Origin of the sequence: Acinetobacter sp. 826659, from assembly GCF_000588515.1 — a bacterium.
In the GTDB taxonomy this organism is placed as follows: domain Bacteria; phylum Pseudomonadota; class Gammaproteobacteria; order Pseudomonadales; family Moraxellaceae; genus Acinetobacter; species Acinetobacter pittii.
Genome location: NZ_JFYD01000003.1, coordinates 401,516 through 448,638, shown reverse-complemented (window position 1 = coordinate 448,638; position 47,123 = coordinate 401,516). Strand labels below are relative to the sequence as shown.

41 protein-coding genes, 2 tRNA genes and 3 rRNA genes (1 of these 46 cut by a window edge) are annotated in these 47,123 nt (G+C 41.4%); 22 read left to right on the top strand and 24 right to left on the bottom strand.

Going from position 1 to position 47,123, the window contains the following annotated elements:
- Positions 1–137: 137 nt before the first annotated feature.
- The 6 genes from J663_RS09100 (at position 138) to J663_RS09075 (ending at position 6,238) form a co-directional block, all read left to right on the top strand.
- Positions 138–1,675: ribosomal RNA gene (locus tag J663_RS09100) — 16S ribosomal RNA — on the top strand.
- Positions 1,676–1,734: 59 nt separating this feature from the next.
- Positions 1,735–1,811 (top strand) — tRNA-Ile (locus J663_RS09095).
- Positions 1,812–1,866: 55 nt separating this feature from the next.
- Positions 1,867–1,942 (top strand) — tRNA-Ala (locus tag J663_RS09090).
- A 352-nt stretch (positions 1,943–2,294) separates the two neighbouring features.
- Positions 2,295–5,185, top strand: a 23S ribosomal RNA gene (locus J663_RS09085).
- A 186-nt stretch (positions 5,186–5,371) separates the two neighbouring features.
- A 5S ribosomal RNA gene (rrf, locus tag J663_RS09080) occupies positions 5,372–5,486 on the top strand.
- The 16S, 23S and 5S rRNA genes sit together here with 2 tRNA genes alongside, the layout of an rRNA operon.
- A 155-nt stretch (positions 5,487–5,641) precedes the next feature.
- Positions 5,642–6,238, top strand: a complete 597-nt coding sequence (locus J663_RS09075) for a glutathione S-transferase family protein (protein ID WP_033849228.1) — start codon at positions 5,642–5,644, stop codon at positions 6,236–6,238.
- Positions 6,239–6,286: 48 nt separating this feature from the next.
- Here the strand turns inward: J663_RS09075 and J663_RS09070 are convergent, their stop codons facing one another.
- A complete protein-coding gene (locus J663_RS09070) occupies positions 6,287–6,991 on the bottom strand; it encodes a TIGR04219 family outer membrane beta-barrel protein (RefSeq protein WP_014208017.1) in 705 nt (234 codons plus the stop codon).
- 639 nt (positions 6,992–7,630) lie between these two features.
- On the opposite strand from J663_RS09070, the gene J663_RS09065 reads away from it, so the two are divergent.
- Together J663_RS09065 and J663_RS09060 are read left to right on the top strand one after the other, a co-directional pair.
- Positions 7,631–9,109, top strand: a complete 1,479-nt coding sequence (locus tag J663_RS09065; protein ID WP_017481897.1) for a sodium-dependent transporter — start codon at positions 7,631–7,633, stop codon at positions 9,107–9,109.
- 12 nt (positions 9,110–9,121) lie between these two features.
- Positions 9,122–9,265, top strand: a complete 144-nt coding sequence (locus J663_RS09060; RefSeq protein WP_002119126.1) for a methionine/alanine import family NSS transporter small subunit — start codon at positions 9,122–9,124, stop codon at positions 9,263–9,265.
- Between the two features lie 41 nt (positions 9,266–9,306).
- On the opposite strand, the gene rsmB is transcribed toward J663_RS09060, so the two are convergent.
- Complete coding sequence (gene rsmB, locus J663_RS09055) at positions 9,307–10,611, bottom strand: 16S rRNA (cytosine(967)-C(5))-methyltransferase RsmB (RefSeq protein WP_033849226.1); 1,305 nt, start codon at positions 10,609–10,611, stop codon at positions 9,307–9,309.
- A complete protein-coding gene (gene fmt, locus J663_RS09050) occupies positions 10,608–11,570 on the bottom strand; it encodes a methionyl-tRNA formyltransferase (RefSeq protein WP_033849224.1) in 963 nt (320 codons plus the stop codon). The genes rsmB and fmt overlap by 4 nt, the downstream gene beginning before the upstream one ends.
- Positions 11,571–11,917: 347 nt before the next feature.
- On the opposite strand from fmt, the gene ilvD reads away from it, so the two are divergent.
- From ilvD to J663_RS09035, 3 genes are all read left to right on the top strand, one after another.
- A complete protein-coding gene (gene ilvD / locus J663_RS09045) occupies positions 11,918–13,747 on the top strand; it encodes a dihydroxy-acid dehydratase (RefSeq protein ID WP_013196516.1) in 1,830 nt (609 codons plus the stop codon).
- 313 nt (positions 13,748–14,060) lie between these two features.
- Entirely contained in the window at positions 14,061–15,350 is a 1,290-nt protein-coding gene (locus tag J663_RS09040; protein WP_033849221.1) for a hypothetical protein, read from the top strand.
- A 77-nt stretch (positions 15,351–15,427) separates the two neighbouring features.
- Entirely contained in the window at positions 15,428–16,159 is a 732-nt protein-coding gene (locus J663_RS09035; RefSeq protein ID WP_005804320.1) for a sulfite exporter TauE/SafE family protein, read from the top strand.
- An 8-nt stretch (positions 16,160–16,167) separates the two neighbouring features.
- On the opposite strand, the gene J663_RS09030 is transcribed toward J663_RS09035, so the two are convergent.
- The 4 genes from J663_RS09030 to J663_RS09015 form a co-directional block, all read right to left on the bottom strand.
- Positions 16,168–17,058: a LysR family transcriptional regulator gene (locus J663_RS09030; protein WP_033849218.1), complete on the bottom strand. Its 891-nt coding sequence runs from the start codon at positions 17,056–17,058 to the stop codon at positions 16,168–16,170.
- 80 nt (positions 17,059–17,138) lie between these two features.
- Positions 17,139–18,434 (bottom strand): solute carrier family 23 protein, encoded by a 1,296-nt coding sequence (locus J663_RS09025; RefSeq protein WP_002119102.1) that lies wholly within the window; start codon positions 18,432–18,434, stop codon positions 17,139–17,141.
- 297 nt (positions 18,435–18,731) lie between these two features.
- The gene (gene ppc / locus J663_RS09020; RefSeq protein WP_033849216.1) at positions 18,732–21,416 is read right to left on the bottom strand and encodes a phosphoenolpyruvate carboxylase; all 2,685 of its coding nucleotides are present in this window, start codon (positions 21,414–21,416) and stop codon (positions 18,732–18,734) included.
- Positions 21,417–21,586: 170 nt separating this feature from the next.
- Positions 21,587–22,210: a TetR/AcrR family transcriptional regulator gene (locus tag J663_RS09015; RefSeq protein ID WP_002119184.1), complete on the bottom strand. Its 624-nt coding sequence runs from the start codon at positions 22,208–22,210 to the stop codon at positions 21,587–21,589.
- A 148-nt stretch (positions 22,211–22,358) separates the two neighbouring features.
- Here J663_RS09015 and J663_RS09010 point away from each other — a divergent pair, with 148 nt between their 5' ends.
- The 4 genes from J663_RS09010 to dnaJ all read left to right on the top strand — a co-directional run bounded on the left by J663_RS09010 (position 22,359) and on the right by dnaJ (position 28,320).
- Complete coding sequence (locus J663_RS09010; protein WP_033849215.1) at positions 22,359–23,465, top strand: efflux RND transporter periplasmic adaptor subunit; 1,107 nt, start codon at positions 22,359–22,361, stop codon at positions 23,463–23,465.
- Complete coding sequence (locus tag J663_RS09005; protein ID WP_005078784.1) at positions 23,462–26,587, top strand: efflux RND transporter permease subunit; 3,126 nt, start codon at positions 23,462–23,464, stop codon at positions 26,585–26,587. Before J663_RS09010 ends, J663_RS09005 begins: the two co-directional genes overlap by 4 nt.
- A gap of 139 nt (positions 26,588–26,726) precedes the next feature.
- Positions 26,727–27,104, top strand: a complete 378-nt coding sequence (locus J663_RS09000; RefSeq protein WP_002119294.1) for a membrane protein — start codon at positions 26,727–26,729, stop codon at positions 27,102–27,104.
- A 103-nt stretch (positions 27,105–27,207) separates the two neighbouring features.
- A complete protein-coding gene (gene dnaJ, locus J663_RS08995) occupies positions 27,208–28,320 on the top strand; it encodes a molecular chaperone DnaJ (RefSeq protein WP_002119101.1) in 1,113 nt (370 codons plus the stop codon).
- Positions 28,321–28,434: 114 nt separating this feature from the next.
- On the opposite strand, the gene J663_RS08990 is transcribed toward dnaJ, so the two are convergent.
- Positions 28,435–28,794: a hypothetical protein gene (locus J663_RS08990; RefSeq protein ID WP_033849213.1), complete on the bottom strand. Its 360-nt coding sequence runs from the start codon at positions 28,792–28,794 to the stop codon at positions 28,435–28,437.
- A gap of 183 nt (positions 28,795–28,977) precedes the next feature.
- On the opposite strand from J663_RS08990, the gene dapB reads away from it, so the two are divergent.
- On the top strand, positions 28,978–29,799 hold the full coding sequence (gene dapB, locus J663_RS08985) for a 4-hydroxy-tetrahydrodipicolinate reductase (protein WP_002119175.1): 822 nt from the start codon (positions 28,978–28,980) through the stop codon (positions 29,797–29,799).
- Positions 29,800–29,849: 50 nt separating this feature from the next.
- Complete coding sequence (locus J663_RS08980) at positions 29,850–30,503, top strand: START domain-containing protein (protein WP_033849210.1); 654 nt, start codon at positions 29,850–29,852, stop codon at positions 30,501–30,503.
- A 40-nt stretch (positions 30,504–30,543) separates the two neighbouring features.
- Here J663_RS08980 and J663_RS08975 read toward each other — a convergent pair whose 3' ends face one another.
- Both J663_RS08975 and dkgB read right to left on the bottom strand, forming a co-directional pair.
- On the bottom strand, positions 30,544–31,734 hold the full coding sequence (locus J663_RS08975; protein ID WP_005066574.1) for an MFS transporter: 1,191 nt from the start codon (positions 31,732–31,734) through the stop codon (positions 30,544–30,546).
- Positions 31,735–31,738: 4 nt separating this feature from the next.
- Positions 31,739–32,542: a 2,5-didehydrogluconate reductase DkgB gene (gene dkgB, locus J663_RS08970; RefSeq protein WP_033849241.1), complete on the bottom strand. Its 804-nt coding sequence runs from the start codon at positions 32,540–32,542 to the stop codon at positions 31,739–31,741.
- Positions 32,543–32,662: 120 nt separating this feature from the next.
- On the opposite strand from dkgB, the gene J663_RS08965 reads away from it, so the two are divergent.
- The gene (locus J663_RS08965; protein ID WP_033849208.1) at positions 32,663–33,565 is read left to right on the top strand and encodes a LysR family transcriptional regulator; all 903 of its coding nucleotides are present in this window, start codon (positions 32,663–32,665) and stop codon (positions 33,563–33,565) included.
- Here J663_RS08965 and J663_RS08960 read toward each other — a convergent pair.
- Positions 33,549–33,923 (bottom strand): hypothetical protein, encoded by a 375-nt coding sequence (locus J663_RS08960; RefSeq protein WP_033849206.1) that lies wholly within the window; start codon positions 33,921–33,923, stop codon positions 33,549–33,551. The genes J663_RS08965 and J663_RS08960 overlap by 17 nt on opposite strands.
- 90 nt (positions 33,924–34,013) lie before the next feature.
- On the opposite strand from J663_RS08960, the gene J663_RS08955 reads away from it, so the two are divergent.
- The gene (locus tag J663_RS08955) at positions 34,014–35,438 is read left to right on the top strand and encodes a PLP-dependent aminotransferase family protein (RefSeq protein WP_033849204.1); all 1,425 of its coding nucleotides are present in this window, start codon (positions 34,014–34,016) and stop codon (positions 35,436–35,438) included.
- Between the two features lie 2 nt (positions 35,439–35,440).
- On the opposite strand, the gene ahr is transcribed toward J663_RS08955, so the two are convergent.
- The 8 genes from ahr to J663_RS08915 all read right to left on the bottom strand — a co-directional run bounded on the left by ahr (position 35,441) and on the right by J663_RS08915 (position 40,730).
- Entirely contained in the window at positions 35,441–36,469 is a 1,029-nt protein-coding gene (gene ahr, locus J663_RS08950) for an NADPH-dependent aldehyde reductase Ahr (protein ID WP_033849202.1), read from the bottom strand.
- A 38-nt stretch (positions 36,470–36,507) separates the two neighbouring features.
- Positions 36,508–37,068 carry a DNA-3-methyladenine glycosylase I gene (locus J663_RS08945; RefSeq protein ID WP_005066585.1) on the bottom strand — a complete coding sequence of 187 codons (561 nt, stop codon included), beginning with the start codon at positions 37,066–37,068 and terminating at the stop codon, positions 36,508–36,510.
- Between the two features lie 30 nt (positions 37,069–37,098).
- The gene (locus J663_RS08940) at positions 37,099–37,344 is read right to left on the bottom strand and encodes a hypothetical protein (protein WP_001287364.1); all 246 of its coding nucleotides are present in this window, start codon (positions 37,342–37,344) and stop codon (positions 37,099–37,101) included.
- Positions 37,345–37,353: 9 nt separating this feature from the next.
- Positions 37,354–37,890 (bottom strand): M23 family metallopeptidase, encoded by a 537-nt coding sequence (locus J663_RS08935; RefSeq protein WP_033849199.1) that lies wholly within the window; start codon positions 37,888–37,890, stop codon positions 37,354–37,356.
- Between the two features lie 47 nt (positions 37,891–37,937).
- A complete protein-coding gene (mutY, locus tag J663_RS08930) occupies positions 37,938–38,972 on the bottom strand; it encodes an A/G-specific adenine glycosylase (RefSeq protein WP_033849195.1) in 1,035 nt (344 codons plus the stop codon).
- Between the two features lie 142 nt (positions 38,973–39,114).
- Positions 39,115–39,477, bottom strand: a complete 363-nt coding sequence (locus J663_RS08925) for an HIT family protein (protein ID WP_033849194.1) — start codon at positions 39,475–39,477, stop codon at positions 39,115–39,117.
- Between the two features lie 184 nt (positions 39,478–39,661).
- Complete coding sequence (locus J663_RS08920; RefSeq protein ID WP_033849192.1) at positions 39,662–40,399, bottom strand: dienelactone hydrolase family protein; 738 nt, start codon at positions 40,397–40,399, stop codon at positions 39,662–39,664.
- 172 nt (positions 40,400–40,571) lie between these two features.
- On the bottom strand, positions 40,572–40,730 hold the full coding sequence (locus tag J663_RS08915) for a DUF1328 domain-containing protein (RefSeq protein ID WP_002053759.1): 159 nt from the start codon (positions 40,728–40,730) through the stop codon (positions 40,572–40,574).
- Between the two features lie 193 nt (positions 40,731–40,923).
- On the opposite strand from J663_RS08915, the gene J663_RS08910 reads away from it, so the two are divergent.
- The 3 genes from J663_RS08910 (at position 40,924) to J663_RS08900 (ending at position 44,036) form a co-directional block, all read left to right on the top strand.
- Positions 40,924–41,382, top strand: a complete 459-nt coding sequence (locus J663_RS08910; RefSeq protein WP_033849188.1) for a YcgN family cysteine cluster protein — start codon at positions 40,924–40,926, stop codon at positions 41,380–41,382.
- 113 nt (positions 41,383–41,495) lie between these two features.
- Entirely contained in the window at positions 41,496–42,665 is a 1,170-nt protein-coding gene (locus J663_RS08905; protein WP_033849185.1) for a PQQ-dependent sugar dehydrogenase, read from the top strand.
- A gap of 105 nt (positions 42,666–42,770) precedes the next feature.
- A complete protein-coding gene (locus J663_RS08900; RefSeq protein ID WP_002119242.1) occupies positions 42,771–44,036 on the top strand; it encodes a replication-associated recombination protein A in 1,266 nt (421 codons plus the stop codon).
- Positions 44,037–44,049: 13 nt separating this feature from the next.
- Here the strand turns inward: J663_RS08900 and J663_RS08895 are convergent, their stop codons facing one another.
- From J663_RS08895 to dapA, 5 genes are all read right to left on the bottom strand, one after another.
- The gene (locus J663_RS08895; protein WP_033849181.1) at positions 44,050–44,886 is read right to left on the bottom strand and encodes a formate/nitrite transporter family protein; all 837 of its coding nucleotides are present in this window, start codon (positions 44,884–44,886) and stop codon (positions 44,050–44,052) included.
- Between the two features lie 149 nt (positions 44,887–45,035).
- Positions 45,036–45,239: a hypothetical protein gene (locus tag J663_RS08890; protein ID WP_033849179.1), complete on the bottom strand. Its 204-nt coding sequence runs from the start codon at positions 45,237–45,239 to the stop codon at positions 45,036–45,038.
- A gap of 191 nt (positions 45,240–45,430) precedes the next feature.
- Entirely contained in the window at positions 45,431–46,150 is a 720-nt protein-coding gene (gene purC, locus J663_RS08885) for a phosphoribosylaminoimidazolesuccinocarboxamide synthase (RefSeq protein ID WP_002119240.1), read from the bottom strand.
- 36 nt (positions 46,151–46,186) lie between these two features.
- Positions 46,187–46,789 carry a lipoprotein-34 precursor (NlpB) gene (locus J663_RS08880; protein WP_081404687.1) on the bottom strand — a complete coding sequence of 201 codons (603 nt, stop codon included), beginning with the start codon at positions 46,787–46,789 and terminating at the stop codon, positions 46,187–46,189.
- 15 nt (positions 46,790–46,804) lie between these two features.
- Positions 46,805–47,123, bottom strand: partial view of a 4-hydroxy-tetrahydrodipicolinate synthase gene (gene dapA / locus J663_RS08875; RefSeq protein WP_002119253.1) — the 3' end only. It continues 575 nt past the right edge of the window; the window shows 319 of its 894 coding nt (coding positions 576–894); its start codon lies beyond the right edge, outside the window — the gene reads right to left on this strand; its stop codon occupies positions 46,805–46,807.

The following is a 47,123-nucleotide window of genomic DNA, read 5'->3' as shown; positions in this document are numbered from 1 at the left end:
TTACTGATTGATTAATCGAAATAATTTTCATTGATTGATTGGTTTAAATTACTCGAAGTTTATTTGAGCGAAATTTAAGTCAGTAATTGATGAGCCAGAATTGGTACCTTGTCTTTAAATAAGGTACAAAATGATTTTAACTGAAGAGTTTGATCATGGCTCAGATTGAACGCTGGCGGCAGGCTTAACACATGCAAGTCGAGCGGAGAGAGGTAGCTTGCTACTGATCTTAGCGGCGGACGGGTGAGTAATGCTTAGGAATCTGCCTATTAGTGGGGGACAACATTTCGAAAGGAATGCTAATACCGCATACGTCCTACGGGAGAAAGCAGGGGATCTTCGGACCTTGCGCTAATAGATGAGCCTAAGTCGGATTAGCTAGTTGGTGGGGTAAAGGCCTACCAAGGCGACGATCTGTAGCGGGTCTGAGAGGATGATCCGCCACACTGGGACTGAGACACGGCCCAGACTCCTACGGGAGGCAGCAGTGGGGAATATTGGACAATGGGCGCAAGCCTGATCCAGCCATGCCGCGTGTGTGAAGAAGGCCTTATGGTTGTAAAGCACTTTAAGCGAGGAGGAGGCTACTTTAGTTAATACCTAGAGATAGTGGACGTTACTCGCAGAATAAGCACCGGCTAACTCTGTGCCAGCAGCCGCGGTAATACAGAGGGTGCAAGCGTTAATCGGATTTACTGGGCGTAAAGCGCGCGTAGGCGGCTAATTAAGTCAAATGTGAAATCCCCGAGCTTAACTTGGGAATTGCATTCGATACTGGTTAGCTAGAGTGTGGGAGAGGATGGTAGAATTCCAGGTGTAGCGGTGAAATGCGTAGAGATCTGGAGGAATACCGATGGCGAAGGCAGCCATCTGGCCTAACACTGACGCTGAGGTGCGAAAGCATGGGGAGCAAACAGGATTAGATACCCTGGTAGTCCATGCCGTAAACGATGTCTACTAGCCGTTGGGGCCTTTGAGGCTTTAGTGGCGCAGCTAACGCGATAAGTAGACCGCCTGGGGAGTACGGTCGCAAGACTAAAACTCAAATGAATTGACGGGGGCCCGCACAAGCGGTGGAGCATGTGGTTTAATTCGATGCAACGCGAAGAACCTTACCTGGCCTTGACATAGTAAGAACTTTCCAGAGATGGATTGGTGCCTTCGGGAACTTACATACAGGTGCTGCATGGCTGTCGTCAGCTCGTGTCGTGAGATGTTGGGTTAAGTCCCGCAACGAGCGCAACCCTTTTCCTTATTTGCCAGCGAGTAATGTCGGGAACTTTAAGGATACTGCCAGTGACAAACTGGAGGAAGGCGGGGACGACGTCAAGTCATCATGGCCCTTACGGCCAGGGCTACACACGTGCTACAATGGTCGGTACAAAGGGTTGCTACCTAGCGATAGGATGCTAATCTCAAAAAGCCGATCGTAGTCCGGATTGGAGTCTGCAACTCGACTCCATGAAGTCGGAATCGCTAGTAATCGCGGATCAGAATGCCGCGGTGAATACGTTCCCGGGCCTTGTACACACCGCCCGTCACACCATGGGAGTTTGTTGCACCAGAAGTAGCTAGCCTAACTGCAAAGAGGGCGGTTACCACGGTGTGGCCGATGACTGGGGTGAAGTCGTAACAAGGTAGCCGTAGGGGAACCTGCGGCTGGATCACCTCCTTAACGAAAGATTGACGATTGGTAAGAATCCACAACAAGTTGTTCTTCATAGATGTATCTGAGGGTCTGTAGCTCAGTTGGTTAGAGCACACGCTTGATAAGCGTGGGGTCACAAGTTCAAGTCTTGTCAGACCCACCATGACTTTGACTGGTTGAAGTTATAGATAAAAGATACATGACTGATGATGTAAGCTGGGGACTTAGCTTAGTTGGTAGAGCGCCTGCTTTGCACGCAGGAGGTCAGGAGTTCGACTCTCCTAGTCTCCACCAGAACTTAAGAGAAGTTCGGATTACAGAAATTAGTAAATAGAGATTTCGGTCTTGGTTTATTAACTTCTGTGATTTAAGTATCACGGTATTAAGCATGACCTGACGAAGGCGTGTTTATTCATTAACAGATTGGCAAAATTGAGTCTGAAATAAATTGTTCACTCAAGAGTTTAGATTAAGCAATTAATCTAGATGAATTGAGAACTAGCAAATTAACTGAATCAAGCGTTTTGGTATATGAATTTAGATTGAAGCTGTACAGTGTTTAAGTACACAGACAACAGATAGTAGCGATGAAGAATCGCACGGACAACACTCACTTGTAGGTGTTGACGACTGTTTGGGGTTGTATAGTCAAGTAATTAAGTGCATGTGGTGGATGCCTTGGCAGTCAGAGGCGATGAAAGACGTGATAGCCTGCGAAAAGCTCCGGGGAGGCGGCAAATATCCTTTGATCCGGAGATTTCTGAATGGGGGAACCCACCTACTTTAAGGTAGGTATTGCAACATGAATACATAGTGTTGCAAGGCGAACGAGGGGAAGTGAAACATCTCAGTACCCTTAGGAAAAGAAATCAATTGAGATTCCCTCAGTAGCGGCGAGCGAACGGGGATCAGCCCATTAAGTTATGTGTGTTTTAGTGGAACGCTCTGGGAAGTGCGAACGTAGAGGGTGATATTCCCGTACACGAAAGGGCACACATAATGATGACGAGTAGGGCGAGGCACGTGAAACCTTGTCTGAATATGGGGGGACCATCCTCCAAGGCTAAATACTCCTGACTGACCGATAGTGAACCAGTACCGTGAGGGAAAGGCGAAAAGAACCCCTGTGAGGGGAGTGAAATAGATCCTGAAACCGCATGCATACAAGCAGTGGGAGCACCTTCGTGGTGTGACTGCGTACCTTTTGTATAATGGGTCAGCGACTTATATTCAGTAGCAAGGTTAACCGTATAGGGGAGCCGTAGGGAAACCGAGTCTTAATAGGGCGTTTAGTTGCTGGGTATAGACCCGAAACCAGGCGATCTATCCATGAGCAGGTTGAAGGTTGGGTAACACTAACTGGAGGACCGAACCCACTGTCGTTGAAAAGCCAGGGGATGACTTGTGGATAGGGGTGAAAGGCTAATCAAGCCTGGTGATAGCTGGTTCTCCCCGAAAGCTATTTAGGTAGCGCCTCGGACGAATACCATAGGGGGTAGAGCACTGTTTCGGCTAGGGGGTCATCCCGACTTACCAAACCGATGCAAACTCCGAATACCTATGAGTACTATCCGGGAGACAGACTGCGGGTGCTAACGTCCGTAGTCAAGAGGAAAACAATCCAGACCGCCAGCTAAGGCCCCAAAATCATAGTTAAGTGGGAAACGATGTGGGAAGGCATAGACAGCTAGGAGGTTGGCTTAGAAGCAGCCACCCTTTAAAGAAAGCGTAATAGCTCACTAGTCGAGTCGGCCTGCGCGGAAGATGTAACGGGGCTAAAACTATGTGCCGAAGCTGCGGATTTGACATTAGTCAAGTGGTAGGGGAGCGTTCTGTAAGCCGATGAAGGTGTATTGAGAAGTATGCTGGAGGTATCAGAAGTGCGAATGCTGACGTGAGTAACGACAAAACGGGTGAAAAACCCGTTCGCCGAAAGACCAAGGGTTCCAGTCCAACGTTAATCGGGGCTGGGTGAGTCGACCCCTAAGGCGAGGCCGAAAGGCGTAGTCGATGGGAAATTGGTTAATATTCCAATACTTCTGTGTAATGCGATGAGAGGACGGAGAAGGTTAAGTCAGCCTGGCGTTGGTTGTCCAGGTGGAAGGATGTAGGTATGTATCTTAGGCAAATCCGGGGTACTCTATACTGAGATCCGATAGCAAGCTGTACTTGTACAGCGAAGTGGCTGATACCATGCTTCCAGGAAAAGTCTCTAAGCTTCAGTTACACAGGAATCGTACCCGAAACCGACACAGGTGGTCAGGTCGAGTAGACCAAGGCGCTTGAGAGAACTCTGCTGAAGGAACTAGGCAAAATGGTACCGTAACTTCGGGAGAAGGTACGCTGTTGTTGGTGATGGAACTTGCTTCCTGAGCTGACGACAGCCGCAGAAACCAGGCCGCTGCAACTGTTTATTAAAAACATAGCACTCTGCAAACACGAAAGTGGACGTATAGGGTGTGATGCCTGCCCGGTGCTGGAAGGTTAATTGATGGGGTTAGCGTAAGCGAAGCTCTTGATCGAAGCCCCAGTAAACGGCGGCCGTAACTATAACGGTCCTAAGGTAGCGAAATTCCTTGTCGGGTAAGTTCCGACCTGCACGAATGGCATAATGATGGCGGCGCTGTCTCCAGCAGAGGCTCAGTGAAATCGAAATCGCTGTGAAGATGCAGTGTACCCGCGGCTAGACGGAAAGACCCCGTGAACCTTTACTGCAGCTTGACACTGAACTTTGACCTTACTTGTGTAGGATAGGTGGGAGGCTTTGAAGTTGGAACGCTAGTTCCAATGGAGCCGTCCTTGAAATACCACCCTGGTAATGTTGAGGTTCTAACTCTGTCCCGTTATCCGGGACGAGGACCGTGTCTGGTGGGTAGTTTGACTGGGGCGGTCTCCTCCTAAAGAGTAACGGAGGAGTACGAAGGTGCGCTCAGCGTGGTCGGAAATCACGCGTAGAGTATAAAGGCAAAAGCGCGCTTAACTGCGAGACCCACAAGTCGAGCAGGTACGAAAGTAGGTCTTAGTGATCCGGTGGTTCTGTATGGAAGGGCCATCGCTCAACGGATAAAAGGTACTCTGGGGATAACAGGCTGATACCGCCCAAGAGTTCATATCGACGGCGGTGTTTGGCACCTCGATGTCGGCTCATCTCATCCTGGGGCTGAAGCAGGTCCCAAGGGTATGGCTGTTCGCCATTTAAAGAGGTACGCGAGCTGGGTTTAGAACGTCGTGAGACAGTTCGGTCCCTATCTACCGTGGGCGCTGGAAATTTGAGAGGATCTGCTCCTAGTACGAGAGGACCAGAGTGGACGAACCTCTGGTGTACCGGTTGTGACGCCAGTCGCATCGCCGGGTAGCTATGTTCGGAAGGGATAACCGCTGAAAGCATCTAAGCGGGAAGCCTACCTCAAGATAAGATTTCCCTAGGAATTTATTCCTCTAAAGAGCCGTTCGAGACTAGGACGTTGATAGGTTGGATGTGGAAGCATAGTGATATGTGAAGCTGACCAATACTAATTGCTCGTGAGGCTTGACTATACAACACCCAAGCAGTTGTATATGAAGCATCAATCGATTCATAAATATGCAAAGCAACTTGATTTAGTTAAACACTTAGCTAAAATGAACAACGAAAATCAGACCAATCAGCCCATCTGTAAAGATTTGGAAAACGCAACGTATCACACAGTGAATAAAACGAAGCAAGTATCCATAAACAGTTGTGCTGGCGACCATAGCAAGAGTGAACCACCTGATCCCTTCCCGAACTCAGAAGTGAAACCTCTTAGCGCTGATGGTAGTGTGGGGTTACCCATGTGAGAGTAAGTCATCGCCAGCTCATTATTCTAAACACCCCCGTTCCAATGAATGGGGGTGTTTTTTTATGCCTAAAATATATTTGGGGGAATAAATATAAAAATACTCAGGAAGAGTTGTGCTATAAATAATAAGAAAATTAATCTTTTAAGTATGCATAATAAGGAAAGAGCATCTATGATAATTTATGGTGATGTCGGTTCGGGTAACTGTTATAAGATAAAACTATTACTTTCCTTATTAAATATTAACCATAAATGGATCCACGTTGATATTTTAAACAAAGAAACTCAAACAGCTGATTTTTTGTCGTTAAATCCTAATGGAAAAATACCTGTATTAGTCCTAGAAGATGGTCGAGTTTTAAGCGAATCGAATGCTATTTTAGGTTACTTGGCTGAAGGAACAAAATTTATTCCTACAGATCCTTTTATTAAAGCAAAAATGTACCAATGGATGTTCTTTGAGCAGTATAGCCATGAGCCCTTTATTGCAGTTGCTCGTTTTATTAATAAATATTTAGGGTTACCACCAGAAAGAATAGAGGAATACCATAATTTACAGCCAAAAGGCCATAAAGCACTATCTATTATGGATAAAGCTTTAGTAGATCACGACTATCTTGTTGGAGATCAATTAACTATTGCTGACATTGCCTTGTATGCATACACGCATGTCGCGGAGGAAGGTGGTTTTGATTTGAAACTATATCCAAATATTCAAGCGTGGTGCCAAAGGATTCGAGAATATTTAGGTTATGTAGATATGATTTAAATAAAAAAGAACTCATATAGAGTTCTTTTTTATTTCTGAAATTCTGATTTAGAAATGTGCTTCTAGACCTACATATGGGCCTTTAAACTCAAATTTAAGGTCATTGTTATCGTAGTCATCTAAGTCGATATTAAGTACGCGATAGCCTGCTGTTAGGCCAAGATCAATGAGTAGGTTATCTGCAAATTTATACTTCACTTCTGCCAGTGCATCTGTAATTCGTGCATCATCAAAGTTTGTATAAGTTGCTTCACCTTTAGCACTTAAGCCTGTAAACGGAAGTTTTACTTCACCTGACAAATAAGCAATAGGATATGTTTTATCAATATCCACGCGCTTACCTGTATACGCAGTAATATCACCATTTAATACAGTTGCACCAAGACCAGCATCTACACTTACGATATTATCTAGTAACTCGTAGTAGAGGATAAAATCGCTATGATCTAAATCAACTTTATAGTTGGCTTGACCTAAAGTTTCTGATTTGGTTTCGGTATCTAAGTTTACATAACGAATTTTTGCATTTGGAATAAATGGAATTGGGTGTTCTACTGCCAATGAGATTTGAGCACTACCTTTTTGATCTAAATCTTGATCTTCAGGTGATTGAGAAGACATATTCACTTTACCGTCATAGAACCAGTAACCTACGTCTCCTTTTACTCCTACGAAGTCTGCTTGAGCAAAGCCACTTAAGCCCATCCCGAGCGTTAATAAAGATATTTTTAATATTTTCATTTTTACATCCACATAAAAGAAATCTTTGAGCGCATGATATAGACATCTTGCTACAGATGCATTGATAAAAAATAAGGATCTGAGGTGTGTGATATGAGTAAATTTTTAAACCTTAAAAAAGTTTATTTAATTCAAATAATTAATATTTTCTTCCTCACTTAAATGAATTTAATCTTTTAGAAAATTTAGTATAAATTTTGTCAATCGTATCGGACTTATTAAATTTTAATTGATAACTAGGGAGTTAAAAATAAATTAGTGGATAAGTTGAGTAATTAAATAAATATTTTCAGAGATGGCAATAAAATTACATTTAATAATAATTTTGATCTACAAGTAGTAGAACGTAAATATTAGCTGAAAAATAACCAATTGTGAAAAAAACTCAGAAAATTCGTAAAATTTCTGACGGAAATTACAGTAAAAAGAAATAAAAACAGGTATTGTTCAGCTATATAGGGGCAAAAAATGGACAAAAATCTTTAAGGAAGAATTTTCTATTTTTGCTTGTTTGTTAAGGGAATAAAAATACTCAAAAGGTGCATTTTATTTTCTACAAACACAAAAGTATTTTTTGGTTCTTTTTTTGCATGCGGAATAACAATCAACAATAGCAGTAAAAATAAGTAATCTTTTAACATTAGGTGTTCTATGACAGATTCTCGTGAAAACTGGACGTCACGATCTGGTTTTATTATTGCAGCCGTTGGTTCGGCTGTAGGCTTAGGTAATATCTGGCGCTTTCCATACGTTGCTTATGAAAATGGTGGTGGTGCGTTTCTTATTCCCTATCTATTGGCACTCATTACTGCTGGTTTACCGTTGCTATTTTTAGATTATGCGGTAGGACATCGTAGTACTGGTTCACCTCCTAAAGCGTATCGTGCCCTATTTAAAGGCGGGGAAACATTAGGTTGGTGGCAAGTTTGTGTCTGTATCATCATTGGTTTGTACTATGCAAGTGTACTCACGTGGGCTGGTAGTTATGTTTACTTCTCTATTGGCCAAATGTGGGGAAGTGATCCAGAAGGTTTCTTCTTTAATACCTATTTGCAGACCACAAAAGCAACCGGTTTTGATTTACAGTTTGTAGGTCATTTATTCTGGCCGATTGTTGGGATTTGGGCACTTACTCTAATCATTCTTTATGGTGGTGTGAAAAAAGGTGTGGAATTATCGAATAAGATTTTCATGCCTTTATTATTTATTCTCTTCACTATTTTAGTGATTCAATCATTACGTTTACCAGGCGCGGTTCAAGGCTTAAATGCTTTCTTTACGCCGAATTGGTCAGCAATGATGGATTATAAAGTTTGGTTAGCAGCTTATGGCCATACTTTCTTCTCCCTCTCTGTCGGCTTCGGGATCATGGTGACTTATGCATCTTATTTGAAACCAAAAACGAATTTAACAGGTTCTGGTTTAATCGTTGGTTTTGCAAATGCATCAACAGAGATTTTGGCTGGTATTGGTATCTTCGCAGCGCTTGGTTTTATGGCACATGCGGCAGGTACTGAAGTTAAAGATGTTGTGAGTGGCGGGATTGGGTTAGCATTTATTGCATTCCCTAAAATTATCTCAAGTTTAGGTACAGGTGCCGATTTATTTGGTTTCTTATTCTTCTCTTCACTTTTCGTCGCAGGTATTTCTTCGATGGTGAGTATTTTGGAAGTACCTATTGCAGCAATGCAAGATAAATTGAAATGGGGTCGTAAAAAAGCTGTAACCATTATTGGTGGTGGTAGTGCGCTTGTATCGATTATTTTATTCTCAAGTGTAAACGCAATTAAGCTGGTTGATATTGTTGACCACTTTATCAATAACATCGGTATTATTGGCGGTGCTTTACTTTCTATTATTACCGTGGCTTGGTTTAAACGTTCTGCTCTAATGGAACTTCGTGATCATGTAAATCGCATCTCAACTATTCAATTAGGTAAGGGATGGGATTTCACTTTAACAGTCATTACATCATTAATCTTGTTAACTACACTCAGTATGACTGTATTTAATTTGATCAAAAATGGCTATGATACTTATAGTATGAGCTTACAAGGTGTATTCGGCTGGGGCAGTGTGATTTTCTGTGCAGTCGTTGCAATTGTTTTAAGCAAAATGAAAGATCGCTAGGAGGATAGAATAATGAATACTTCAGCAATCGTAATGATGGTAATTTCGATGGTGTTTTTATGGGGTGGCTTAGCTTTGTCCATTATCCATTTATCGAAACATCCTGAAGAGTTAGATGATGTTTTAGAAGAAGTAAAAGATCAGCACACACTTTAATGCTGATCAAGTAAAAAAGCAGGCTTTAAGCCTGCTTTTTTTTATACAATTTTTTGGATTTTACAATAATAAAATCCATCACCAGACTGCGCTTGTGGCAGTAATTGGCGACCATGAGTTTGCTCGATTCCCCAATCAGCTTCAATCTTGATCTCTTTTGCATTTGGATTTTCAGCAAAAAATTTCATCATCTGCTGTTCATTTTCAGCCTTTAAAATTGAACAGGTGATGTAAAGCAATGTGCCGCCAACTTTGAGCTGTTGCCACATGTGGTCCAAGATCTGCTTTTGTAGTTCAATGGTTTGAGCTATATCGGTAGATTGGCGCAATAGGCGTATGTCAGGATGACGACGAATAACCCCTGTAGCAGAGCAAGGTGCATCGAGCACGATACAATCTACTGGCTGTGCAGGAGTCCATTGAGTTGCATCGGCTGCCAAAATCTCTGTATGACTTTGATCAAGTGCTAAGCGATTTAAGTTCTCAGTTACACGTACCAAACGGCTTGGGTCCTGATCAATCGCAATGAGCTGAGCAGGTTTAAATTTTTCAAGTAAATGAGCAGTTTTACCGCCTGGGGCAGCACACGCATCAACTACTATTTTATCGTTCAAATCTGACAATAATGTTGCGCAAAGCTGAGCGTGTTCATCTTGTACAGAAAACCAGCCTTGTTCAAAACCAGGTAGTTGAGTAATTTGTACAGATTGTTCAAGAACAATACCTGCTTCAGACAAAGTACATGCACGTGCCTGAATTTCTAAACTCTGTAATTTTACTAAATAAGCATCGCGGCCAATATGACGCTGGTTCACCCTTAACGTTAAAGGCGCGACTTGCTTCAAAGATTGGCAGAGAGATTCCGTTTGTTCACCCCAATCCTTTTTTAAGCGTTTGAAAAGCCAACTTGGTAAGCCATGTGCTTGTTGTAAACCTTGCTGAAAGTCATCAGTTTCACGAGTAGCTCTGCGCAAAATAGCATTCACAATACCGCTGAGTGCAGGGAATCCAAGTTGTTTGGTCGCATCTACTGTTTCTGAAATAGCGGCATGCGCTGCAATACGCGTGCCTAAAACTTGATAAAGACCAACATAAAGACAGGTTTCTACTGTCTCATTATTTAAAGGCTTGCTGAGTAGCGGTAGACTAATTGATTTAAGTGCAAACCATTGGCGCAATGTACCTAAAACAAGTTCGTGAAACAAAGCGCGATCGCGCTCTGCTACCTGATTGAGCTGTGTATTTAAAATACTAGCGAGTGATTGGCCTTGCTGAACTTTTAATAATGTCTGGACGACTTGAGCACGCAGGTTAAAACGTGAGGAATTTGAGGTAACCTGACTCATGGCAAAATTTGTCCTACATGAAGTTTTTGAGTTTGTGCAATTTGTTGAGCGTTTAATGCTTTACCACCCGGCCACTGCACGCTAGTCAGACAAATAAATGTATTTTCACCGCAAGCAACATGCACACCTTGTTTATCGATTGCAATAATTTCACCAGCTTGAGCATTCGCTTTGCTTTGGCTAGAAATTAGAGAGTTCCAGACACGCAGAGCATTATTTTCATCAAGCTGAACAAAAGCGACTGGCCAAGGGTTGAATGCACGTATATTTCGGTCAACTTGAATAGCATCAATTACCCAATCAATACGAGCTTCTGATTTTACGAGCTTATGAGCATAGACCGTTAAGCTTTCGTCTTGAACTTCGCGTTCTGCCAAATATTTTTGTAGTGTTTCTTCTGACTCGAGTACGTCACAAATTGCTGTTGCACCTTGAGCTGCGAGTTTGTCATGTAAAGTCGCTGATGTATCTTCGGCTGTGATTGGACAGTAGGTTTTATACATCATATCCCCTGTATCTAAACCGGCAGCCATCTGCATGATTGTGATTCCGGTTTCTTCATCACCTGTTGCAATCGCACGCTGAATTGGTGCTGCACCGCGCCAACGAGGTAATAGTGAGCCGTGAATATTTAAACAGCCATATTTCGGTGTATCGAGCACAGTTTGTGGAAGAATTAAACCATAGGCTGCAACCACCATCACATCAGCACCTAAAGCTGCCAGTTCTTGTTGAGCTGCTAAACCTTCTTCCGTTGAAGCTTTGAAGTGAAGGGGTTGATAAACAGGAATATTATGCTCAAGTGCAAGTTGTTTTACGGGAGATGGCGTTAGTTTTTGTCCACGACCCGATTTACGATCTGGCTGAGTATAAACCGCGATAATTTCATGGGAAGTTTTTAATAAAGCCGCCAATGCTGTTGCAGCAAATTCGGGGGTGCCAGCAAAAATAATTTTCACAAATGCAATCCAAAAAGAGTTTAGGCGTAGTATACGTGAAAAACGATTGAAGCCCTAAAATCATGGCGATTGAGCATTTTAGTTTTTAAATAGTGAACAAAAAATTATTGAAAAACTTTTATTGATAAAAAAAGGTTATGAAAAAATAAAAAATTATTCATGTAAGTTTTGCTAAATATTGACTGTCTATTACTGTTCTTGGCTTTCCGAATATTATTTGCTTCTATAGAATGGAGAATGATCAAATTATGATGATGAGTCAATATTCCGACTGATCTAACGCTATATCAGTATCATTCGCCAGAGCGGGAAAAATTCCGCTCAAGCACAACTTGTTGGAAACACTAATGCCTGACTATCGTTCAAAAACATCGACACACGGAAGAAATATGGCTGGCGCACGTGGCTTATGGCGTGCAACAGGAATGAAAGATGAGGATTTCGGCAAACCGATTATTGCGGTGGTCAACTCATTTACCCAATTTGTGCCGGGCCATGTACATCTTAAAGATCTAGGTCAGCTTGTCGCAGCAGAAATTCAGGCAGCAGGTGGTGTTGCTAAAGAGTTCAATACGATCGCAGTAGATGACGGGATCGCAATGGGGCATGACGGCATGCTTTATTCATTACCATCACGTGATTTGATTGCTGACTCAGTTGAATATATGGTAAATGCACACTGTGCTGATGCCATGGTGTGTATTTCAAACTGTGACAAGATTACTCCGGGAATGCTCATGGCTGCGATGCGTCTGAATATTCCTGTTGTTTTCGTGTCTGGCGGACCAATGGAAGCTGGTAAGGTTAAGTTCCGCGGTAATGAAAAAGCGATTGACCTTGTTGATGCAATGGTTGTTGCGGCTGATGAAAGTTATACAGACGAAGAAGTTGAAGAATTTGAACGTTCGGCATGTCCAACATGTGGTTCATGTTCAGGTATGTTCACTGCAAACTCGATGAACTGTTTAACCGAGGCTTTAGGTCTATCTTTACCGGGTAATGGTTCGATTGTTGCGACACATGCAAACCGTAAGAAACTATTCTTAAAAGCAGGCCAACTTATTGTTGAATTGGCTAAGCGCTATTACGAACAAGAAGATGCAAGCATTTTACCTCGTTCGATTGCAACAAAGGCTGCATTTAAAAATGCGATGACCCTTGATATTGCAATGGGTGGTTCAACCAATACGGTTCTGCATTTATTGGCTGCGGCAAGTGAAGCAGAAGTTGATTTTACAATGGACGATATTGACGAATTATCACGTCGAGTTCCTGTATTGTCTAAAGTAGCGCCTGCAAAACAAGACGTTCATATGGAAGATGTACACCGTGCGGGTGGCATTATGGCGATCTTAGGTGAGCTTGATCGTGCGAAGTTGCTTGATGTATCTGTACCGACTGTACACGAGAAAACTTTAAAAGATGCGTTGGATAAGTGGGATATTATTCGTACTGAAGATGCAGACGTTTATGAATTCTATCGTTCATCACCAGGTGGTGTTCCAACTCAAGTTGCATTCTCGCAAAATCGCTATTATTCAACATTAGATGGCGACCGTGAAAAAGGCGTTATCCGTAATGCAGAACATGCTTTCTCTAAAGATGGTGGTTTAGCAGTTCTATACGGCAACATCGCGCTTGATGGTTGTATCGTGAAAACTGCAGGTGTTGATGAATCAATCTTGAAATTTACGGGCACAGCGCGTGTATTTGAGAGCCAAGATGCAGCTGTAGATGCAATTTTAGGTCATGACATTAAAGCTGGCGATGTGGTTGTGATTCGTTACGAAGGTCCACGTGGTGGTCCGGGTATGCAAGAAATGCTTTACCCAACTAGCTACCTTAAATCGAAAGGTTTAGGAAAAGACTGTGCATTGGTAACAGATGGTCGTTTCTCTGGTGGTTCATCAGGTCTTTCAATTGGTCACGTTTCACCAGAAGCGGCTGAAGGCGGTGCGATTGGTTTGGTTGAAGATGGTGATACTATTGAAATCGATATTCCAAACCGTACGATTCACTTAAACGTTGATGATGCGACTATGGCACATCGTCGTACAGTACAGGAAGCGAAAGGCTGGCATCCGAAAGAAGAACGTAAACGTAAAGTATCAAAAGCGTTAAAAGTTTATGCAATGCATACAACAAGTGCAGCGAAAGGAGCTGTACGCGTTCTATAAAATATTCAATTTTAATAATTGATTAGGAATCATGCACCCTTTAACACGATGAATTGCTATCATGTTAAGGGTGCATTTTTCATGTCTGGTAAATAAAATCAGCTTGTAGAAAAAGGTGTTTTTAGATCATTCTATGGGTTTGCCATAAAATGGTGATAAAATCTTCACCTACGTAGGAACTTGCTAAAAACATGACTTATTTTCTGCGTAAACTAAGGTAGTTATATTTCAATCTCGACTACTGTTTTACCTTGCACTATGATCAAAACAATCTTTGATCTCGCTTAGGATTTATTTTTTAGAGGCACAACTCATGTCACTGCTACGCCGTTGGTTTGACCCTATTCGATCGAGCTGGTTTTACCAAAAGCCTTCTCGTCAAGCGGTGTTACCCACGGAAAATGGTTTAAGTATTTATTTACGACTTGATGATGTGTATAGCTATTTGGCTGTTCAGCAATTGTCTCAGCTAGATGAAATTTTAAGTGATGAACTTAAGCCTTTAAAAATTATTATTTCGCATACGGCTTCTGAACCCCCAAACAGTATGTCGCATGAAGAGTGGCAAAATTATTGTTTAAATGATGCCAAGATATTAGCCAAACAACATCGTTTCGGTTTCGATGAATTTCCAGAAATCCCAAGCCCAGAATCTTTAAAACAAGCGGCAGTCATATTAAAAAGAACCCCATTACAAGGTCAGAATTTCTTCCATTTATTAGAAGATATTTTTCACATGCTTTGGCAACAACAATATGGAAAGTTGCGTACTTTACATGCCATGGCAGTTAAACATCAGCTTCCTCAACATTTTTCAGAACGTATTTTTACGGATGAGCCTGTACCTGCAGCTTACTTTGAATTTGGTGGACGTAAATATCACGCAGTAGATGATTTATTACGTTTGACTCGTCGTTTGAAGCAGCAAAAGCTACTGACTGGTAATCCGATTTTTTTAATTAATCATATCGAATGGCGTGAACATTTGATTAACGATGCTGAAGCGCTTACCGAGATTCAAACACTTCATCCTGAGCTTGATGTCTATATTGCTTTAGAAGACCCAATGAGTTGGTTGTTACTTGCCTATATCAAGGAAGAGCTGGCTGATTATTATGATATTCAACTAAAAGTTTACCCTTTAAGTTATCAAGGTCGAGACTGGTTTGACTGGAGTTTGGCGACACGTGTTTCTAAACGAACAGGTGTGGCCTTTACGCCATTTTGTCGTCCTACCGAGGAAAGTACACTGGAAATGGCAAAGCTTTTCTATAGTGTGCAAGAAAATCAGCAAATCGATACGATTTTTACGATATTGCAGGCAGTTTGGACGAAAGGAAAAGATTTATCTTTCTTAAAACATTTTCAACAGTTACAGCAGCAACTTGGGATTGAGCAGCTAACCGACCAAGATGTGCAATCTGTTTTGGTGCAAAATGATGCACTTTGCAAAGACAAGCATCAGCCTGATTTACCGGTTTTAGAGCTGCGTATTGATGGTCAGACCTACGTATTTAATAGCTTGTATCGTGTGTGGATGATCGAAAGTATTTTTAGCAATGTATTAGAAGAAAAATATAAAACAGCCTCAACTTTTAATTGAGGCCTACTCCTAAAAACAAGAATAGGGCAGTACCTGTTTTTTCCGTAGCATATCCTTTAAGGAATCGGAGATAAACAGTGACTTTTTTAGCAATTATTATAGTGGTCTTTGCTTTCGCTGGCATGATTAAAGGCATGATCGGTTTAGGATTGCCCGCGGTATCGATGGGCTTACTCACCATCGCAATGAGCCCTTTTCAGGCAGCATCTCTTCTGATAGTTCCTTCAATGGTCACCAACGTCTGGCAGCTTTTTGCTGAAGGACATGTCTGGGCGTTTATTCGCCGTTTCTGGACGTTGCTTGTCGGCATTATAGTAGGTTCAATATGGAGCTTTTTACCTACTTTAAGTCAAAGTCATGGGCATAGTAGTGAAATTTTATTAGGCTGTATGTTGGCCTTATATGGACTCTATGGTTTGTGCGTGAAGAAACTTCCACACTTAGGAAAGTATGAACGTTGGCTATCACCAATTATTGGATATATCGGCGGGGCAGTGACTGTAGCAACAGGTGTCATTATTATTCCAATCGTTCCTTATTTGCAGTCTTTACATTTAAAGCGGGATGAGTTGGTTCAGGCTTTAGGACTAACGTTTACTGTCTCTACCATTTGTCTTGCAGTCTTTTTACACCACAACCCTATGTCGGGGATGACATTGGATTATCGTTTATCTTTTGCTGCATTGTTGGCGGCGCTCGTTGGAATGTGGTTAGGTAAAAAAATCCGTTATCGGTTAAATGAGCAGTTATTTCGCCGTATCTTTTTTATAGGTTTGGTGTCATTAGGTCTTTATATGATTTTGCATTAAGCTAATTTTTAAGGGCGATGTTGCAATAAAAAATCTGAAAATTGTTTATAACTATTAGGTAGCTGATTGAAATTTTGTGTGGCCAAAAGCAGTTTACGATTTGCCCACGCGCCTAGCAGTTGAATGGAATGAAAGTCATAGTCCGATTGCAAACGCTGGGCAGCACGAGCTGGCATAATCGCAATTCCGACGCCTTTGGCGACTACTTCAGCAATCGCGCCAAAATTAGGTAAGCGCAAACGGTACTGTATGTTAAAGCCTAATAGCTTAGCTTGAGTTTCGATGGACTGTTGTAACGAATGGTGGGGTTTAAGGCCAATAAAACCATAACTTAAAGCCTCTACCAAATTCAGCTGTTGGTGTTGAGCTAAATTATGAGTAGGAGGACAAATCAGAACTAATGGATCACTAGCAAATTCCTTAGTTTGCAAATGGCGGGTATCAAAAAAACTTGAGACCAGCCCAAGATTTGCAACTCCTTGCGTTAATGCCTCTACAATTTCTGAACTTTCTGCCTCATGTAAATCAATACTCATTTCGGGATGAAGCACCAAATATTGTGGTAATAACGGAGGCAAATATTCGCTTTGAGCAGAAGAGTTACACCAAAGCGTTAATGACTCTGTTGTAGGCGGCCTAAACCTCTGCATTTCTTGTTCGAGCTGCTCTTTTTGTGTCATCAGTTGACGCGCATGCTCTACAAATGCGTGACCTGCTGTGGTGAGCTCCACTCCCGTCGTCTGGCGAATAAATAAGGGCGTTTCAAAATATTGTTCGAGTTTTTTAATGCGTTCGCTGGCAGCTTGAAGTGAAATTGCAGAGCGGTCTGCACCTTTGGTTAGGCTACCCGTAGAGACAATATGAAGAACCAGCTGTAAATCAAAAAAATCAAAACGCATGACAGGGAACGTATTGAAGGCTAAAAAGTCATCATACTAAATCGGAATGAAAAAAGGCAGCTTGCGCTGCCTTTTTGAATTTAGGTTTTATCTTTTAAACTAAACAGCCAATTTAAAATAATGGCTGCAAACGTTGCTGTACCAATACCACCTAAATTGAAATTACCAAACAATAATTCAAAGTTACCAGCACCTAAAATAATCGTGACCGAAGCTACAATCAGGTTTTTATTGTTAGAAAAATCAACTTTGTTTTCAATCCAGATTTTGGCCCCAGCAATGGTAATCAAACCAAATACGACAATAGATGCACCTGTTAAAACTGCGCTTGGGATCGTACTAATAACCGCGCCAAATTTTGGAGATAGACCTAAGAAAATTGCAAAGACACCTGCGATCACAAAAACAATGGTTGAGTACACACGAGTGACTGCCATCACACCAATGTTTTCACCGTAAGTAGTCATCCCTGGAGCGCCGACACTACCAGATAATGTTGTTGCCAAACCATCTGCAACAAATGCTTTACCTAATTGTGGAGTCAGGTTTTCACCAGTCATCGCGCCAACAGCTTTAATATGTCCTAGATTTTCTGCTACTAAGATAAGCGCAACTGGCGCAATAATTAGCATAGCATTCGTATCAAAGGTAGGATGTGAAAAGCTTGGAATCCCAAACCATGCGGCTTGTGAGATCTGGCTAAAATCGATTGGTTTACCTAAACCTAGCCCATTGGTGGTGATAGCATAAATCACATAGGCCAAGATCAAACCAATCAACAGAAGTAAACGTTGCAATAGGCCACGAGTAAAGACTGCAATACTGCCCATACAAAGTACAGTAATTAAGGCCATCCACATTTCAAATGGTTGGCCTGCAACACCTTTAATCGTAACAGGTGCAAGGTTTAGACCAATAATCATTACAATCGCGCCAGTCACGACAGGCGGCATGAGTTTTTCAATCCAGCGTGTACCCGTAAGCATCACGATAAAACCGATAATGGCATAAAAAACGCCACATGCTACGATTCCACCTAAAGCCATAGATAGATTTGGATTGGCACCTGAACCTGTAATATGCCCAGTTGCAGCTGCAACCACCCCAATAAAGGCAAAACTTGATCCTAAATAACTTGGAACACGACCACCTGTAATTAAGAAAAACAGAATGGTACAGATTCCAGACATTAAAATAGCAAGGTTAGGATTAAAACCCATGAGTAAGGGTGCTAAAACAGTCGCTCCAAACATAGCAAATGCATGTTGAATACCCAAAACAGCACTTTGAACGGGTGGGAGATATTCATTGGTAGAGACTGGCCGATGGTCAATATCACCTTGGTAAGGCTGCCATTTTGGAAACCAATTGGACATAAAATAAGCTCATTATTTTTTAATTGGTGCAATGATACTCTTTCTTGAGAATGCATTTAATCTCTAGAGAGAAGTATGTATGTGAAAAGCAATTATTTTTTAACGATCGGTATAATTTGATGGTTTCTAAATATAAGGAATTAGTTATTTTTTTATCATAAAAATTAATTTTTTGATTTTAAAAAAATATTATAAAAAATAGAAAATCGGAGAAAATTTAAGAAAAATAGAGAACTTTGCAAGTAAAAAGCAGCACATCATGATGCACTGCTTTATAAAACAATCGGTAAAATCAGTTTAGCCTGTATTGCGTAAACCAGCCGCGATACCTGCAATACTCACCATAAGTGCATGGTCAACAGGGGTATTCTCAGCCTGACGTTCAGCGAGATAATCACGACGGCGCTTCATGAGTTCAGCCTGTAAAAGATGCAAAGGTAGTAAGTAGGGTTTACGAACCTGCATAGATTGATCGAGAACTTCATTATTACTCAGAAGCTTTGATTCATCTTTCAATGCTAGCAAGGTCTCAACAGCATCTTTTAAGCGCTGACGTAATTGATTACCAAGCACTTTTAAATCTTCATCTTCAGTCAAATGAGATTCGTAATAGAGTGCAATGTTGGCATCGGCTTTAGACAATACCATTTCCAGCATATCAATCAGCGTCTGGAAATAAGGCCATTGCTGGAGCATTTCATCAAGCGTTGCTTTTTGCTGATCGGCAATCACTTCATTAATTGCTGCGCCAGTACCTAGCCATGCAGGCAACATCAAACGAATTTGTGTCCAAGCAAATACCCATGGAATCGCACGTAAAGACTCGATGCCGCCACTCACTTTACGTTTTGCAGGACGCGAGCCTAATGGCAACATTTGTAATTCAAGTTCAGGAGTGACGGTACGTAAATATTTCACAAAGTGAGGGTTTTCACGAACAGTTTGACGGTAAACCTTAACAGAATGATCAGTCATACGGTTCATGAGTTCACGCCACTCGGCTTTAGGCTCTGGTGGTGGTAATAATGTCGCTTCAAGCGTTGCTGCGGTATAGATTTCAAGGTTTTGCATGGCAATACCTTCTAGACCGAATTTGAAGCGGATCATTTCCCCTTGTTCTGTGACTCGAATTGCACCAGAAATCGAACCCGGCGGCTGTGAAAATAGTGCCTGTTGTGTTGGAGCACCACCACGACTAATTGAACCGCCGCGACCATGAAATAATGTCAACTGTACGCCGTGTTTTTGAGCAATTGCAGTTAGCTCTTCTTGAGCACGATACTGCGCCCAGTTGGCAGACATAAAACCGGCATCTTTTGCTGAGTCGGAGTAACCGATCATGACTTCGTGTTTACCCTGAATGTGCTGTTTATACCAATGCATATTGAACAGCGTATTCATGGTAGTTGCTGCGCCATCTAAGTCTTTTAAAGTCTCAAATAAAGGCACTACACGTAAAGGATGCTGAATACCGGCTTCTTTTTGCAATAACAATACAGCTAAAACATCACTTGGATATTCAGCCATAGAAATAATATAAGCCCCTAAAGACTCAGGTGGTTGGTCTGCCAAAGTACGCATGGTTGCAAATACTTCTTGGACATCTGGGTGCCCAATCAAACTGCCTTCAGGTTCATTAATATATTTCGGTAAAAGCGGGCGTTTACTTTGTAATTCTTGAATGAGGAAGTTTTGGCGCGCTTGTTCAGTCCACGATTCAAAATTACCTAAACCTAAATATTCGGTAATGGCTGAAATCGCTTGGCGATGACGGCCTGATTCTTGGCGAATGTCGAGTTTAAGTAATTCAATACCAAAACAGTTCACACGGTAGATAAAGTCGAGCAGTTGACCATTCGCAATTTCAGGTAGGTTACTGTCGATTAAAGAGCGATAGCATAGCAATAATGGTTGTAAAAGCTCATCTTTGCTTTTAATGACATTGCTGTCGTCTGCTTCTAAGCCTTGTAAACGCTGAGCTAACCAGTGTCGAGTCGCTTTTAAACGCTCTCGTGTAGCACGTAAATATTCACGATAAGGCTCTGCATGTTGGCTACCAATTGCCTGAATCATTTCTTCAGAACACGTCTGGATTGAAAGTTCCCAACGTAAGTTTTCGATATCTCTTAAATAGAGATCGGCAGCTTGCCAGCGTGATAACCACAGCACTTCTTGGGTAATTTGATGGGTAACATTTGGGTTGCCATCACGGTCTCCGCCCATCCAAGATGCGAAACGTACTGGTGCAATATTAAGTGGTAAATTGAGTTGGCAATTTTCTTGAACCAACTCATTTAATTCACGAATGAATTTAGGTACAGCATTCCAAAGTGTTTGCTCAATTGTGGCAAATCCCCATTTTGCTTCATCGACTGGAGTCGGACGGTGCTGTCTGATTTCATCTGTTTGCCAAGCCGAACTAATTTGTTGCTTTAAATTCGCAAGTGCATTTTGGCGTTCGCGTGGGGTGAGTTTTTGCTGATCAAGCTGTGAGAGGCAAGCGTTAATATCATCATATTTTTGAATGAGGGTACGACGACTCACTTCAGTTGGGTGCGCCGTAAGTACTAACTCAATTTTAAGATCGCAAATTTGCTGGAATAATTTTTCTGTCGAAATACTTTTATCTTTAAATTTTTGAAATAAGTGAACAAGCGGATTCGGAGAGTTTGCATCTGAATCAAATTCTGCTTGTCTGCGGCTACGGACCACATGATATTGCTCGGCAATATTCGCAAAATTGAGGAAGTGAGAAAAAGCGCGGGTGAGAGGAAGTAACTCTTCATCGGGCAATTCTAAAAATAATTGTTCTAGTTGCTTTTCGGCTTCAGCTTGACCATCACGTGCACCTTTGGCAAGAGCACGGATTTGCTCGATCTGATTAAACAGTTCTTGTCCTGCATGTTGTTTTAGGGTTTCACCTAACAAATTACCAAGTAAGCGGACATCCTCACGCAGTGGCGCATCGATTTGCTGAACCATGCTATTTTCTCCTGTTCTTATTCTTATCGAATATAGCGCGATTAACAAACATTCCAAGCTTTGAGCGTAAGAAAATGTGAATTTTTGCTTAAAAAATAACATTTAATTCGCTTGTAGTGTCTTAAAAGCTGGCATGCACTCAGCGCAACTTTTGACAATCGGACTTTGGTTTAATTCCGATATTTGAGTAGGAATAAATTAATTGCGTCGCGAATAATTTGCTCTAGCTCCTGTGCATTTGGGGCAGCAGTAATGCCCAGTAAAACCTTGTGATGGCGTACACCAAGCAATAAGGTCAAAAGCAGTTCTGTTTGATAGATCGGATCATCGGCTTGAATGAAACCTAATTGAGCAGCTTTTTGAAAAAACTCAGCTAATTGATTCTCCATTCGTGTATGTGAAGCTTCAAAAAACTGTAGGGCGAGTGGGTTCTGTTCGGCTGCAAGCTCCAACAATACATGATCAAGCTTTAATGCTTCAGGTGAATAAATAATTTGTAAGGCACGTGAACATACAATAAAGAGTGTTTGATAGAAGTCTGCCGATGTATCTAAGTCAAATTGTTTAGTGCACAGTGTCTCTTCACAAGTTTCCGTAATCGCACAGATAAACAGGTTCACTTTATCTTGAAAGTGGTTATAAACCGTGAGTTTAGTAACGCCTGCTTCCTGTGCAATCTGGTTCATGCTAGTACCGTGATAACCGGATTTTAAAAAAATAGCTTTCGCGGCTTGTAGGATACGAGCACGCTTTTCCAGATCTTTGGGGCGACCACTTTGATTAACTGTTTGCACAAAACCCTCTAATAAAAGTTTAGAAAAATAAATATTTATAAGTTTTTTTTAATTAATGTACTCATAGGTATATTAATTAAAAAACAAACAAACTATGATGCAAGCATATTGTGCCTTAAAAAACCAGTTTGAATAAGAGCGATAAGATATGAATCTGTTAAAACCTCTCATCATGAGTATGGTGATTGTTTGTACGGTCACATTAATGGGATGCAGTAAAGAAGCGCCCAAAACAGAAGAAATACCCTATGTGATGGTGGCGCAGCCATTAACCACACTCAATGAACAAAAAAGCTATGCAGGGGATGTGCAGGCTAGACAACAAACGGCTTTGGCATTTCGGGTTGGTGGACAAGTTACGGCGCGCTATGTGGATGTAGGCGACCGAGTTAAAGTTGGACAAGTATTAGCAAAACTCGATGTGGCAGATGCTCAGTTACAATTAAATGCTGCTAAAGCCCAACTGGATAATGCACAGGCTTCAGCAAAAACAGCAGCAGATGAACTTAAACGTTTTCAACAATTACTCCCTATTAATGCAGTGAGCCGTTCGCAATTCGATACGGTAAAAAATCAATATGACGCGGCACAGGCAGCACTACAACAAGCTCGTTCTAACTATGAGGTTTCTGCTAACCAGACAGGTTATAACCAACTCGTTTCTAACAAAAACGGGGTGATTACTGCGCGAAATATAGAAATTGGACAAGTGGTTGCAGCAGGACAAGCTGCTTATCAACTTGCAATTGATGGAGAGCGTGAAGTTGTTATTGGTGTTCCTGAACAAGCAGTTAACGAGATTAAAGTTGGTCAAGGCGCTTGGATCACCTTGTGGTCTAAACCGAATGAAAGGTTTGCCGGATATGTACGTGAAGTTTCTCCGGCAGCGGATCAGTCTCGTACCTTTACAGTGAAAGTTGCACTCAAAGAAGGGCAGTCTGTTATCCAACTTGGACAAAGTGCACGCGTATTTTTTACCTCAACTCAAACCAACGTGATGAGTGTGCCACTTTCGAGTGTTTCAGCAACAGATAATCAGCCTTATGTCTGGGTTGTTAATGCGAATCAGACTTTACGTAAAGTACCTGTAACGGTTGGTGCATATGGCAGAGACAGTGTACCCGTGCTATCTGGTTTAACACCAAATGATTGGGTGGTGATTGGTGGTGTGCATTTGCTACGCGATAAGCAGAAGATTCACCCGATTGACCGTGAAAACCGTGCGGTGAAAATTCAGGGAGCAATCCAACCATGAAATTCAATCTCTCGGAATGGGCATTAAATAATAAAGGTATCGTCCTTTATTTTATGCTGTTACTTGGCATTATCGGCGCGATCTCTTATTCAAAACTCTCACAAAGTGAAGACCCACCATTTACCTTTAAAGTCATGGTCGTACAAACCTATTGGCCGGGAGCAACAGCGAAAGAAGTTTCAACGCTGGTGACTGACCGTATCGAAAAGGAACTCATGACAACAGGGCAGTATGACAAGATTATGGCTTACTCCCGCCCGGGGGAGTCGATGGTTACATTTGTTGCCAAGGACTCGCTGACATCGGCACAGATCCCTGACGTTTGGTATAACGTTCGTAAGAAGGTGAATGATATTCGCCATGAACTGCCAAACGGTGTACAAGGCCCATTTTTTAACGATGAATTTGGGGACACTTTCGGTAATATTTATGTACTGACAGGCAAAGACTTTGACTATGCACTTTTGAAAGAATATGCAGATCGTTTGCAATTACAGCTTCAACGAGTCAAAGATGTCAGTAAGGTCGAATTGATTGGTCTACAAGACCAAAAAATATGGGTTGAGATTTCTAACACTAAAGCGGTACAGCTCGGAATTCCAGTTACAGCGATTCAAGAAGCCTTACAAAAGCAAAATAGTATGGCAAGTGCTGGCTTTTTTGAAACGGGTACAGACCGTATTCAAATTAGAGTAAGTGGTCATCTGCAAAATATTGATGAAATTAAAAAAACACCTTTATTGGTCGGTGATAAAACAATTCAGCTTGGTGACGTTGCTGATGTTTATCGTGGTTTTAGTCAGCCTGCTCAACCGCGCATGCGTTTTATGGGTGAAAATGGTATTGGTATTGCCGTTTCGATGCGTAAAGGCGGTGACATTATTGCCCTTGGTAAAAATCTAGAAACAGAATTTGCCCAACTGCAAAAGACCTTGCCACTCGGCATGAAATTGCAGAAAGTTTCTGACCAACCTGTAGCAGTACAACGCAGTATTCATGAGTTTGTGAAGGTTCTCGCTGAAGCAGTCATTATTGTCTTGTTAGTGAGTTTTTTCTCTTTAGGTTTCCGTACAGGACTAGTGGTTGCTTTTTCTATTCCTTTAGTTTTAGCAATGACCTTTGCCGGTATGAGTTTATTCGATGTCGGACTGCATAAGATTTCACTTGGTGCTCTGATCTTGGCGTTAGGTCTGTTAGTCGATGACGCCATTATCGCCGTCGAGATGATGGCCATTAAGATGGAGCAGGGCTATAGCCGGATTAAAGCCGCCGGATTTGCGTGGAAAACTACAGCATTTCCGATGCTCACGGGAACATTGATTACCGCGGCAGGTTTTTTACCGATTGCTACGGCTCAGTCTAGTACAGGCGAATACACACGCTCTATTTTTCAGGTCGTGACTATTGCTTTATTGGTGTCTTGGATCGCGGCAGTTTTATTCGTACCTTATTTAGGTGAAAAGCTATTACCAGATTTTACCAAGTTAGGACATCAGGCGCCTTGGTATGTCCGCTTATGGGCAAGATTAACTAAAAAACCACAACCGCAAACTGTGGCAATTTCACAGGACCATCATTACGATCCTTATCAATCTAGTTTCTATTTACGTTTTAGAAAGATGGTCGAGTTTTGTGTGACCTATCGTAAAACCGTGATTGCAACGACAGTGGGGATTTTTGTGCTCTCTGTGCTGATGTTTAAGATGGTACCTCAGCAGTTTTTCCCGCCTTCAAACCGTGCCGAGATTTTAGTCGATTTAAAACTTGAAGAAGGCGCCTCTTTAACAGCAACAGAACAAGCTGTGAAAAAGGTAGAAAAATTTTTGTCTAAACAAAAGGGAATTGATAACTATGTGGCTTATGTGGGTACAGGTTCACCACGTTTTTATTTACCTTTAGACCAGCAATTACCGCAAGCCAGCTTTGCTCAGTTTGTTGTACTCGCATCATCACTGGATGATCGTGATGACATTCGTCGTTCGTTAGAAACACAAATTAAGCAGTTACTCCCGCAAGTCCGTACTCGTGTGTCATTACTCGAAAATGGCCCACCTGTGGGTTATCCATTGCAATATCGTGTGTCAGGTGAAGATTTAAATTTGGTACGTAAAGAAGCGCAACAAGTCGCTAAAGTAATGAGTGAAAACCCGAATACCACCAATGTGCATTTAGATTGGGGTGAGCCAAGTAAGATCATTTCTATTCAAATTGACCAAGACCGTGCTCGACAAATGGGTGTCTCTAGTCTGGATTTAGCAAACTTTATTAATGCATCAATTACAGGTAGTGCGATTGAGCAATATCGTGAAAAGCGTGAACTCATTGAAATCCGTTTACGCGGAGACCAAGCAGAGCGAGTTGAAGTGGCTTCATTGGCAAGCTTAGCTGTACCAACGAACAATGGGACCACTGTACCTTTAGCTCAAATTGCGAAAATTGAGTATAAGTTTGAAGATGGTTTGATCTGGCATCGTAACCGCTTACCGACGATTACTGTTCGCGCAGATATTCGTACCAATTTGCAGCCTGCTACCGTTGTGGGTGAGTTAGCTGAATCAATGGATAAGTTACGTGCTGAATTGCCAAGTGGCTATCTCATTGAAGTGGGTGGAACCGTAGAAGAGTCTGCACGTGGGCAAGATTCTGTGAATGCGGGTATGCCACTCTTCTTGGCAGTGGTCATGACATTACTGATGATTCAGCTCAAAAGCTTGTCTCGCTCGACCATCGTGTTGTTAACAGCTCCACTGGGTTTAATTGGTGTTGTTTTATTCTTACTGTTATTTAACAAACCATTTGGCTTTGTGGCCATGTTAGGCACAATTGCGCTCTCTGGCATGATCATGCGTAACTCGCTTATTTTGATTGATCAAATTGAGCAGGACCGACAAGCGGGACATCCAACTTGGGAGGCAATTATTGAAGCGACAGTGCGTCGATTCCGTCCAATTATTTTGACTGCTTTAGCCGCTGTTCTGGCCATGATTCCACTTTCTCGAAGTATTTTCTTTGGTCCGATGGCAGTTGCGATCATGGGCGGATTGATTGTTGCCACCTTACTGACATTATTTTTTCTACCTGCACTTTACGCAGCGTGGTTTAAGGTGAAAAAAACCGCATAAAATACATAAATTTTTTGTGAATAAAGGTGCGAAATATTGAAAACTCCAATATAGTAGCACCTGTCTTTACACAAAAAATACAGGATTATTTCACTGCATAAAAAATAGGCAAAATGCAGTGAATTGAGGTGAAATACAGATGGGGCAAGACCATATCGAACAGCATCGCCGCTATATAGTAATTTCTTATGCGTTCATGTTTCTTGCATTGTTTACGGTTATTTTTGCGGCCTTTGCTTATTTGGTCGCTCGTAAAGTGGCAGTTGTAGATAATGCAGAAGTTTGGATTCATGCGCATGCGCTATGGATTATGCGCAATGCGATTCTATTTCTATTTATGGCAATTTTTGCTGTTGTCTGGTTTATTCCGCTCTTCTTCTTTGCATGGGATAGTAATCTTTGGGTCACAGCCTCTACGGTTGCTGGCGTAGTTTTTAGCGCTATTGCGTGGTTATTTCTATTAAATGCATGGTTAAAAGGCTTGTCTAAATATTTAAAAAATAAGGCAGTTTTTTAATATATCTATTTTTTAAACATTTCCCCCTTGTAAATTCGGCTAAAGCCCCCCATTTAGTCGGCAATAGAGTATTGATAAAATTCCGTGAGGAGCACCGCCAAAAATGGCTAAACGTGATTATTATGAGGTTTTAGGCGTTTCAAAAACCGCAAGTGATGATGAGATCAAAAAAGCCTACCGTAAATTGGCGATGAAATATCATCCTGATAGAAACCCTGACAATGCCGAAGCTGAAGAGAAATTTAAAGAAGCTGCTGAAGCTTATGAAGTTTTATCGGACAGCGAAAAGCGTAGCATGTACGATCGAATGGGACATAATGCGTTCGAAGGTGGCTTTGGCGGGGGCGGTGGTGGCTTCGGCGGATTTAGTGCAGAAGATATTTTTAGCCAGTTCGGTGATATCTTCGGTGGCGCATTCGGTGGTGGTGGACGTCAACAGCGTCAACGTCGCGGATCAGATCTACGCTATGTAATGGAACTTACCCTTGAAGAAGCCGTAAAAGGGGTGAAAAAAACCATTACCTTTACTGCTCCAGCACCTTGTGATGTGTGTGATGGTAAAGGTTCAAAAAATCCAAAAGATGTTGAAACCTGTAAAACTTGTCATGGTTCAGGACAAGTGCGTATGCAGCAAGGTTTCTTCTCTGTACAACAAACATGTGGTACGTGTCGTGGCCAAGGTAAAATTATTAAAAACCCTTGTCAGGCATGTCATGGTTCAGGTGTGGCTGACCGTCAACAAACGTTGGAAGTTACCATTCCAGCGGGTGTAGATAATGGTGATCGCGTTCGTTTGAGTGGTAAAGGCGAAGCTATTCGTGATGGCCAATCAGGTGACTTGTACGTTGAAGTCGTCGTTCGTGAACACGAAATTTTCCAACGTGATGGCGCAGATCTTTATATGGACGTACCAGTGAGCATTGCTGATGCTGCACTTGGTAAAGAAATTGAAATCCCAACTTTGGAAGGTCGTGTTAGCTTGAAGATTCCTGAGGGAACTCAAACAGGTAAATTATTCCGTTTACGTGGCAAAGGCGTTCGTCCAGTACGTAGCAGCATGGTGGGTGATTTACTCTGCCGTATTGTGGTAGAAACACCAGTCAACTTAAATTCTCGTCAACGTGAATTACTTAAAGAGTTGCAAGCTTCTTTTGATGGCGAAGACAGTGCTTCTTCACCGAAGAAAAAATCATTCTTTGATCGTTTGTTCGATTAATACTTGATTAGATAAGAAATTAAAAAGAAGGCGGATATTGATAAAATATCCGCCTTTTTATTGCGCTGATTCATCTTATTATTTTTATTCTGCTTAAAAGAAAATTACGTCTGCTTACTCTGTAGGGTGAGCAACATCAATATCATTAACACTGACAGTCGGTTCGCTAGAAGCAAGAGTAGGAGCATTTTTGATCACTGGTGCGGCTACTGCTTCTGCCTGTACAGCTACTTTTGGTGCCTCTGCTGCTGTTTCGCCAATAATTGGGTCAATATCTTCAATTTTAACGTCAGTGTTGGCATCAGTTGCTACAGTTTGAGCTGTAGGAGTTGCTGTTTGAGTACTTACGTTAGTTGTAATACGTGCTTTAGATAAGCTTTCTAATGTGTCTCCTGGTTGGATTGCAGGCTCTGCAAATGCCATTGAACTCATAATCCCCATCATCACTGTAAAGCCAATAATTCTCGAATGCATGCTGAACTCCTTATAGTCATCTTTTTCTCATTCGTGGCTCCGTAGTCTGCCGATCAATTCTTTAACTTTTGTGAAAACAGATTAAATTTCGTCCCAACTCAAAAAATAATTTTTACTTTTTAAGATGAGCAAAGAGTTTTGATATAGTAGGTAAATTACGTAAAACCGAAGATTGGGAAGATTATGTCAGCAGCTCCACGCATTGGTATTTTAGGTGCAGGCGGTCGTATGGGCCGTACGCTTATTCAAGCAGTTCAACAGGCAGGCTATCAATTAGCTGCAGCGGTAGAGCGTCCGGAAAGTAGTTTGGTGGGCACTGATGCAGGTGAGCTTGCTGGTATTGGTTCAGTGGGTGTGAAGGTTTCAGGAAACTTGGCAGAAGTTCTTAAAGACTGCGATGTAATCATTGATTTTACTGCACCAGTTGCAACTGCTCAGCATTTAAAGCTTTGTCGTGAAGCTGGGGTTGCCATGGTTATTGGTACAACAGGTATGTCAGATGAGCAAAAAGCTGAGTTAGACGAAGTTGCTACGCATACCCCAGTGGTTTACGCTGCGAACTATTCAGTGGGCGTAAATGTATCAATCAAGTTACTTGAGCTTGCAGCAAAAGTATTTGGCGATACAGTAGATATTGAAGTGATTGAAGCTCACCACCGTCATAAAGTAGATGCGCCGTCAGGTACAGCATTAATGATGGGCGAAGCAATTGCAGATACTTTAGGCCGTAACTTAAAAGAAGTTGCTGTGTATGGCCGTGAAGGGCATACAGGCCCACGTGACCGTCAAACGATTGGTTTTGAAACTATTCGTGGTGGTGACATCGTTGGCGAACACACAGTCATGTTTATTGGTGAAGGTGAGCGCGTTGAAGTGACACATAAAGCGACTAACCGTATGAACTTTGCTGCTGGTGCAGTACGAGCTGCTGCATGGGTTGTGGGCCGTGAAGCGCGTAAATATGACATGAAAGATGTTTTAGGATTGAACGACGTACAGGTATAAAACCCTGTACGTATTCCATGTGTAGCGAGAAAAACAAGATAGAGCAGAACATGAATAAAAAACAAATTGCCTTGACCACTCTTCTTTGCTTAAGCAGTCTCTGGACGGGGGCTGCTTCTACTGAAAAAGCTAAACTCAGCTTAGACCGTAATAATATTAAAGTCTGGACCTATCAAAAAACTGATAATCCAGTCTTTCAATATAAAGCAGAAACCACATTTGATGTGCCACTTGAACGCGCTGTTGCTGTGATTTTAGATGTAAATCGTGCTGACCAGTGGGTGCCTTATATGGGCAAAGTTGAAATGTTGTCTCAAGATGAGAAAAAAGGTGAGTTCACACTGTATATGGTGTTGGATTTTCCGTTTCCTTTGAAAGATCGTGATGTCGTTGTAAAAGGAAAAATGAGCAAGGCCGCAAATGGTGTTGTGACAATTAAAAATACCGCAATTAGTGGAAATTATCCGATACAACCTGATGTGGTGCGCTTAACACGCTATGAAGGGGATTGGACATTCCAGAAACTTGGAAATAATAAGGTGAAAGTAACCACCAGTGGTTATGCTGATCCTGCTGGTGCAATTCCGTTGAGCTTTGTAAATATGTTTGTTCAACAGCAGCCTTACCAGATGTTGCTTAAAATGAAGCGGGAAGTGACTAGTCCGATTTATGAACACCCTAAATTACCAGATATTTTAAAATAAATAGCTTAAAAAAAGCGCCTGAGATCAGGCGCTTTTTTTATTAATCTGAACACTGCTGTAAAGCTTGTGCAGGGCTACTTTCGCGTTTGATTTGAAATAAAACCAATAACAAACCTAAGCCAGCTAGTAATGCTCCAGCAAATGATACTGCGCTATAACCCCAACCTAAATCGAGTACTAACGCGCCTGCTGCTGCTCCAACTGCGTTACCTAAGTTAAACGCACCGATATTCACTGAAGAGGCAAGTCCTGGTGCTTCATGAGCGACTGACATTACACGCATTTGCAAAGGTGGTACTAAAGCAAAGGTTGCTGCACCCCAGATCACTAATGCAATGGCTGCTCCAATCTGGCTTTGTGCAAGAATTGGGAAAGTCACCATCATCACAATCAGCAGAACCAAGAAACCAATCAAAGTTTTGTTAATGGACAAATCTGCAAAACGTCCGCCTAAATGGTTACCAATTGAGAAACCGACACCAATCAACACCAACATGAACGTAATAAAGGTAGGTGAAGCATGGGTAAACTCAGTCAAACTTGGCGCAATATAGGTATAGAGCGTAAACATTGCACCTGCACCGAGTACGGTGGTGAGTAGCGCAAGGACCACAGGAGTACGTGTTAATACCTTTAATTCAGCTTTCACATTTGGTTTTTGGGCAACCATACCTTGTGGGAGCGCTTTCCATAAAGCGAGCATGGTAATCACACCAAGCAAGGAAATCGCAAGGAAAGACATACGCCAGCCAATGTTTTGTCCTACCCATGTTGCTAAAGGTACACCACCGATATTGGCAATGGTTAAGCCCATAAACATGGTGGCTACAGCACTGGCCTGTTTATGTGCGGGCACAATGCTTGCCGCTACAACAGAGCCAATCCCGAAGAAAGCACCATGGTTTAAGCTTGTGATGAGACGAGCACCTAATAAGCTCATATAGCTTGGTGAAAAGGCTGCGATTAGGTTACCGACCGTAAAGATCGCCATCAGTAAAATAAGCGCATTACGTCGTGCAAAACCACCAAACCATAGGGTCATGAATGGGGCACCTAGCATGACACCAAGTGCGTAACCTGTAATTAACATACCGGCCGTTGGAATTGAAATCCCTAAATCATTAGCGATATTCGGAAGCAATCCCATTGGTGAGAATTCAGTGGTGCCAATGGCAAAGGCACCAATTGCCAATGCCAATAACGAGAACGCCGTATTTGATTGAGTGTTCATGAGTTTAGTCCCAAACTGGTGCCCATGGCTCTGGGCTAACTTCACGACTGTTACGATCAAGTTCGGCAATCATTTGCATTTCAGCTGAAGTTAACTCGATATCCTGTGCTTTTAAGTTGCTAATCAGGTTTTCACGTTTAGTCGAAGAGGGAATGACTGCAAAACCACGTTGCAATGCCCATGCAAGTGCAATTTGCGCTGTCGTTGCTTTATGAACTGCTGCAATTTCAGCGAGAACTGGGTCTTGAAGCACTTTGCCGTAGGCAAGCGTCATATATGAAGTAACATCAATATTCTTCTCTTGTAAGAAATTCACAAGCTTATGGTTTTGAAGATAAGGACTTAACTCAATCTGGTTGGTTGCAATATTTTCAGCACCAATTGTATCAATCGCTTGTTGAGTAAGCTCAATATTGAAGTTTGAAATACCAATTTGTTTAGTAAGACCTTGTTCTTTCGCTTCAAGTAAAAGCTTCATAACTTCAGGAATCGAAACGCCTAGATCTGGTGCTGGCCAATGAATCAAAGTTAAATCGACATGGTCAGTACGAAGCTTTTCTAAGCTTTCTTTTAAGCTTGGAATAAACTTATCTTGAGCAAAATTATCTACCCAGATTTTTGTGGTTAGAAATAAGTCCTGACGTGATACACCGCTTTCGGCAATGGCTTGACCAATCGCTGCTTCATTGTCATAAATTTGAGCAGTGTCAATTACACGGTAACCTACTTCTAAAGCAGTTTTAACAGAATCAATGACTGCTTGTTCTTTAAGACGGAAAGTACCTAGACCAAAACGTGGAATATTCATATGTTCACCTAAATTTGAGTAATCATTTAACATGAGATGCATTTTGCTTTTTTTATTGTTGCGAAAAAATAGATGAATAAGCAAAATATCTTTGATCATTAGTCAATAATGGAATAAGACATGAAATCAACAATTGAAGAGCTGGTTGCGTTTATCGCAATCGTTGATACAGGTTCTTTTGTTGCAGCAGCAGAGCATTTAAAACAAACACCTTCGGGGGTTAGTCGATCTTTAACACGCTTGGAAGCTAAGTTAGATGTGACCTTATTAGAACGAACGACACGAAAATTAAAACTCACACAAGAAGGGCAGCAGTTTCTGGTAAAGGCCCGTAAAATCTTAAATGAGCTAAATGCTGCTGAAGAAGAACTACAAAGATCTGATCAAGATACCTCAGGTCTTATTCGTATCGACTCGGCCACACCTTTTGTTTTACATGTTGTTGCTCCGCTGATGCATGCTTTTCGCAAGCAATATCCTCATATTGAAATTGAGTTAAATAGTAATGATCAAATTATTGATCTACTGCAACATAAAACCGATGTCGCATTTCGATTTGGTGAACTTAATGATTCCAGTATGCATGCCAAATTAGTGTGCAAAAGTCGCCTGTATATGGTCGCTAGCCCTGAATATTTAAACCAGACTAATTATCCTCAGCAGCCACAAGAATTAAACGAACATGAATTGATAGGCTTTACCAAGCCAGCTCACTTAAACACTTGGCCGCTTAAGATAGGCAATGAATATTTTATAGCTCAACCCCATATTAAAGCTTCAAATGGTGAAACTGTCCGACAGCTTGCACTACGTGGACACGGCATTACATGCTTATCAGAATTTATGGTTTGGAAAGATATTGAAGAAGGACGATTGATTGCTTTATTTGAGGACCAAATTGAACATCAATACCAAAGCATCCATGCTGTGTATTATCAACAAGAGCATCTACCAAAACGAATTCGTTTATTTATTGAGTTTTTGGCAGAACAGTTAAAAGACGGTTTTAAAAACGCTCTCTAAAAGTAGTGTAACTGTCAGTTGGAAAATGAACTTCTAAAAGTGGGGTCGTTTGTCCTTGTGATGAATGTTGAGACAGAAAATAGCTTTTTTGATGTTCTCGGCAGCTAAAATACAAAGTCGAATAAACCGAGTTCACCATTACAACTTCATTTGAGCTATTACGCTTATATTGATAATGAGAAATCGTACTGGTCTTTTCATCAGTGCGTTGCTCCATTTTATAGTCTTGTTGATTTGTCATTTTTAAATAACCTTCTATGAGACTTTGGCAAACCGTATGTCTGTACTGCTCATCTTTTGGTTGTTGTTGGCAACCAGCTAAAACAATAGTAAATAACAATATAGCTTTTAATTTCATGACTTTGCTACTTTCTGAGTTGATTTCTATAGCCTAAAGGTGTTCTATAAACCAGTACAGATACAGAAATTTTTAAAAAAGCAGCACAGAATGACTTTCCAATATCAGGTTCTTGCCAATCAATTAGCACATCGTATTTATCAAGATGAGCTTAAACCTCATCAGAAACTTATTTCTTTACGAGATTTTGCTCGTCAGCACAGCATTAGTTTAAGTACAGCAAAAAGTTGTTATGAGTTACTTGAGGCGAGGGGGCTTATTTATGTAAAGCCGAAGTCAGGTTATTTTGTGGTTGCTCGTGCACAATCGGGCCCCATTCCTGAAAGTCCAGATTTCTTGTCTTTACCTCGACAAGTTTCAAATCTGGAATTGCATAATCAAATTCAGGAAGCTGCCTTACAAAGCCATCTTGTACCATTAGGCTCTATTCAGTTAACGCCTCATTTTATTCCTGTGGAAAGTTTACGTCGTTCTATTCAACGGGCTTTAAAAAATTGTCAGCCTCAAGACTTTCTTTATTGTAATAAACAAGGGCATGAGCAATTAAGAAAAGCGTTATCTGATCATTGGCGTGAAGATGGGATTTTTATCGCGGTAGAGGATATTTTTATTACGAATGGTTGCATGCCTGCTTTATCTTTGGTGATTCAACATCTAACAGAAGTAGGTGATAGTATTTTAATCCCGACGCCTACTTTTAATGGACAACTACAGCTTATAGCCAGTTTAAAACGGCAGATTATTGAAATTCCAGCGCATCATCGTGGTATCGATCTTGAGCGCTTAGAATCATTTATGAAGCAAGGTTTGGCTAAAGTTTGCTTAATGACAGCCAACTATCAGAACCCATTGGGATACTGTTTAAGTAATACAGAAAAACAAAAAATTGCCGAATTAGCAGCAAAGTATCAGTGCTTTATTATCGAAGATGATATTTATGGAGAGTGTGGTTACAGCGGTGAGCGACCATTACCTATACGCTATTGGGACCGTGAAGGCTATGTGATTTGGTGTGGATCGGTTTCTAAGTCGTTATCGAGTGCGTATCGCGTAGGATGGTTCTGTTTAACAACAAAGTTAGAACATTTAAGACTTGAGCTGTTAGCCAGTAATATTGGGGTCAATACACCGCTACAATTAGGTCTAGCTGATTTTATTTATAGTCGTGGTTACAGGGAGCATTTAGAGCAGTTAAGACCGAATTTGATGCGGCAAGTCGAGGAGTATCGTAGTTGTATTTTAAATGCGTTTGAAGGTATTCCAATTGCATTGAGTCAACCAGAAGGTGGTTATGCTTTATGGATGCAGTTACCTAAAACTGTAGATAGTTTGGCGCTCTATTACACTGCAAAATCTCACGGAATTACCGTAGTTCCCGGGCATGTTTTTGGTGAGGATGAACGCTATCGGCATTTTATTCGTTTAAATGCAGGTCACGAGTTAACAGCAGATGTCCGCCAAGCAATTAAAGACTTAGCGGACTGGTCACGGCAACAGATTAAAACAGCGAGTTAGTCTTATTCTGCAAAGTCTGCTTTAAGCACAATGCGGTAGCGTGCCTGCCCTGAGTGTAGACGCTCAATTGCTTCATTGAGCTGTGACATCGGAAATAGCTCAATTTGAGGCGCAATTTTTTTACGTGCAGCAAACTTTAAAAGCTGACGTAGTGCAGCAGGTGAGCCCGTAGGTGAACCAGTCACTGACTTAGCACCACCAATAAGAGAGCCAACTGAAACAGGAACAGGCTCAAGTGTAAGACCTAAGAAATGTAAGGTTCCGTTTGGTGCCAGTGTTGCAATAAAAGCAGACCAATTTAGAGTCACATTCACGGTACTCAGCAATAAATCGAATTTACCTTTTTGAGCTTTTACTGCCTCTGTATCGCGGCTATTTACCACATGGTCGGCTCCCATTGCTTTGAGTTCTTCCGTTTTATCTGGGTTAGAACTAAAAGCAGTGATTTCACAGCCCCATGCTTTAAGTAGCTTAATGGCTATATGGCCTAAACCACCAATGCCAATTACACCGACATGATGCGTTGCCTGAATTTTGTGTTTGAGTAGTGGATCAAAAACGGTAATTCCGCCACACAGTAAAGGACCTGCGCTTTCAGCATCTAAATCGTCCGGGAGGGGAATGGCCCATTGCCAACCTGCACGGACTTTATCAGCAAAGCCACCAGCATGCCCGACGATTGTTGCAACATTTCCACCTGTACACAGTACTTGCTGACCACCAATACATTCATCACAGGCTTGGCAACTTTCAGCTGTCCAACCAATGCCGACACGTTGCCCAATTTGTAGACCTTTGGCTTCTGAACCCAAAGCAACAATTCGTCCAATAATTTCATGACCTGCAACCACAGGGTACACGGTCGAACGCCATTCATTGTTTAAAACAGAAATATCAGAATGACATAAACCACAATATTCAACTTTTACCTCAACCTGATGCGGTTGTAATTCACCTGCTTCAAATTGATAGGGAACTAGTTTTTCACCTGCCTGCATTGCAGCATAAGCTTGAATCGTATTATTGCTCATCGGAAACTCCTTAAGCGGCTTTGAACCGTTCTGGTGGGTTATGAAGCTTTAAATTGACAATCGTTTTCATGATCATCGACCATGCCTACTGCCTGCATAAAAGCATAGCAGGTGGTTGGGCCAACAAATTTGAAACCATTCTTTTTAAGAGTTTTGGAAAGTTTTACGCTCAGTTCGGTTTGAGCAGGGGCCTTACGATAATCTACAACATCATTGTTTTGTGGCGCTGCATCTACAAACTGCCAAAGCCATGTAGGAACATCACCGACTTGTGCTTTGAGCGCTTGCCAAGCAATAGCATTATCACGAATAGCTTTGAGTTTCCCCAAGTGACGAATTAAGCCTGCATCAGATAATTTTAGTTCTAGAAAATCATCTGTAAATGAAGCAATGTCTGCAATCGGATGATTAAAAAAATGTTGACGGTAGCTTTCTCTTTTTTTTAGTACGGTAATCCATGAGAGGCCGGCTTGCTGACCTTCGAGACAAAGCATTTCAAATAATCGTGCTTCGTCGTGTTCGGGTTTACCCCATTCTTCATCATGGTAAGCAATATAGAGTGGATCGTCGGAACACCATCCGCAACGTTGAGTTTTCATGATAATGCTCCTTATATTTATCTTAGAATTTTAAAGTTTAAATAGCACCCATTCATTCGGGCGAGTATCCCAATAATACAGTTCTGCTTGTGTTAAGTCTTCAAACTTTAACCAAAAGTCTTTGCCAACTTTGTCTGAAAAACCAGTACTGATCAGTAGGGCATCATCGCTGATTTCCATGATCCAGCCTTGATAGCTATTGCCATTTAAAATGATCTTTTGCTGGTTGCCAGACTCGGCAAACTCTACTAAGCGATTGATCAGCGCTTCCGACATAAAATGTTCCTAGCGTAAATATGAATAAGGATTAACAGCACCACGTCCTTTACCGTTGAGGTAAAGACCATAATGAAGATGAGGTGAAGTATAGCGCGCATTGCCCGTATTGCCGACATAGCCAATTAGATCGCCCTTTTTGACATAGTCGCCTACGTTTAAGCCACGTTTATGTCCATCAAGATGAGCGTAATAATGCCATGTTCCTGCTGGGCCTAAAATCCAGATGACTTTGCCACCGAGATTATTATTGCGAAGATCGGCCACTAGTCCTTCGGTTGCACTGTACACTTTGGTTCCACGTGGAGCCAAAATATCAATTCCTTCGTGACTGCGCCCCTGACTCCGAGCAGCACCCCATGTATCTTTTAACTCATCGCGGTCAATACCCTTTACTGGTACAGGCAGTCGATTTGGAAGCTGCATACTTTTAAGTTTGAAGACCTGAGCAGGTGGAAGTGGGGCAGGTTTTTTAGGTGCACTGGCACATGCGGCCAATAGAATAATCAGAAAACCAAGTGAGAAATGAGAAACAAAACGTCGCACAAAATACTCCCTGTCACAGTCATATCAAAATTATTTTACTCACTATGTCATGAACGGCTTGTCGAGATCAATTTTTTCATCGCGGTTGGAACACCTTTGGCAATGGCTTGTTCCGGACTCAACCATTGGCCTTCAAGTTCAATAGCCAGATGTTCTTTTTGATCAGGTTCCACGTGGAACACATGAGCATTAAGTAACCATGTGAAATGAGTGAAGCTATGACTGATCTGAAAATTTTGTGCTTGAGGTTGTAGTTTGAATTGTTGGCTTAAGCTCAGTCGTTCATGTTCATTTTCTAAAATAGGTAAACAGAATAAACCGCCCCATAGACCATGAGCTTGGCGTTGTTGCCAGAACCATTCACCTTCGCACTGAATAATAAGAACATCTGCTGTTTTAACAGGCGGTGTTTTTTTCGGCTTTTTAAAAGGTAATTCTTGTTCTAAACCTTGCTGATAAGCCTGACAATGAGCTTGCATTGGACAATATAAACAAAGCGGTTTTTTAGGCGTACAAATGGTTGCGCCGAGATCCATAATCGCTTGAGTGTAGTCATGGTTGCGATGTGTAGGGCAAAGCTCTTCAGCCAGTTTCCACATTTCACGTTCGTGCTGTGGTTTGCTTAAATCATCTTCAATGGCAAAGAAACGAGCTAAGACGCGTTTCACGTTGCCATCCATGATGACGCCGTACTGACGTAAACCTAAAGACATGAGCGCGCCTGCGGTAGAGCGACCAATGCCAGGTAACGCAATCCATTCTTCTAACGTTTCAGGAAATTTACCTTGCTGCGTGACAAGCCCAGCCGCTTTATGCAAATTGCGGGCACGAGCGTAATAGCCAAGACCTGCCCAATAAGGTGCGACTTCATCCCAAGTTGCATGACCTAAAGCTTCTACCGTCGGGAAGCGCTCCATAAAGCGATCAAAATATTGCAAGACCGTTTTCACCTGAGTTTGCTGTAGCATAATTTCAGAAACCCAAACTTTGTACGGATCATCGGCAACTTGCCAAGGCAAATCGTGACGACCATGTTGGTCGAACCAATTTAAGAGGGCATCAGAAAAAGAAAATTCAGGCATGAACAGCTATAGAAGAAAAGTAAGGGGTAAATTATAGCTGAAATTTAGATGAAATTTTGTTTAAAGCAGGCAAACAAAAAGAGTGTATTAAAACAGAGACTACTTCAAAGCGCGTAATCTCTGTTTCAATCAGATAAAAGGATTAATCCTTTTGTACACCCCAAAGTTTATCAAGTTTCAACGGTTGGTTTTTATAGTAAGGAATGACATGAATGTGGAAATGATCTGAAGTTTTTCCAAACACTTCACCATCATTAAAGCCAATATGAAAGCCATCTGGTTGATGACGAAGCTGTGTCTCATGACGGGCAATTTCAAGAAGTGTCAGTAAGCCTTGATGTTCTTTAGACGTGATGTCAAAAAAAGAACTAACATGGCGTAGTGGTGTTACTACACAGTGGCCTTTAGATAACGGATTAGGATCAGGCAAAATTACGGCAAATTCATTCTTATCAATGATGTCATATTCATCAAATTCGCAATACGGACATTTCTTGTCAGTCATTGTTGTATCCTCTCATGTTATTCCATTAAACCCCGAGTGCGGGAAATAAGACTAGGCTTTGCTCTAGCTCAACGGGAGTATAGTTATTGAAGTATGGTTTAAAAAATACAGTAAAAATATTGCAAAGTCATAAACATTTAAGGGAGCAAATGCAAAAAAACCATTTGCTCCAAATTTGCTTCTTTTATTTTAGAGTACGATCTAATAAAGCGTACATTTTAGCAAGGCCTTGTTTTTCCGCTTCGCTATTGTAGCCAAGGTCCACACCGTTCGCTTTAGCTCTTTCATCGGCAAGCGGGTTACTAAAGCCATGTTTAGCACCTTCTAAAACCACTACCTCGTGTTTAACCTCAGCAGCTTGCATCTCTTTTTCAAAATTAGCAACATCTTCTAAGGTGACCATACTGTCTAGTTCACCATGTAGAACTAAAATTTCACCCTGAATGTTGCCTTTTTGAGCAGGAGCCTTCGGTGCTAATGTGGCATGGAACGTTACAATTGCTTTAAGTGGAGCACCTGAGCGAGCAAGATCCAACACGACTTTACCACCATAGCAAAAGCCAATCGCAGCCAATTTCTCGTTATTTACTTCTGGTTGGGCAGCAAGGGTTTGCAGTGCTGCATTAGCACGATCAGTCACCGTGTCTAAATCTTCAAATGTCTGCATCATCCATTCATAGGCTTGAGCTGCTGTTGTCGTGACTTTTTTATCGCCATACATGTCAATAGCAAGAGCTGCATACCCGTGTTCAGCAAGCTCACGTGCGCGTTGCTCAGTATATTCATTACGACCCCACCACTCAGGACCAATAATGATACCTGGTACCGGTTCTTCACTCTCTGGAGCCGCAAAGTAACCAATTAAATGGCTGCCATCTGGTGCAGTATATTGAATTTCACGGGTTTTAATTGCTGTACTCATGACATTAATCCTGAAATTAAACTTGGTTTAAACACGCTTGATTAAAGCATAAAAAATAAGAAGTAAAATAAAGAACTATGTAAAAAACTACATCAAAATAAAAAGATAGATATTTCTACGCAATAAAAAAGAAGGAAACCAGTTCCTTCTTTTTATATGGTGATGATTAAATTTAAGTCCGGCCTCGGGAAATGAACCCAATTACAGCTAGAATTACAGCCACAACTAATAAAATCACGGCAAAGTCTTTAGATAGTCCTGCAACACCACCAAACCCTAATAGACTGGCAATGAGTGCAATCACTGCAAAAATTATCGCCCAACGGAACATAATGCTGTCCTCCTTATTTTTCATTGTCATTTAACTATATAGTGTGTTTTTTAGCCCGAATGTGTCGTTTATGTGGTTGAAATGTATATTAAACAATCATTTTGTGATGCCAGAAATACAGCTTCTTTTTTAGTACAGGCCACTTCAATGCTATACTAATACATCGTTTTATCTCATCAGCTGTTAAAAGATTATGTCTACCGAGACCTCCCTCCGACCACTCTTCTGGAAAAATTATCCATTAGAGCAACTGACTCAACTTGAGTGGGAAGCTTTATGTGATGGGTGTGGTTTATGCTGTCTGGTCAAACTAGAAGATGAAGATACACATGAGGTGGCTTATACTAAAGTGGCTTTTAAGTTACTCGATTTTGGTACAGGGCGTTGTACGGACTATCCAAATCGTCAGCAGCAAGTACCTGATTGTTTACAATTAACGGTAGAGTCTCTAAAAACAATTCATTGGCTACCCTCAAGCTGTGCTTATAAGCGCTTGAATGAAGGAAAAAATCTACCTTCTTGGCATTATTTAAATACGGGTTCTAGACAAAGCGTGGTTAAGGCGAAAAAGTCAGTTGCAGGACGTTGTATTTCCGAAGTTGATGTACATGAAGATGATCTTGAAGATTATGTAGTACGTTGGGTACGTTAAATAGATCTTAAAAGGCGTTGTTTGATTACAGCGTATAATAAAGTAACATTTTTATCGTCATTTTTTTGCTCATCTCCGTTATATAACAATAAAAGCAAAAGGAGATAAAAACGATGAGACGATTAGCAGCCCCCTTATTATGTAGTAGCTTTTTTTTGTTAATGGCCTGTGGGTCTAATAATATCAACTCAAAAAATCTTGAACAAAATACGACTGCGAAAACAGATCAGTCTGTTGCTGTCAAACAAACTTATCAGGTCGAAGCAGTCGCACATTTTAATGAGCCTTGGGCTGTGACCAGTCTGCCTGATCAACGTTTATTAGTGACTGAACGGCAGGGTAAATTAAAAATTTTTAACCCTAAAAATAAACAAATATTAGATGTCCAGAATGTCCCTGCAGTGAACTATGGGGGACAAGGTGGTTTAGGAGATGTCATTTTACACCCTGACTTTGCCAAGAATCATTGGGTTTATCTTAGCTATGCTACAAAAGGACAAGGCGGATCTGGAGCAGTGATTTCACGTGCGAAATTAGATTTATCTAATCCTAATCAGCCAAAACTTAACGATATAAAGCAGATTTGGCAGCAAGTACCTAAAGTCTCAGGACAAGGCCATTATGGACATCGCATGCTTTTTGGTACAGATGGTAAGCTGTGGGTCAGTTCAGGTGAACGACAAAAGTTTGATCCTGCCCAAAACATGAAAAGTAACTTGGGTAAAATCTTGCGTTTAAATGAGGATGGCACCGCGGCTGTAGGTAACCCTTTTTATAAGCAAGGCGGGGTAACTGCTGAGATATGGTCACTTGGACACCGTAACCCGTTAGGTATGGCTTTTGACCGCCAAGGACAGTTATGGGTGGTTGAGATGGGGCCTAAAGGTGGTGATGAGCTTAATATTATTACTAAAGGTGAAAATTATGGTTATCCAATTGTTTCAAATGGAGACCATTATTCGGGCCAACCTATTCCAGACCATCACACTCGCCCAGAATTTAAAGCACCAGAAATTGACTGGACTCCTGTAATCTCGCCATCGAGTATGATCATTTATCGCGGACAACAATTTCCTGCATGGCAAAATAAAGCCTTAATTGGCGGGTTATCTTCCGAAGCGATTATTGTGGTGGATTTAGAGCATAAACCCGTGAAAGAAGGGCAAAGACTAGAGATGAAGCAACGTATTCGTGGGTTACATGAAGCTCAAGATGGTTCGATTTGGGTGATTGAAGATGGCTCAAATGCGCGTTTACTGAAGCTGAGTAAGAAATCTTCTTAATGCTGAGCAAGAGCCTGTAAATAAAGGACGTGTCTCATAGATTCAAATTGTAGATTTCTGTGAGACACAATAGACTATAGTGAAAAGACGATAAAGCCATTTGAGATGTCAGACACCCATATTCCACTTCCCGAACGCCTGCGCCCAAGAGACTTGTCTGAAATTATTGGGCAAGATCATTTATTAGGTGAACATGCACCATTGCGTCAAATGATTGATCAGGGTCATTTGCCTTCTATTATTTTTTGGGGACCACCAGGCGTTGGTAAAACAACAATTGCTTTGCTTTTGGCTCAGGCAATAGACCGTCCATTTGTGAGCTTGTCCGCGCTGAATACGGGCGTAAAAGAATTACGTGAAGTGATTGCAGAAAGTGGTGATTTACTGACACCTGTGGTTTTTATTGATGAAATTCATCGTTTTAATAAATCACAGCAAGATGCTTTATTGGGTGCAGTTGAAAAAGGCAAAATTACTTTAATTGGTGCGACCACTGAAAACCCGTCTTTTGAAGTGAATAGCGCACTTTTATCACGCTGTCAGGTCTATACCTTAAATAGTTTAGATAGTGAGGCAATTCAAACACTACTCAACAATGCACTTCAAAGCGATAAATTCTTAAAAGAACGTTATATCCATATTGAAGAATATGATGCACTTATTCAGTTTGCAGCAGGTGATGCTCGAAAAGCGCTTAATTTACTGGACTTGATTGCAAGTACTTTTGAACCAGAAGTTGAAAACACGATTACTAATGCGGTTGTGGTAAAAGTCGCTCAGCAAAATATTGCGCGTTATGACAAATCTGGCGAGCAGCATTACGACCTTGTTTCTGCCTTTATTAAATCAATTCGTGGTAGTGATCCAGATGCAACCCTATATTGGATGGCACGTATGCTTAAAGGCGGAGAAGATCCGGTTTTTATTGCAAGACGTATGCTGATTGCCGCCTCAGAAGACATTGGAAATTCTAACCCTAATGCGCTATTGCTTGCAGGTGAGTGTTTCCGCTCCGTACAAGCGGTGGGCATGCCTGAGGCTCGAATTATTCTAGGCCAAACAGCGGTTTACCTAGCAACGAGTGCAAAAAGTAATAGTACTTATTTAGCGATTAATAAGGCTTTGGAACTTGCTGAAAAAACGGCAAATTTACCTGTGCCTTTGCATTTGAGAAATGCGCCGACCAAGCTTATGAAACAACAAGGCTATGGTATTAATTATCTCTACCCTCATGACTACCCAGAACACTTTGTGCTGCAAGACTATTTGCCGCCTGAGTTGAAGGGAACCAAACTCTATGAGTCTGCAAGAAATAAGCGTGAGGTTGAAGGTGAGCGTTTACAGCAACGCAGATGGCAGCAGGAACAATAGTTCCTGCTTTATGCTATTCCAGCTCTTCAGTGACCTGACCATAAATCAGTAGCGTGAACACACCTGTACCGCCAATAATATTGCCGATAGTGGTTGGGATGAGGAAAGTAAACAGATACTTGCCAATAGAAGCTTCTCCTTGCCAGACCAGGTAGGACATTTCTGTAGAACCAACCACTACATGAGTAAAGTCACCCAGTCCTATCAAATACGTCATAAAAAAGATGAGCAGGAATTTATTACTGACCGAGGGCAACATCCAGACCAATGCTGCAATTAATAGACCTGACATAATGCCTTTAAGCAGATTCTGGGTTGCAGAAAAGGAGCCCACATGATGTGCGAGTTCATCCAGTGCTTTGTCAATATCTGGAGTAAACAGGTGAGTAGTTAGGAAAAATAAACTCGCCAAAGCTGTTCCAATAATGTTGCATAGAATCACAATGCCCCATAAGCGGCCCACTGCTCGTAATTTATCGAAAGTAAAGGGATTAAATAATGGCACAACTGTGGTGATGGTATTTTCAGTAAAGAGTTGCATGTGGCTCAAAATAGCGATCAAGAACCCAATGGTATAACCCACATTAGTGATTAAATCGGTCCAGACTGCATCAGCTGGGAGATAAGCAGCAATAATCGCTTTAAATACAAATGAAAAACTGATGACTAAACCTGCGGTAATCCCTGAAAAGATCAGTGCAGATGTTGGACGATCAAGCTCTTCGGCACCATCACGGCGGATAATTTCATAAACTAAACGGGGAGACAGTTTCTCATGTTCTTCAACTGCCATTTTTTCACGCCAGCTTAAGGTTTTCTCGACTTTCTTTTCCTCTATTTCATGGTCCATTAGATTTACTCCTCACTGAATAAATATCTTATATTTATTGTTTTATTTATTGTTAAGGCAGTGTTCAGGATAAATCTAGTCTATTCATAACAGCTTTATGTGTCTTTTTATAAATTGAATGCACAATGGCTGGATCATCAACAACAAGATTAAAGAAAAGTATAAGCTCTTAAAGTACGGATGAGCGCCATATAGTCGCCTTGAGAGGCTTTAGCAATAACAGATTCAACCTCTGCCTGACTCCAGCCTTGTTTTAAGGCAGTAGTGCTAAAGTTGTTTAATAGGACCAGAGGATTTTCACCAAAATGGATTGGATGATTCATTAATCTCTTTTCAAGCTTAGATAATTCCATAGGTTCACCCTAGTTTTTAAATTTAATTATTGTGAAGTACTTTGTGTTTTTCTAGATTTTAGTGTTTTAAATTAAGCTTATGCAAGTGTTAATTTATTGAAATAGACAAATCTGTCTACATTATTGGACTTGTATAGTACTGAACATAAAAAAACCGGGCTTTGGCCCGGTTTTTTATGAAGTTTTACTGATTAGATGTCAGATAAATCTACGCCTAAACGAGCAGCAACTTCTTCATAAGCTTCAACAACACCGCCTAAACCTTGACGGAAACGGTCTTTGTCGAGTTTCTTCTTAGAGTCTTTATCCCATAAACGGCAGCCGTCTGGAGAGAACTCATCACCAAGCACGATACGGTCATGGAACACACCGAATTCAAGCTTGAAGTCCACCAAAATCATGTTGCCTTCAGCAAATAATGCTTTTAATACATCGTTTACTTTATAAGTTAAAACTTTCATTTGTTCTAACTGTTCAGCAGTCGCCCAACCTAAAGCAATCGCTTGAGATTCGTTAACCATTGGGTCGCCTAGACCGTCATCTTTATAGAACAATTCAAATGTAGGAGGAGTTAACTCTTTACCTTCTTCTACACCTAAGCGACGGCATAGAGAACCAGCTGCGTAGTTACGAATTACACATTCAACTGGAATCATTTGAAGTTTTTTAACAAGCACTTCAGTTGGAGAAAGCAATTTTTCAAAATGCGTTTCAATACCCGCAGCAGCAAGTTTTTCCATGATGAAGGCGTTAAAACGGTTGTTCACCTTGCCTTTACGATCTAGTTGTTCGATTTTTTCGCCGTTGAACGCAGAGGCATCATCACGAAAGACTAAAATCAGATGGTCGGCATTGTCTGTTTCATATACAGATTTTGCTTTACCAGTATAGAGCAAGGTTTGTTTTAACATGAGGGAACCTTTTTAAAAAAAATGCCTAGTAAACGACTAGGCTGGCCAATTTTGGTAAATCTGGTTTAGCACTTCAGCAGCCACATCTGGGCTTGCAAAAGTGTTATCTACATTAAATAGAGCAAGAGTATGACTAGAACCTACACCAGTAAGTTTAAGCACATAAGTATTGTCATTTACTTTAATCGTCGCCTGATTGCTGCCTTGAGCGATGATGTTGAAATTTAAAGTACTTAACGTAGCTTTGGTGTATTGCCAGATCTCAGCTGTATTTCCATCAACTTTTAACAACGGATTTTTATTACCGTCAGTCACAAGCTGAGGACGTCCAAGCGCAGTTGTCGTTTCAGTAGAGGCATCTAGTGTCGCATTACCTTGCGTTTGTTCAGGGCGTGGCAAGGCATAACGGTTGCCACGCTTGTTTTCAAACTTCGGTGCGTTATCGATAGCGCGCTGTTCTACAGTTGGTGCAGGATACAAAGGTGTCGCTGGTCGTACAGTTGCATCGGCAGGATACTCAAGCGGGGCAAGTTGCTTGGCATTTTTATAATCTAAAGAGTGATTATTAATTGCGAAGCGACCACAACCAGCTAAACTTAAGGCTGAAACTGCAAGGACTAAACCAAGACGTAATTGCATCATAAATTGCTCTTATTAAATAATTCCCGCATCTTTTAGGGCATTGCGGAGAGGTTCGCGATATTGCTCAGCGAGAGGAGTGAGTGGTAAACGAATACCAGTATCAATCAGTCCCATCTCATGTAGTGCCCATTTCACAGGAATTGGGTTTGATTCGCAAAATAGAATATTGTGTAAATTTGCAATCTTATTGTTAAGCGTCTTCGCTTGTTGTTCATCTTTGGCAATCGCAACAGCACATACTTCACTCATTGCTTTAGGTGCAATATTTGCAGTAACCGAGATATTACCATCAGCGCCAAGAAGCATTAGTTCCCATGCTGTTTCATCATCA

What these genes read in the sequence shown, in the direction of transcription:
- rsmB (WP_033849226.1), bottom strand. Translation starts at nt 10,611, where the DNA reads ATGAGTCAGGTTACCTCAAATTCCTCACGTTTTAACCTGCGTGCTCAA.
- J663_RS09030 (WP_033849218.1), bottom strand. Translation starts at nt 17,058, where the DNA reads ATGCGTTTTGATTTTTTTGATTTACAGCTGGTTCTTCATATTGTCTCT.
- J663_RS08975 (WP_005066574.1), bottom strand. Translation starts at nt 31,734, where the DNA reads ATGAACACTCAATCAAATACGGCGTTCTCGTTATTGGCATTGGCAATT.
- J663_RS09025 (WP_002119102.1), bottom strand. Translation starts at nt 18,434, where the DNA reads ATGTCCAATTGGTTTCCAAAATGGCAGCCTTACCAAGGTGATATTGAC.
- ahr (WP_033849202.1), bottom strand. Translation starts at nt 36,469, where the DNA reads ATGAGCAATAATACGATTCAAGCTTATGCTGCAATGCAGGCAGGTGAA.
- J663_RS08895 (WP_033849181.1), bottom strand. Translation starts at nt 44,886, where the DNA reads ATGGACCATGAAATAGAGGAAAAGAAAGTCGAGAAAACCTTAAGCTGG.
- J663_RS09065 (WP_017481897.1), top strand. Translation starts at nt 7,631, where the DNA reads ATGACAGATTCTCGTGAAAACTGGACGTCACGATCTGGTTTTATTATT.
- purC (WP_002119240.1), bottom strand. Translation starts at nt 46,150, where the DNA reads ATGTTAAAACAAACCTTGCTCTATACTGGTAAAGCAAAATCTGTATAT.
- J663_RS08960 (WP_033849206.1), bottom strand. Translation starts at nt 33,923, where the DNA reads ATGAAATTAAAAGCTATATTGTTATTTACTATTGTTTTAGCTGGTTGC.
- J663_RS08905 (WP_033849185.1), top strand. Translation starts at nt 41,496, where the DNA reads ATGAGACGATTAGCAGCCCCCTTATTATGTAGTAGCTTTTTTTTGTTA.
- J663_RS08940 (WP_001287364.1), bottom strand. Translation starts at nt 37,344, where the DNA reads ATGTCGGAAGCGCTGATCAATCGCTTAGTAGAGTTTGCCGAGTCTGGC.
- ilvD (WP_013196516.1), top strand. Translation starts at nt 11,918, where the DNA reads ATGCCTGACTATCGTTCAAAAACATCGACACACGGAAGAAATATGGCT.
- J663_RS09040 (WP_033849221.1), top strand. Translation starts at nt 14,061, where the DNA reads ATGTCACTGCTACGCCGTTGGTTTGACCCTATTCGATCGAGCTGGTTT.
- J663_RS08880 (WP_081404687.1), bottom strand. Translation starts at nt 46,789, where the DNA reads ATGCAATTACGTCTTGGTTTAGTCCTTGCAGTTTCAGCCTTAAGTTTA.
- dkgB (WP_033849241.1), bottom strand. Translation starts at nt 32,542, where the DNA reads ATGAATATTCCACGTTTTGGTCTAGGTACTTTCCGTCTTAAAGAACAA.
- J663_RS09060 (WP_002119126.1), top strand. Translation starts at nt 9,122, where the DNA reads ATGAATACTTCAGCAATCGTAATGATGGTAATTTCGATGGTGTTTTTA.
- mutY (WP_033849195.1), bottom strand. Translation starts at nt 38,972, where the DNA reads ATGCCTGAATTTTCTTTTTCTGATGCCCTCTTAAATTGGTTCGACCAA.
- dnaJ (WP_002119101.1), top strand. Translation starts at nt 27,208, where the DNA reads ATGGCTAAACGTGATTATTATGAGGTTTTAGGCGTTTCAAAAACCGCA.
- J663_RS08915 (WP_002053759.1), bottom strand. Translation starts at nt 40,730, where the DNA reads ATGTTCCGTTGGGCGATAATTTTTGCAGTGATTGCACTCATTGCCAGT.
- J663_RS08990 (WP_033849213.1), bottom strand. Translation starts at nt 28,794, where the DNA reads ATGCATTCGAGAATTATTGGCTTTACAGTGATGATGGGGATTATGAGT.
- J663_RS08980 (WP_033849210.1), top strand. Translation starts at nt 29,850, where the DNA reads ATGAATAAAAAACAAATTGCCTTGACCACTCTTCTTTGCTTAAGCAGT.
- J663_RS09000 (WP_002119294.1), top strand. Translation starts at nt 26,727, where the DNA reads ATGGGGCAAGACCATATCGAACAGCATCGCCGCTATATAGTAATTTCT.
- J663_RS08920 (WP_033849192.1), bottom strand. Translation starts at nt 40,399, where the DNA reads ATGAGTACAGCAATTAAAACCCGTGAAATTCAATATACTGCACCAGAT.
- J663_RS08890 (WP_033849179.1), bottom strand. Translation starts at nt 45,239, where the DNA reads ATGGAATTATCTAAGCTTGAAAAGAGATTAATGAATCATCCAATCCAT.
- J663_RS09005 (WP_005078784.1), top strand. Translation starts at nt 23,462, where the DNA reads ATGAAATTCAATCTCTCGGAATGGGCATTAAATAATAAAGGTATCGTC.
- dapB (WP_002119175.1), top strand. Translation starts at nt 28,978, where the DNA reads ATGTCAGCAGCTCCACGCATTGGTATTTTAGGTGCAGGCGGTCGTATG.
- J663_RS09075 (WP_033849228.1), top strand. Translation starts at nt 5,642, where the DNA reads ATGATAATTTATGGTGATGTCGGTTCGGGTAACTGTTATAAGATAAAA.
- ppc (WP_033849216.1), bottom strand. Translation starts at nt 21,416, where the DNA reads ATGGTTCAGCAAATCGATGCGCCACTGCGTGAGGATGTCCGCTTACTT.
- J663_RS09010 (WP_033849215.1), top strand. Translation starts at nt 22,359, where the DNA reads ATGAATCTGTTAAAACCTCTCATCATGAGTATGGTGATTGTTTGTACG.
- J663_RS08910 (WP_033849188.1), top strand. Translation starts at nt 40,924, where the DNA reads ATGTCTACCGAGACCTCCCTCCGACCACTCTTCTGGAAAAATTATCCA.
- J663_RS08945 (WP_005066585.1), bottom strand. Translation starts at nt 37,068, where the DNA reads ATGAAAACTCAACGTTGCGGATGGTGTTCCGACGATCCACTCTATATT.
- J663_RS08965 (WP_033849208.1), top strand. Translation starts at nt 32,663, where the DNA reads ATGAAATCAACAATTGAAGAGCTGGTTGCGTTTATCGCAATCGTTGAT.
- J663_RS08925 (WP_033849194.1), bottom strand. Translation starts at nt 39,477, where the DNA reads ATGACTGACAAGAAATGTCCGTATTGCGAATTTGATGAATATGACATC.
- J663_RS08955 (WP_033849204.1), top strand. Translation starts at nt 34,014, where the DNA reads ATGACTTTCCAATATCAGGTTCTTGCCAATCAATTAGCACATCGTATT.
- J663_RS08900 (WP_002119242.1), top strand. Translation starts at nt 42,771, where the DNA reads ATGTCAGACACCCATATTCCACTTCCCGAACGCCTGCGCCCAAGAGAC.